54 protein-coding genes and 7 pseudogenes (1 of these 61 running past the window's edge) are annotated in these 55,947 nt (G+C 65.0%); 25 read left to right on the forward strand and 36 right to left on the reverse strand.

Annotated elements, in window-relative coordinates; genetic code table 11:
* Window positions 1–489 precede the first annotated feature (489 nt).
* From rimP to G4G28_RS06225, 7 genes and pseudogenes are all read left to right on the forward strand, one after another.
* Window positions 490–978 (forward strand): ribosome maturation factor RimP, encoded by a 489-nt coding sequence (gene rimP, locus G4G28_RS06195; RefSeq protein ID WP_182991280.1) that lies wholly within the window; start codon window positions 490–492, stop codon window positions 976–978.
* Window positions 975–2,540 carry a transcription termination factor NusA gene (gene nusA, locus G4G28_RS06200; protein ID WP_182991281.1) on the forward strand — a complete coding sequence of 522 codons (1,566 nt, stop codon included), beginning with the start codon at window positions 975–977 and terminating at the stop codon, window positions 2,538–2,540. The genes rimP and nusA overlap by 4 nt, the downstream gene beginning before the upstream one ends.
* Before the next feature lie 46 nt (window positions 2,541–2,586).
* Window positions 2,587–5,407: pseudogene (gene infB, locus G4G28_RS06205) on the forward strand (translation initiation factor IF-2).
* Window positions 5,408–5,708: 301 nt separating this feature from the next.
* Window positions 5,709–6,167 (forward strand): 30S ribosome-binding factor RbfA, encoded by a 459-nt coding sequence (gene rbfA, locus G4G28_RS06210; RefSeq protein WP_182991282.1) that lies wholly within the window; start codon window positions 5,709–5,711, stop codon window positions 6,165–6,167.
* The gene (truB, locus tag G4G28_RS06215) at window positions 6,164–7,081 is read left to right on the forward strand and encodes a tRNA pseudouridine(55) synthase TruB (protein WP_182991283.1); all 918 of its coding nucleotides are present in this window, start codon (window positions 6,164–6,166) and stop codon (window positions 7,079–7,081) included. The genes rbfA and truB overlap by 4 nt, the downstream gene beginning before the upstream one ends.
* A 232-nt stretch (window positions 7,082–7,313) precedes the next feature.
* On the forward strand, window positions 7,314–9,146 hold the full coding sequence (gene typA / locus G4G28_RS06220) for a translational GTPase TypA (RefSeq protein WP_182991284.1): 1,833 nt from the start codon (window positions 7,314–7,316) through the stop codon (window positions 9,144–9,146).
* 268 nt (window positions 9,147–9,414) lie between these two features.
* Complete coding sequence (locus G4G28_RS06225) at window positions 9,415–11,172, forward strand: ABC transporter ATP-binding protein (RefSeq protein WP_182991285.1); 1,758 nt, start codon at window positions 9,415–9,417, stop codon at window positions 11,170–11,172.
* 143 nt (window positions 11,173–11,315) lie between these two features.
* Here G4G28_RS06225 and G4G28_RS06230 read toward each other — a convergent pair whose 3' ends face one another.
* The 13 genes from G4G28_RS06230 to flgB all read right to left on the reverse strand — a co-directional run bounded on the left by G4G28_RS06230 (window position 11,316) and on the right by flgB (window position 21,128).
* Entirely contained in the window at window positions 11,316–12,353 is a 1,038-nt protein-coding gene (locus G4G28_RS06230; protein WP_183108141.1) for a hypothetical protein, read from the reverse strand.
* A gap of 3 nt (window positions 12,354–12,356) precedes the next feature.
* Complete coding sequence (flgL, locus tag G4G28_RS06235) at window positions 12,357–13,268, reverse strand: flagellar hook-associated protein FlgL (RefSeq protein ID WP_182991288.1); 912 nt, start codon at window positions 13,266–13,268, stop codon at window positions 12,357–12,359.
* Between the two features lie 9 nt (window positions 13,269–13,277).
* Entirely contained in the window at window positions 13,278–14,648 is a 1,371-nt protein-coding gene (flgK, locus tag G4G28_RS06240) for a flagellar hook-associated protein FlgK (RefSeq protein ID WP_183108142.1), read from the reverse strand.
* Between the two features lie 64 nt (window positions 14,649–14,712).
* Window positions 14,713–15,066: a rod-binding protein gene (locus G4G28_RS06245; protein WP_182991289.1), complete on the reverse strand. Its 354-nt coding sequence runs from the start codon at window positions 15,064–15,066 to the stop codon at window positions 14,713–14,715.
* Entirely contained in the window at window positions 15,066–16,151 is a 1,086-nt protein-coding gene (locus G4G28_RS06250; RefSeq protein WP_183108437.1) for a flagellar basal body P-ring protein FlgI, read from the reverse strand. Before G4G28_RS06250 ends, G4G28_RS06245 begins: the two co-directional genes overlap by 1 nt.
* Before the next feature lie 51 nt (window positions 16,152–16,202).
* Window positions 16,203–16,859 carry a flagellar basal body L-ring protein FlgH gene (gene flgH / locus G4G28_RS06255; RefSeq protein WP_182991290.1) on the reverse strand — a complete coding sequence of 219 codons (657 nt, stop codon included), beginning with the start codon at window positions 16,857–16,859 and terminating at the stop codon, window positions 16,203–16,205.
* Window positions 16,859–17,644, reverse strand: coding sequence for a flagellar basal-body rod protein FlgG (flgG, locus tag G4G28_RS06260; RefSeq protein ID WP_182991291.1), 786 nt, complete (start codon window positions 17,642–17,644; stop codon window positions 16,859–16,861). The genes flgH and flgG overlap by 1 nt, the downstream gene beginning before the upstream one ends.
* 51 nt (window positions 17,645–17,695) lie before the next feature.
* Window positions 17,696–18,421, reverse strand: a complete 726-nt coding sequence (locus tag G4G28_RS06265) for a flagellar basal body rod protein FlgF (protein WP_182991292.1) — start codon at window positions 18,419–18,421, stop codon at window positions 17,696–17,698.
* Between the two features lie 23 nt (window positions 18,422–18,444).
* Window positions 18,445–19,632 carry a flagellar hook protein FlgE gene (locus G4G28_RS06270; protein ID WP_182991293.1) on the reverse strand — a complete coding sequence of 396 codons (1,188 nt, stop codon included), beginning with the start codon at window positions 19,630–19,632 and terminating at the stop codon, window positions 18,445–18,447.
* A gap of 17 nt (window positions 19,633–19,649) precedes the next feature.
* Window positions 19,650–19,772 carry a hypothetical protein gene (locus G4G28_RS27415; RefSeq protein ID WP_267875273.1) on the reverse strand — a complete coding sequence of 41 codons (123 nt, stop codon included), beginning with the start codon at window positions 19,770–19,772 and terminating at the stop codon, window positions 19,650–19,652.
* The gene (locus G4G28_RS06275) at window positions 19,769–20,323 is read right to left on the reverse strand and encodes a flagellar hook assembly protein FlgD (protein WP_229507910.1); all 555 of its coding nucleotides are present in this window, start codon (window positions 20,321–20,323) and stop codon (window positions 19,769–19,771) included. Before G4G28_RS06275 ends, G4G28_RS27415 begins: the two co-directional genes overlap by 4 nt.
* 16 nt (window positions 20,324–20,339) lie before the next feature.
* Complete coding sequence (gene flgC, locus G4G28_RS06280) at window positions 20,340–20,744, reverse strand: flagellar basal body rod protein FlgC (RefSeq protein ID WP_182991295.1); 405 nt, start codon at window positions 20,742–20,744, stop codon at window positions 20,340–20,342.
* Between the two features lie 18 nt (window positions 20,745–20,762).
* On the reverse strand, window positions 20,763–21,128 hold the full coding sequence (gene flgB, locus G4G28_RS06285) for a flagellar basal body rod protein FlgB (RefSeq protein WP_182991296.1): 366 nt from the start codon (window positions 21,126–21,128) through the stop codon (window positions 20,763–20,765).
* A 131-nt stretch (window positions 21,129–21,259) separates the two neighbouring features.
* Here flgB and flgA point away from each other — a divergent pair, with 131 nt between their 5' ends.
* Entirely contained in the window at window positions 21,260–21,931 is a 672-nt protein-coding gene (gene flgA / locus G4G28_RS06290; RefSeq protein ID WP_374011291.1) for a flagellar basal body P-ring formation chaperone FlgA, read from the forward strand.
* Window positions 21,932–21,948: 17 nt separating this feature from the next.
* Here flgA and G4G28_RS28030 read toward each other — a convergent pair whose 3' ends face one another.
* From G4G28_RS28030 to G4G28_RS06375, 18 genes and pseudogenes are all read right to left on the reverse strand, one after another.
* Window positions 21,949–22,332, reverse strand: coding sequence for a glucosaminidase domain-containing protein (locus G4G28_RS28030; RefSeq protein ID WP_308601860.1), 384 nt, complete (start codon window positions 22,330–22,332; stop codon window positions 21,949–21,951).
* Between the two features lie 336 nt (window positions 22,333–22,668).
* Complete coding sequence (gene flgN, locus G4G28_RS06300; protein WP_183108143.1) at window positions 22,669–23,118, reverse strand: flagellar export chaperone FlgN; 450 nt, start codon at window positions 23,116–23,118, stop codon at window positions 22,669–22,671.
* Window positions 23,118–23,405 (reverse strand): flagellar biosynthesis anti-sigma factor FlgM, encoded by a 288-nt coding sequence (gene flgM, locus G4G28_RS06305; RefSeq protein WP_182991298.1) that lies wholly within the window; start codon window positions 23,403–23,405, stop codon window positions 23,118–23,120. The genes flgN and flgM overlap by 1 nt, the downstream gene beginning before the upstream one ends.
* Before the next feature lie 35 nt (window positions 23,406–23,440).
* Complete coding sequence (locus tag G4G28_RS06310; protein ID WP_182991299.1) at window positions 23,441–24,400, reverse strand: flagellar motor protein MotB; 960 nt, start codon at window positions 24,398–24,400, stop codon at window positions 23,441–23,443.
* 3 nt (window positions 24,401–24,403) lie between these two features.
* Entirely contained in the window at window positions 24,404–25,315 is a 912-nt protein-coding gene (gene motA, locus G4G28_RS06315; protein WP_182991300.1) for a flagellar motor stator protein MotA, read from the reverse strand.
* A gap of 39 nt (window positions 25,316–25,354) precedes the next feature.
* A complete protein-coding gene (locus G4G28_RS06320; RefSeq protein WP_202033875.1) occupies window positions 25,355–26,095 on the reverse strand; it encodes a FliA/WhiG family RNA polymerase sigma factor in 741 nt (246 codons plus the stop codon).
* Window positions 26,096–26,108: 13 nt separating this feature from the next.
* On the reverse strand, window positions 26,109–26,594 hold the full coding sequence (gene fliL / locus G4G28_RS06325; RefSeq protein ID WP_182991301.1) for a flagellar basal body-associated protein FliL: 486 nt from the start codon (window positions 26,592–26,594) through the stop codon (window positions 26,109–26,111).
* Window positions 26,595–26,612: 18 nt separating this feature from the next.
* Window positions 26,613–26,957 (reverse strand): flagellar hook-length control protein FliK, encoded by a 345-nt coding sequence (locus tag G4G28_RS06330; RefSeq protein ID WP_229507911.1) that lies wholly within the window; start codon window positions 26,955–26,957, stop codon window positions 26,613–26,615.
* Window positions 26,954–27,817 carry a hypothetical protein gene (locus G4G28_RS25330; protein WP_229507912.1) on the reverse strand — a complete coding sequence of 288 codons (864 nt, stop codon included), beginning with the start codon at window positions 27,815–27,817 and terminating at the stop codon, window positions 26,954–26,956. The genes G4G28_RS06330 and G4G28_RS25330 overlap by 4 nt, the downstream gene beginning before the upstream one ends.
* On the reverse strand, window positions 27,774–28,091 hold the full coding sequence (locus tag G4G28_RS06335) for a hypothetical protein (RefSeq protein WP_182991303.1): 318 nt from the start codon (window positions 28,089–28,091) through the stop codon (window positions 27,774–27,776). The genes G4G28_RS25330 and G4G28_RS06335 overlap by 44 nt, the downstream gene beginning before the upstream one ends.
* The gene (gene fliS, locus G4G28_RS06340; protein WP_182991304.1) at window positions 28,084–28,473 is read right to left on the reverse strand and encodes a flagellar export chaperone FliS; all 390 of its coding nucleotides are present in this window, start codon (window positions 28,471–28,473) and stop codon (window positions 28,084–28,086) included. The genes G4G28_RS06335 and fliS overlap by 8 nt, the downstream gene beginning before the upstream one ends.
* 10 nt (window positions 28,474–28,483) lie before the next feature.
* Complete coding sequence (gene fliD, locus G4G28_RS06345; protein WP_182991305.1) at window positions 28,484–29,848, reverse strand: flagellar filament capping protein FliD; 1,365 nt, start codon at window positions 29,846–29,848, stop codon at window positions 28,484–28,486.
* A 24-nt stretch (window positions 29,849–29,872) separates the two neighbouring features.
* Window positions 29,873–30,334 (reverse strand): flagellar export protein FliJ, encoded by a 462-nt coding sequence (gene fliJ, locus G4G28_RS06350; protein ID WP_182991306.1) that lies wholly within the window; start codon window positions 30,332–30,334, stop codon window positions 29,873–29,875.
* Between the two features lie 25 nt (window positions 30,335–30,359).
* Window positions 30,360–31,676 carry a flagellar protein export ATPase FliI gene (gene fliI, locus G4G28_RS06355; protein WP_183108145.1) on the reverse strand — a complete coding sequence of 439 codons (1,317 nt, stop codon included), beginning with the start codon at window positions 31,674–31,676 and terminating at the stop codon, window positions 30,360–30,362.
* Complete coding sequence (fliH, locus tag G4G28_RS06360; protein ID WP_183108146.1) at window positions 31,673–32,359, reverse strand: flagellar assembly protein FliH; 687 nt, start codon at window positions 32,357–32,359, stop codon at window positions 31,673–31,675. Before fliH ends, fliI begins: the two co-directional genes overlap by 4 nt.
* Complete coding sequence (locus tag G4G28_RS06365) at window positions 32,356–33,378, reverse strand: flagellar motor switch protein FliG (protein WP_182991307.1); 1,023 nt, start codon at window positions 33,376–33,378, stop codon at window positions 32,356–32,358. The genes fliH and G4G28_RS06365 overlap by 4 nt, the downstream gene beginning before the upstream one ends.
* A pseudogene (gene fliF, locus G4G28_RS06370) lies at window positions 33,359–35,085 on the reverse strand (flagellar basal-body MS-ring/collar protein FliF). The gene G4G28_RS06365 and the pseudogene fliF overlap by 20 nt, the downstream one beginning before the upstream one ends.
* Window positions 35,086–35,113: 28 nt before the next feature.
* On the reverse strand, window positions 35,114–35,461 hold the full coding sequence (locus tag G4G28_RS06375; protein WP_182991308.1) for a flagellar hook-basal body complex protein FliE: 348 nt from the start codon (window positions 35,459–35,461) through the stop codon (window positions 35,114–35,116).
* 347 nt (window positions 35,462–35,808) lie between these two features.
* Between G4G28_RS06375 and G4G28_RS06380 the strand changes: the two genes are divergently transcribed.
* From G4G28_RS06380 to G4G28_RS06410, 7 genes and pseudogenes are all read left to right on the forward strand, one after another.
* Entirely contained in the window at window positions 35,809–36,681 is an 873-nt protein-coding gene (locus tag G4G28_RS06380) for a FliM/FliN family flagellar motor switch protein (RefSeq protein ID WP_183108147.1), read from the forward strand.
* Entirely contained in the window at window positions 36,682–37,020 is a 339-nt protein-coding gene (locus tag G4G28_RS06385) for a FliM/FliN family flagellar motor switch protein (protein ID WP_182991309.1), read from the forward strand. It begins immediately after the preceding gene.
* Window positions 37,017–37,766: a flagellar type III secretion system pore protein FliP gene (gene fliP, locus G4G28_RS06390; protein WP_182991310.1), complete on the forward strand. Its 750-nt coding sequence runs from the start codon at window positions 37,017–37,019 to the stop codon at window positions 37,764–37,766. The genes G4G28_RS06385 and fliP overlap by 4 nt, the downstream gene beginning before the upstream one ends.
* Window positions 37,767–37,792: 26 nt before the next feature.
* Complete coding sequence (fliQ, locus tag G4G28_RS06395) at window positions 37,793–38,062, forward strand: flagellar biosynthesis protein FliQ (protein ID WP_182991311.1); 270 nt, start codon at window positions 37,793–37,795, stop codon at window positions 38,060–38,062.
* 3 nt (window positions 38,063–38,065) lie between these two features.
* Entirely contained in the window at window positions 38,066–38,842 is a 777-nt protein-coding gene (gene fliR / locus G4G28_RS06400) for a flagellar biosynthetic protein FliR (protein WP_182991312.1), read from the forward strand.
* Window positions 38,835–39,974: a flagellar type III secretion system protein FlhB gene (flhB, locus tag G4G28_RS06405; RefSeq protein ID WP_182991313.1), complete on the forward strand. Its 1,140-nt coding sequence runs from the start codon at window positions 38,835–38,837 to the stop codon at window positions 39,972–39,974. The genes fliR and flhB overlap by 8 nt, the downstream gene beginning before the upstream one ends.
* Window positions 39,971–42,063 (forward strand): annotated as a pseudogene (locus tag G4G28_RS06410) (flagellar biosynthesis protein FlhA). The gene flhB and the pseudogene G4G28_RS06410 overlap by 4 nt, the downstream one beginning before the upstream one ends.
* Window positions 42,064–42,151: 88 nt before the next feature.
* Here G4G28_RS06410 and G4G28_RS06415 read toward each other — a convergent pair.
* Both G4G28_RS06415 and G4G28_RS06420 read right to left on the reverse strand, forming a co-directional pair.
* On the reverse strand, window positions 42,152–42,985 hold the full coding sequence (locus tag G4G28_RS06415) for a hypothetical protein (protein WP_183108148.1): 834 nt from the start codon (window positions 42,983–42,985) through the stop codon (window positions 42,152–42,154).
* A gap of 86 nt (window positions 42,986–43,071) precedes the next feature.
* Window positions 43,072–43,971 carry a flagellin gene (locus G4G28_RS06420; RefSeq protein ID WP_182991316.1) on the reverse strand — a complete coding sequence of 300 codons (900 nt, stop codon included), beginning with the start codon at window positions 43,969–43,971 and terminating at the stop codon, window positions 43,072–43,074.
* Between the two features lie 407 nt (window positions 43,972–44,378).
* On the opposite strand from G4G28_RS06420, the pseudogene G4G28_RS06425 reads away from it, so the two are divergent.
* From G4G28_RS06425 to G4G28_RS06445, 6 genes and pseudogenes are all read left to right on the forward strand, one after another.
* Window positions 44,379–45,101: pseudogene (locus tag G4G28_RS06425) on the forward strand (tetratricopeptide repeat protein); the annotation flags it as partial.
* Between the two features lie 80 nt (window positions 45,102–45,181).
* Window positions 45,182–45,394, forward strand: a pseudogene (locus G4G28_RS28870) (tetratricopeptide repeat protein); the annotation flags it as partial.
* A 21-nt stretch (window positions 45,395–45,415) separates the two neighbouring features.
* Complete coding sequence (locus G4G28_RS06430; RefSeq protein WP_183108150.1) at window positions 45,416–46,033, forward strand: tetratricopeptide repeat protein; 618 nt, start codon at window positions 45,416–45,418, stop codon at window positions 46,031–46,033.
* Window positions 46,027–46,650 (forward strand): glycosyltransferase family 9 protein, encoded by a 624-nt coding sequence (locus G4G28_RS06435; protein WP_183108151.1) that lies wholly within the window; start codon window positions 46,027–46,029, stop codon window positions 46,648–46,650. Before G4G28_RS06430 ends, G4G28_RS06435 begins: the two co-directional genes overlap by 7 nt.
* A 62-nt stretch (window positions 46,651–46,712) precedes the next feature.
* Window positions 46,713–46,811: pseudogene (locus G4G28_RS27420) on the forward strand (NAD-dependent epimerase/dehydratase family protein); the annotation flags it as partial.
* 52 nt (window positions 46,812–46,863) lie between these two features.
* Window positions 46,864–47,601, forward strand: a complete 738-nt coding sequence (locus G4G28_RS06445; RefSeq protein WP_183108152.1) for an NAD(P)-dependent oxidoreductase — start codon at window positions 46,864–46,866, stop codon at window positions 47,599–47,601.
* Window positions 47,602–47,651: 50 nt separating this feature from the next.
* Here the strand turns inward: G4G28_RS06445 and G4G28_RS06450 are convergent, their stop codons facing one another.
* From G4G28_RS06450 to G4G28_RS06460, 3 genes are all read right to left on the reverse strand, one after another.
* Window positions 47,652–48,701: a methyltransferase domain-containing protein gene (locus G4G28_RS06450; RefSeq protein ID WP_182991320.1), complete on the reverse strand. Its 1,050-nt coding sequence runs from the start codon at window positions 48,699–48,701 to the stop codon at window positions 47,652–47,654.
* A gap of 146 nt (window positions 48,702–48,847) precedes the next feature.
* Entirely contained in the window at window positions 48,848–49,891 is a 1,044-nt protein-coding gene (locus G4G28_RS06455; protein ID WP_182991321.1) for a glycosyltransferase family 4 protein, read from the reverse strand.
* 94 nt (window positions 49,892–49,985) lie between these two features.
* Window positions 49,986–50,909, reverse strand: coding sequence for a hypothetical protein (locus G4G28_RS06460; RefSeq protein WP_182991322.1), 924 nt, complete (start codon window positions 50,907–50,909; stop codon window positions 49,986–49,988).
* A gap of 340 nt (window positions 50,910–51,249) precedes the next feature.
* Here G4G28_RS06460 and dusA point away from each other — a divergent pair, with 340 nt between their 5' ends.
* From dusA to G4G28_RS06480, 4 genes and pseudogenes are all read left to right on the forward strand, one after another.
* Entirely contained in the window at window positions 51,250–52,200 is a 951-nt protein-coding gene (gene dusA, locus G4G28_RS06465; RefSeq protein WP_229425490.1) for a tRNA dihydrouridine(20/20a) synthase DusA, read from the forward strand.
* A 547-nt stretch (window positions 52,201–52,747) separates the two neighbouring features.
* Window positions 52,748–54,501 (forward strand): annotated as a pseudogene (locus G4G28_RS06470) (methyl-accepting chemotaxis protein).
* 77 nt (window positions 54,502–54,578) lie between these two features.
* Window positions 54,579–54,923: an energy transducer TonB gene (locus G4G28_RS06475; protein WP_182991324.1), complete on the forward strand. Its 345-nt coding sequence runs from the start codon at window positions 54,579–54,581 to the stop codon at window positions 54,921–54,923.
* A gap of 137 nt (window positions 54,924–55,060) precedes the next feature.
* Window positions 55,061–55,947: the 5' portion of an MFS transporter gene (locus G4G28_RS06480; protein WP_183108153.1), read on the forward strand. 346 nt of this gene lie beyond the right edge of the window; the window shows 887 of its 1,233 coding nt (coding positions 1–887); the start codon lies at window positions 55,061–55,063; the stop codon falls past the right edge of the window.

Genomic DNA, 55,947 nt, shown 5'->3' on the forward strand with positions numbered 1-55,947 from the left:
GTCACCCGGCGTGCACCGTCGCTGGTGCTCGAATGGATGACAGCGTGGGCATGAATGCCCACCCTACGTTTGTCGCGTTTGCTGCTTGAAGTTCGGAGAAGCAGCCTCATTTGGGATTGCCTGGCCACAGTGCGTGTCCGTGCTGATGACGGTTCCGCAGATCGAAGGGTGATGCCGCGTGGAGTCGGGACTCCACCCTACGGTTTCCGGGCCAGTTCAGTGGGTGTTGCCGGCTCTACCATGCTCCCCGCATACCTGCCACACCGTTGCCGCCATGCCATCGTGCGCGCCTGTTGTTTGCGCGTTTATATAATGGTATGGCGATTGCAGCATGCCCCGGAACAGGATATAATTTGCAGCCTAATCAAAGTTCTTCCCAATGTGTGTCTTGGTGCAAGTGCTTTCATCTGGTTGGGTTGTGAATACAAAAAGATGGGCAGATGCCCATTTTTTTTTTGGTAAAACGTTTTAAAGCCCTGGAGAAGTATCGTGCAGCAGTTTGATTTGATCGCCAGAACAGTCGGTGGCCTTGGCTACGACCTCGTCGATGTCGAACGAGGCGAGCGCGGGATCCTGCGCGTGTTTATCGATTTTCCGGCTGATGTTGCGGACGAAAAGGGGCCGATCACGGTCGAGGACTGCGCAAAGGTGAGTCACCAGTTGTCGCACGTGCTGACGGTGGAAAACGTCGATTACGAACGTTTGGAAATTTCGTCGCCCGGGCTCGACCGCCCGGTGCGTACCCTGGCCGATTTCGAGCGCTTCGCCGGCCACGAATGCACGGTGAAGCTGCGTGTCGCCATGCCTGGCAGCGCGAACCGGAAGACCTATACGGGCATCCTGGTTGCGCCGGAAGGCGACAAGATCGGGCTGGAATTTGAAAGTAAAGATGGGCCGGCGTTGTTGGAATTTACGCTGGCCGAATTGGACAAGGCACGTTTGGTGCCGCAGGTGGATTTTAGGAGTCGCAAAGCATGAGTCGCGAAATTTTGTTACTGGTTGATGCGCTCGCGCGCGAAAAAAACGTCGATAAGGAAGTGGTGTTCGGGGCGCTCGAGTTCGCCCTGGCCCAGGCCACCAAAAAGCGCTATGAAGGCGAGGTCGACATCCGCGTGAGCATTGACCGCGACAACGGCGAATTCGAAACCTTCCGCCGCTGGCACGTGGTGCCGGACGAGGCGGGCCTGCAGCTGCCTGACCAGGAAATCCTGCACTTCGAAGCCAAGGAACAGATTTCCGACATCGAAGTCGATGAGTACATCGAAGAGCCGGTGGAATCGGTCGACTTCGGCCGCCGCTTCGCCCAGGACACGAAACAGGTCGTGCTGCAGCGCGTGCGCGATGCCGAGCGCGAGCAGATCCTGCAGGATTTCCTCGAGCGTGGCGATTCGCTCGTCACCGGCACCATCAAGCGCATGGAACGCGGCGATGCGATCGTCGAGTCGGGCAAGATCGAAGCACGCCTGCCGCGCGACCAGATGATCCCGAAGGAAAACCTGCGTATCGGCGACCGCGTCCGTGCCTTCATCCTGCGCGTCGACCGCAACATGCGCGGCCCGCAGGTGATCCTGTCGCGTACGGCGCCGGAATTCATCATGAAGCTGTTCGAACTGGAAGTGCCGGAAATCGAGCAGGGCCTGCTGGAAATCAAATCGGCTGCCCGTGATGCCGGCGTGCGCGCCAAGATCGCCGTGTACACGGGTGACAAGCGCATCGACCCGATCGGTACCTGCGTCGGCATGCGCGGTTCGCGCGTGCAGGCCGTGACCGGCGAGCTCGGCGGCGAGCGCGTCGACATCGTGCTGTGGTCGGACGATCCGGCCCAGTTCGTCATCGGCGCGCTGGCGCCTGCAAACGTCTCGTCGATCATGGTCGACGAAGAAAAGCATGCGATGGACGTCGTCGTCGACGAAGAGAACCTGGCCATTGCGATCGGCCGTTCGGGCCAGAACGTGCGCCTGGCCTCGGAACTGACGGGCTGGAAGATCAACATCATGACGGCCGAGGAATCGGCCAACAAGGTGGCCCAGGAAACGGCGGCAATCCGTACGCTGTTCATGGAAAAGCTCGATGTCGACCAGGAAGTGGCGGACATCCTCGTCGAGGAAGGTTTCTCGAGCCTTGAAGAAATCGCGTACGTCCCGATTTCCGAAATGCTGGAAATCGAATCGTTCGACGAAGAAACCGTCAACGAACTGCGCACCCGTGCCCGCGACGCCCTGGTAACGGAAGCCATCGCTTCCGAAGAAGGCCTCGAAGGCATGGAAGAGGAACTGGTCACCCTCGAAGGCATGGACCGTACGACGGCCGGCAAGCTTGGCCTGGCCGGCATCAAGACGGTGGAAGCATTCGCGGGTCTCGCTTACGACGAATTCGGCGCCATCCTGGCCCTGTCGTCGGACCGTGCCCGTGAACTGATCAAGAACGAATTTAATGATGTGACCGACGATGAGATGAAGCTGGTCGACAGTAAATATGATGACCGCGCCAAGGCGCTGCAGGCGAAAGCCTGGAGCCTGGTGGAAACGGCAAAGGCATAATTTGCAAATCTTTATCATCTCCGCGACACATAGAAAAGAGGACTGAATGGCGAGTAACAACGTAGCCCAATTTGCCACCGAACTGAAGATGCCTGCAGATTTGCTGCTGACGCAGCTGCGTTCTGCCGGCGTCGAGAAAAGCTCGACGTCAGATCCCTTGTCAAAGGATGATAAGGACAAGCTGCTGAATCACCTGCGCCGTACCCACGGTGCCGGCGAAGGGACCGAGAAAAAGAAAATCACGGTCACCCGCAAGGAAACGAGCGAGATCAAGCAGGCTGACGCAAGCGGCAAATCGCGCACGATCCAGGTCGAAGTGCGCAAGAAGCGTACCTTCGTACAACGTGACGACGTCGTCACCACCCCGGCCGCCCCTGCGGCGCCGGTCGTCGACGCCGCTGAAGTGGCACGCCGCGAGGAAGAGGCACGCCGTCACGCCGAACTCGTCGCGCGCCAGGAAGCGGACCTGCGTGAAAAGCAGGAACGCCTGGCCAAGCTCGAATCCGAGCGTGCCGAGCAGGCCAAGGCTGCGGAAGAGCAGGCCAGGCGCGACGCCGCGGAAGTGGCCAAGCGCGACGCCGCTGCCGCTGCCGCCGCCAGTTCGGCCGCAGGCGAGCAGGCCAAGCAGGCCGCTGCCGACGAAGCCAAGGCGAAAGCCCGGAAGAAGCTGCCAAGGAAGCCGCCGAACGCGCTGCCGCCACCGAGCGTGCACGCAAGGCCGTGGCCGACGAAGTGGCCCAGATCAAGCTGATGATGGCGCAACCACGCCGCGTGATCAAGGCACCGGAACCGGTGCCTGCGCCCGTGGTCGCAAAGCCGGCCGCACCTGCCGGCACGCTGCACAAGCCTGCCGACAAGAAGCCGGCCGACGGTACCGCCGCCAAGCCGGGCGACAAGAAGCCGGGCGACAAGAAGTCGATCAAGTCGGCGAATGTCTCCTCGACCTGGTCGGACGACGCCAAGAAACGTGGCGCCCCGGGCGGTGCCAGGGCCGTGGCGCCCCGAGCGCGCCAAGCGGACGCGACGGCTGGCGTGCCGGTGGCCGCAGCGGTGGCCGCCGTCATTCGAACGACGACCGCGAAACCAACTTCCAGGCGCCGACCGAGGCGATCGTCAAGGACGTCCACGTTCCCGAAACGATCACCGTGGCCGAACTCGCCCACAAGATGTCGGTGAAAGCGTCGGAAGTCATCAAGCAGCTGATGAAGCTGGGCCAGATGTGCACCATCAACCAGGTGCTGGACCAGGAAACGGCGATGATCGTGGTGGAAGAGATGGGCCATAAAGCCTTCGCTGCCGCCGAGGACGATCCGGAAGCGCTGCTGGCTGACCAGGGCGAGCACGCCGAGTTCGAGTCGACCTCGCGCGCACCGGTGGTCACCGTCATGGGTCACGTCGACCACGGCAAGACCTCGCTGCTGGACTACATCCGCCGTGCGAAAGTGGCAGCTGGCGAAGCCGGCGGCATTACCCAGCACATCGGTGCATACCACGTGGATACCCCGCGCGGCATGATCACCTTCCTCGACACCCCGGGTCACGAGGCGTTCACCGCCATGCGTGCACGTGGTGCCAAGGCAACCGACATCGTCATTCTGGTGGTGGCGGCGGACGACGGCGTGATGCCGCAAACGAAAGAGGCAATTGCTCACGCAAAAGCCGCTGGCGTGCCGCTGGTTGTCGCGATCAACAAGATCGACAAGCCGGGTGCGAACACCGACCGCGTGACCCAGGAACTGGTCGCCGAAGGCGTGGTGCCGGAAGAATACGGTGGCGATTCGCCATTCGTGCCGGTGTCGGCCAAGATCGGTACCGGTATCGACGACCTGCTCGAGCAAGTGCTGCTGCAGGCCGAAGTGCTGGAACTGAAAGCACCGGTCGGCGCCCCGGCCCGTGGCCTGGTCGTCGAGTCCCGCCTGGACAAGGGCCGTGGCCCGGTCGCGACGATCCTGGTGCAATCGGGTACCCTGCGCCGCGGCGACGTGGTGCTGGCTGGTTCCGCTTATGGCCGCGTTCGTGCAATGCTCGACGAAAACGGCAAGGCGATTGCCACCGCCGGTCCATCGATCCCGGTCGAGATCCAGGGCCTGACCGAAGTGCCGGCTGCCGGCGAAGAAGTCATGGTCATGGCCGACGAGCGCAAGGCGCGTGAAATCGGTCTGTTCCGTCAAGGTAAGTTCCGCGACGTGAAACTGGCCAAGCAGCAGGCGGCGAAGCTGGAAAACATGTTCGACCAGATGGGCGAGGGCGAGGTGAAGAACCTGCCTTTGATCATCAAGACGGACGTGCAGGGTTCGCAGGAAGCACTGGTCGGTTCGTTGCAGAAGCTGTCGACCTCGGAAGTGCGCGTGCAGGTCGTCCATGCAGCGGTCGGCGGCATCACCGAGTCGGACGTCAACCTGGCAACCGCCTCGAAGGCAGTCATCATCGGCTTCAACGCCCGTGCCGACGCCCAGGCGCGCAAGGTGGCCGAAGCCAATGGCGTGGATATTCGTTACTACAGCATCATTTACGATGCGATCGACGAAATCCGCACGGCACTGTCGGGCATGCTGGCACCGGAGAAGCGCGAGACCATCACCGGTCAGGTCGAGATTCGCCAGGTCATCCTGGTCTCGAAAGTCGGCGCGATTGCCGGCTGCCTGGTCACCGATGGCGTCGTTCGCCGTTCGTCCTCGGTTCGCCTGCTGCGCAACAACATCGTCATCTGGACCGGCGAGATCGACTCGCTCAAGCGCTTCAAGGACGATGCGAAGGAAGTGCGCGCCGGTCTCGAGTGCGGCCTGTCGCTGAAGAACATGAACGAAATCCAGGTCGGCGACGTGCTGGAAGTGTTCGAAGTGACCGAAGTGGCGCGTACGCTGTAATTCGCGTCGCGGCCTAGAAAGCGCCATCTGCCGGGCCCAGCCCAGCCGATGGCGTTTTTTTTGTAGGGTAGGCGGGTTCCCCGCCTATGCGTTCACACAAGGCCTGACATGTCTGCGCGGATGATCTTGGCACCGTTTAAACAACGGTTCACATACCTGTGCCTGTGATCTCGCCCGGATTGAACGCGTGGGCGGGAAACCCGCCCACCCTACGGTCCTCCGCTTTACCGAATGGCTGTTCGTGGCGCCGGCCACCACCCGATAGATGTACCATCGTTAGAAAAAAAGCTTACATATCACCATGGCAAAACACAGCAAAACCATTCCCCAGCGCGGCCTGCGCGTGGCCGACCAGATCCAGAAGGACTTGTCGGAACTGATCGCCTTCGAACTGAAGGATCCGCGCGTCGGCATGGTGACGCTCACCGAAGTGCAGCTCACGCCCGACTACGCGCACGCCAAGATCTACTTCACCCTGCTCAAAGACAGCAAGGAAGAGGTCAAGCAGACCCTCGAAGGTTTGTCGAAAGCGGCGGGCTACCTGCGCAACATGCTGGGCAAGCGCCTGCACATCCACACGCTGCCCCAGCTGCACTTCGTGCACGACACCTCCACTTCGCGCGGCCTGCAGATGTCGGCCCTGATCGACCAGGCGAACGCCGTGCGCGCGGCCGATTTCGAGGCGGATGAAGCGGGCGCAGGCGGAAGCGCGAAGGAGAACGTCGACACGGACGCAGCCGCCAAGGCGAAATCAGAGTGAACGCTCGCCCGCCCAGAAAGCCGCGCGACCTCGTCGACGGCGTGCTCCTGCTCGACAAGCCGGTGGGCCTGTCCTCGAACGATGCGCTCATCAAGGCCAAGCGCGTGATGAACGCGAAGAAGGCAGGGCATACCGGCACGCTGGACCCGTTTGCCACCGGCCTGTTGCCGCTGTGCTTTGGCGAGGCGACCAAGTTCTCGCAAGACCTGCTGGAAGCGGACAAGACCTACGAGGCCACGGTCCACCTCGGCATCATGACGAACACGGGCGACACCGAAGGCGAAGCCATCGAGACGCGCGAGGTCGAGGTGACGGTCGAGCAGATCGAGGCGGCGCTGGCACGCTTTCGCGGTCCCATCCTGCAGGTGCCGCCGATGTACTCGGCCCTGAAGCGCGACGGCAAGGCCTATTACGAATACGCCCGCGAAGGCATCACGCTCGAACGCGAAGCACGGCCGGTCACCATCCACGGCCTCGAGCTGATCGATTACGCGGCGCCGATGCTGAAGATCCGCGTTACCTGCAGCAAGGGGACCTATGTGCGCGTGCTGGGCGAAGACATCGGCGCGGCCCTCGGTTGCGGTGCGCACCTGAACGCGCTGCGCCGCATCCAGGTTGGCGCGCTGACCACGGAGCGCATGATCACGCTGGAAGAGCTGCAGGCGCATGCCGCTCCGCTATCGCTGCTGGCACCGGTGGACGCCTTGCTGTCCACCTTCCCGTCGGTGGAGCTGAGCCCGGAACTGGCGAAGCGCTTCCTGAACGGCCAGCGCCTGGCGCTGGGCAAGGAAGCAGTACAGGTGCCTGCCGAGCTCGGCCGCGTGCGCGTGTACGCCGACGGAAAACTGCTGGGCACGGCGAACTTGCAGGAATATGCCATCCTGGCGCCGGAACGGCTGATCGCCGCTTCGTAGGGTAGGGCCGCCCAGGCCCTACCCTGCGTCCTGCTGCAAACGTTCCGAAGACCCTGGTCAAAAACCGCCGAAACCGGCACAAAACCGTTAGAAGCTCAGCAAGCCATTGAAAATGCGGGCCTTTTCCATAAAAGCGCGCATTAACCTGCTATACTAGTCGGTTTCCGAAATTGGCAGCATCGGACACATCCGCGAGTTCATCCGCACATCACGCAAATCACGCTGAAAATACATGTCAAATACCAAACGCGCAATTCGTAATATTGCAATCATCGCCCACGTTGACCACGGCAAGACCACCCTGGTCGACCAGCTGCTCCGTCAGTCGGGAACCTTCCGTGAAAACCAGGCGGTGGATACCCGCGTGATGGACTCGAACGACCTCGAAAAAGAACGCGGCATTACGATTCTGTCGAAGAATTGCGCGGTCGAGTACGAAGGCACCCACATCAACATCGTCGATACCCCCGGCCACGCCGACTTCGGCGGTGAGGTCGAGCGCGTGCTGTCGATGGTCGACTCGGTGCTGCTGCTGGTCGATGCGCAGGAAGGCCCGATGCCGCAGACCCGTTTCGTGACCCGCAAGGCGCTGGCCCTGGGCCTGAAGCCCATCGTCGTCGTCAACAAGGTCGACCGTCCGGGCGCGCGCGCCGACTGGGCCATCAACCAGACCTTCGAACTGTTCGACAAGCTCGGCGCCAACGACGAGCAGCTGGACTTCCCGATCGTCTACGCCTCGGGCCTGAACGGCTACGCCGGCCTGACCGAAGACGTGCGCGACGGCGACATGAAGCCGCTGTTCGACGCCATCCTGCAACACGTGCCGGTCCGTGACGACAATCCGGAAGGCCCGCTGCAGATGCAGATCACCTCGCTGGACTACTCGTCCTACGTCGGCAAGATCGGCATTGGCCGCGTCAACCGCGGTACCGTCAAGACCGGCCAGGACGTCATCGTCATGAACGGCCCGGACGGCACCCCGATCAAGGGCCGCATCAACCAGGTGCTGAACTTCAAGGGCCTGGAGCGCGTGCTGGTCGACTCGGCCGTCGCCGGCGACATCTGCCTGATCAACGGTATCGAAGAAATCGGCATCGGTTCGACCATCTGCGCACCGGACACCCCGGAAGCGCTGCCGATGCTGACTGTCGACGAACCGACCCTGACCATGAACTTCATGGTCAACAACTCGCCGCTGGCCGGCCGCGAAGGCAAGTTCGTCACCAGCCGCCAGCTGCGCGAACGCCTCGAGCGCGAACTGAAAGCCAACGTCGCGCTGCGTGTCTCGCCGACCGACGACGACACCACCTTCGAAGTCTCGGGCCGCGGCGAGCTGCACCTGACGATTTTGCTGGAAAACATGCGTCGCGAAGGCTTCGAGCTGGCCGTGTCGCGTCCGCGCGTGGTCTACAAGATGGTCGATGGCGTGCGCCATGAGCCGTACGAAAACCTGACCGTCGACGTCGAGGAAGTCAACCAGGGCGGCGTGATGGAAGAACTGGGCCGCCGCCGTGGCGACCTGCAGAACATGGAATCGGACGGCAAGGGCCGCGTGCGCCTCGAATACCTGATCCCGGCCCGTGGCCTGATCGGCTTCCAGGGCGAGTTCATGACCCTGACCCGCGGCACCGGCCTGATGAGCCACGTGTTCCACGAGTACGCACCGGTGGACAACAGCCGTGGCGAAATGGCCGGCCGTCGCAACGGCGTGCTGATCTCGCAGGATGACGGCGCCGCCGTTGCCTACGCGATCTGGAAGCTGCAGGACCGCGGCCGCATGTTCGTGTCGCACAACGACCCGGTGTACGAAGGCATGATCATCGGCATCCACTCGCGCGACAACGACCTGGTCGTCAACCCGATCAAGGGCAAGCAGCTGACCAACGTGCGCTCGTCGGGTACCGACGAAGCCGTGCGCCTGGTGCCGCCGATCCAGATGTCGCTGGAATACGCCGTCGAGTTCATCGAGGACGACGAACTGGTCGAGATCACGCCGAAGTCGATCCGCCTGCGCAAGCGTTACCTGAAAGAGCACGAGCGCAAGAAGGCTTCGCGCGAAGCGTAATGCACTGCGGGATGTTACGTCCCGCGTGTTGAAAAGCCGCTGTCACCGCATGCGAATGCGGGGCAGCGGTTTTTTTATGTTAGCGGCGGTGCACTGTAGGGTGGGCTTCGCATTGAAGCCCTCGGCTTCAATGCCCCACGCGGTAGAGCGTTCATGCACCCCCAGCAGCATTTTGACGTAGCGGTATGCATGAGTACAACCGCGTGGGCACGGAGTGCCCGCCCTACGACGTGTGCGCCGTTCTGGCCGAGCTTGCTAAGATTGGCTCATGCGTATCCTCTGGACTTACCTGAAACCCCACTGGCGCCTTGGCCTGCTGGCCCTGCTGTTTGCCGGCCTGGCCCAGGTGCTGGCCCTGGTCGACCCGATCATCTTCGGCACCATCATCGATCATGTAACGAAGCCGCACGCGGCCCAGGCCGATCTGATGGCGCCGGTGATGCGCCTGCTCGGCCTGGCCGTGCTGGTGGCCGTGCTGTCGCGCCTGGCGAAGGCCTTGCAGGAATACGTGACGCGCCTGGTGGTGCAAAAGCTGGGCGTGGCCATCTTCAACGACGGCCTGCGGCATTTGCTGCGCCTGCGCTTCCAGGAGTTCGAGGACCTGCGCAGCGGCGAGATGTTGTCGCTGCTGCAGAAGGTGAGGGCGGATAGCGAGCGCCTCATCAACACGTTTATTAACACGGCGTTTGCCGCGCTGGTGGGGGTGAGTTTTCTCGCCTGGTATGCGGTGACGAAGCACTGGCTGCTGGTACCGGTATTCCTGGTCGGGGTATTGGTGCTGGGCGGGCTGACGGGGCTGCTCAGCCGCGAGATCAAGACCCAGCAGCGCTCGATCGTGCGCGAAACGAACCGCAATTCCGGCTTCATCAGCGAGTCCTTGCGCAATATCGAGCTCATTAAAAGCCTGGGCCTGACTTTTCCCGAAATCCGCCGCCTGCGCAGCCAGACCGACGCCATCTTCGCGCTCGAGATGGAAAAGGTGAAGCGGGTGCGGCTGCTGTCCTTCCTGCAGGGCTCGACGCTGTCGCTGTTGAAGCTCGCGATCCTGTTTGCGCTCCTGTGGCTGATTTTTCGCGACGTGCTGTCCACCGGAGAGCTGATCGCGATGCAGTTCATCTCCGTGTCGATCTTCGCGCCGCTGCAGGAGCTGGGCAACATCATCCTGGCGCACCGCGAAGCCGAGGCCTCGCTGCTGAACCTCAAGACGCTGATGGACAAGCCGGTCGAGCGGCGCCCGCCCGACCCGGTGGAGATCGGGCCGCTCACCGAACTGCGCTTCGCGGACGTGCGCTTTCGCCACAAGGGGGCGCCTGAGGACGCGCTGCAGGGCGTGTCTTTCGAGGCAAAGCTCGGCCAGACGATTGCCTTTGTCGGGCCCTCGGGCTCAGGCAAGTCGACGCTGGTCAAGCTGCTGGTCGGCCTGTACACGCCAAACGGCGGGCAGGTTTCGTACAACGGCGTACCGACGACTGACCTGCGTTTCAACCGCGTGCGTCGCCAGATCGGCTTTGTTACCCAGGAAACCTATCTGTTTGCGGGCACCATCCGCGACAACATCCGCTTTGTACAGCCCGAGGCCAGCGACGGGGAGATCGTGGCGGCGATGCGCCAGGCTGCCTGCGCTTACCTGCTGGAGCGTTCGCCCGAGGGGCTCGATACCGTGATAGGCGAGCGCGGCATGAAGCTGTCGGGCGGGGAAAAGCAGCGGCTGTCGATCGCACGGGCGCTGGTGCGGCAGCCGGCGCTGCTGATTTTCGACGAAGCGACCTCGGCGCTCGATTCGATTACCGAGGAGCAGATCACGAACACGGTGAGGGAGATATCGCGGCGGGCGGCGCAGGTGACGATCCTGATCGCGCACCGCCTGTCGACGGTGATGCATGCGGACACGATCTACGTTCTGGAGAAGGGGCAGATCGTCGAGAGCGGGTCGCACGCGGCGCTGCTGGAGGGGAGGGGCTTGTATTACGCGATGTGGCGCCAGCAGATCGGGGAGCGGCCGGGAGCTCCCACAGGAACCATGTAAATGTCGGGGGCGACGCCCACCCTACGGTGCGTGGTATTTCCATAGGCGGGACTTCGGTAGCAAAGCGTGCGCCGATGTTCCCGTAGGGTGGGCTCCGCCCACGCGGTCTCACCGCCAGAACAGCGGCGACGGGGTGGGGACCGCTAACGCATCCCCAGCAAGGCCAGCACCCGCTCGCGGCTCACGCCCACCAGGGCCGAGGTAATCGCCAGCAGCGACTCGTAATCGTGGCTGGCGGCCGTCGCGGCGAAATCCTGGGCCGTGATGGCCAGGGCCTCCGGACTGATCTCCGGCTCGACGGCGCGCAGGCTGGCTGCGCTGAGGGCGGCGCTGGCGGCGGCTTGCGAGCGGCGCACCCGTTCGAGCGCCTGCACCACGTCGCGCAGGTTCTGGCGCAGAGCCTCGGCATTGCCCTTGTTCAGATCCTGCAACTGCAGGTCAGGCGCGACGGCTTCCGTGCCGACACGGTCGCGTCCGGAAATGGCGATGCTGTCGCGCACGGCCGGCCAGTTTGCTTCGGCGGTGGAAAATTCGATACGGCCATCGCGGCCCAGGCCTGCGCGCACGTTCAGCGGTGCCAGCGTGCGGTCCAGGCGCGCAGCGATCTGTTCGGCGCTCATCTCGGGCTCGAAGCTGGCCGACAGTTGCGGGCCGCCGGCGCCGCCGATCGAGAACGACAGCGACAGGGGCGCGGCCGCCTGCAGGCTGGCCGCGTCCAGGCCGCCGATGCGGAAACGCTGCTGTGCCGGTGCGCCGATCGAAAAGTCGAGCGCCGCGTCGACCGAGCCGCCGGCCTGGCTGGCGCGGGCGGCGAGCGTCGCGCTGAGCTGGCGTGCGCGTGCTTCGAGGTCGCGCGCGCCGCTCTTCATGCCGGCGATCCTGGCGCTCAGGGCCGCCTTGACCGATTCGAGCTGGCTGGCGACGCGATCGAGGTAGTCGCGGGCTTGCTGGGCACTGGCGACGTCGCCCTGCAGGCGGGTATCGAAATGGGGCTGGCTGCGGCGTGCGGGGGCATGCGCGACCAGGCGTTCGGCCGCCTGGAGGGCCGCGGTTTCGGTGGCGTCAGGGACCGGCTGGGCAGGAACAGGCGCCGGCGCGGCTTGGGTTCCGATGCGGCTGCCGGTCGTCGTGGCGCTATTGAGCGCCGGGCTGGTGACGGTGGGACGAAGCGAAGTTTCCATCGATTACAGGGCAGAGAACAGGGACAGCGATCCGATCCGGCCATAGGCCTTGTAGGTCGACTGCAGGGCGGTCGAGTAGCCGTTGAGTTCGGTGGCAGCCACGCCCATGTCCAGTTGGCCGATGTCGGTAATCGCCATCTGGTTCGACAGGCTGACGTTGCTGTGGTTGGCCGCCAGGGTGTCGAGGATGTTCTGCTTGCCGCCGAGGACTGCGATTTTACCGGAAACCAGGTCGAGCGCGTCGTCGAAGCCGTCGAGGTTGGCCTGGAGTGTCGCGCGGGTGGCCGGGTCATTGACGTCCAGGTTGCCGCTGCCGAGCGAGGCGATCGTCGCATCCATGCGGTTGAGCAGCTGTTCGATGCCCTTCAGGTTATCGTTGGCCGCCTGGGTCAGGCCGTTGCCGACGACCACGCGCTGTTCGTTCGTATTGCCGCCAAAGGTGTAACGCGCGCCGGGCGCGGCGCTGGCATCGTAGACCATGGCCGGGGTCGAGGTCATCGTGCCCGAAAACACGTAGCGGCCTTCCTGGTCGACGGTATTCGCGCTGTAGTACAGGCTGTCGCGCAGCGCTTCGAGCGGATTGATCATCGCTTTCAGGTCGTCCGGCGTATTGCCGCCGTCGAGCGCCCAGACGATCTGGTCGCGGCCGGAAGTGATGTCGTTGACCATGTTGCCGAGGTAGCCTTCGGTCTTGGTCAGGCGAATCTTGATCGAGGCGATGTTGTCGCGGTACTGGCCGATGGCCGCTTCCTCGCGCTGCAGGCGCGACAGGCGGACGCTGTCGACCGGATCGTCCGAGGGCACGAGGATGCGCTTGCCCGTGGCCATCTGTTCGGTCAGCTTGCTGATGCGCTCCTGGTTCAGCTGGAGCGATTTGTTCATGTTCGACTGGTACTGGGCGGTGGCGATGCGCATGATGCTTCCTTAACCCATCATCGCCAGCGTGGCGTCGAACAGGGCGTTAGCGACCGACATGACTTTCATGTTGGCCTGGTACATGTTCTGGTATTCGACGAGGTTGACGGCCTCTTCGTCCTGGTTGACGCCGCTCGTGGTCTGCCAGTCGTCCACCGCGTGGGTACGCATGGTCTGGGCAGTCACGAGGTCGGCCTGGTTCTGCTGGCTGAGCACGCCCAGCTTGCCGACCAATTGGGTGTCCGCGTCGGAGAGCAGCACGGTGCCGAGGCCCGTCACGTTGATCGTCTGGCTGTTGATCTGCACCAGTTTCTGCAGGTTGCCGGTGTCGCCTTCGGTACCGTCGCTCGAAAACGCGAGGCCTGTGGGCTCGAGGCCGGCGGTCACTTGCAGCATGTTGGTGGTGCCAGGCGTGAACACGAACAGGGGTTTGCCCGGCGTGCCGTCCATGGCAAAGCCGGCCGCCATTTGGGTGTTGACCTTCTCGGCCAGCTGGCGCGCGACGTCGGCCACGCCTTGCTGCATCGGCCGCAGGGTGTCCTTTTCGTAGACGGTCAGGCCGCCCAGCTGGCCGCCCAAGCGGGTGGCGTCGAGCGCGAAGGTGGTCGAGGCGAACTCCAGCGTGAAGCCCTGGTCGACGATGCCGCCGGTGGCGTGCAGCTTGCCGGCGACGCTGCCGATCACCAGCGCCTGGCCGGTTTTCAGCGAGATGTCGCGCACGCCGCCCGGCTGCTCGGACACTTCCAGCGCCACCTGGCCAGCCAGTTCGTCGATTGCCAGGTCGCGCGCGTCGATCAGGCTCGAGGTCGGCGCGCCGACGGCGTTCGCTTGCGAGATGCGCGTGTTCAGCGCGGCGATCTTGTCGATGTTGGCATTGGCCGAGTCGACGATGGCGCTGCGCTGCTGGCTGACCGATTGCAGCTGGGCGTTGAAGACGTTGTTCAGGCTATTGAAGCGCTGGGCCAGCAGGCTCGAGGAGGTAAGCACCTGCTGGCGCAGCGGGGTCGAGGTGGCGTTGTCGCCGGCAACCGCGTTGAGCGAGGCGAAGAAACCGTCGACCGCCACCGACAGGCTGGCGCTATCGTCGCCCATCACGCGCTCGAGCTGGGTCAGGTAAGGCTGGGTCTGCGAAAACTGGCCGGTCTCGGCATTCGCGCGCCACATCTGCTGGCTTTTATAACCATCGGAAAAACGGATCAGCGAGCTGACCTGCACACCATTGCCCACGGCCTTGCCGCTGGCATCGGCACCCACGGCCGACAGCATCGCCGCCTGGCGGGTGTAGCCCTTGGTCTGCAGGTTGGCGATGTTCTGGCTCGTTGCCGACAGCGCCAGCTGCGAAGCCAGCGCGCCCGACAGCGCGTTGTTCATGATGGTCATGGCGGAGGTCTTTCTGGAGAATCAGGGGTCTACCTGTAAATAGGCGACCGACTGCTTCAGATTATTAAGTGTTGCCGGGGGTATTTGTTTTCGGCACGAGCTGGCGCAGGATGGCATCGGCCACGCCGAAGGCGCGCTGGCCGGCCATCTGCTTCGAGAGGATGCCATCGGCCATGTCCTGCATGTCCTGGTTGACGCGGTCCTTGAAGACGCTGTCCTCGTCGGCCATTTCGCGCGTGGTCGCGCGCATGTCCTTGAGCATCTGCGAAATGAAGAAGCTTTCGAATTCGACCGCGGCCTTGGTGGCTTTCGCCAGGTAGACCGGATCGGGCGCGCCCTCGGCGGCCGGGGCGACGGCCTCGGTGTTGAGCACGCCGGCGCGCGGCAGCTGCGGATTGAGCTTGTTTTCAAACTGCATCAGATCACCACCAGTTCGCCTTCGATGGCGCCGGCCTGGTCGAGTGCCTGCAGGATGGCCATGATGTCGTCCGGCGAAGCGCCGAGGCTGTTGACCACGTCGATGATGGTCTGCAGCTTCGCGCCCGGTGGCCACTTGAACATCTGGCCCGAACCCTGGTCCACCGACACCTGCGACTGCGGCGTGACCGCGGTCTGGCCGCGCGAGAACGGGCCCGGCTGGCTGACCTTCGCGCTTTCGGAAATCACGACTTTCAGCGAACCATGGGTGACGGCGGCCGACTTCACGCGCAGGCCGTCGGCGATGACGACGGTGCCGGTGCGCGAGTTGAACACGACCTTCGGCACTTCCACGCCCGATTCCACCGACAGGTTCGACAGCTTGGCCACGAATGCCACGCGCGCGGTCGGGTCGCTTGGTGCCACGACCTCGACGCTGGTACCGTCGGCGGTGGTGGCGACCTGGCCAAACTTTCGGTTGATCGCTTCGACGACGTTGGTGGCCGTTTCGAAATGCGGGTGGCGCAGGCGCAGCAGCACTTGCGGGCGGGTGGCGAAATCGGTGGCGATTTCGCGTTCGATCATGGCGCCGTTCGGGACGCGGCCGGTGGTCGGGGTGTTCACCGTCACCGAGGAGCCGCTCTTGCCGGAGGCCGACAGGCCGCCGACGACCAGGTTGCCCGGGGCCAGCGCATAGACTTCGTTGTCGGCCGCGCGCAGTTGCGTCAGCAGCAGGGTGCCGCCGCGCAGGCTTTTCGCGTCGCCCAGCGAGGACACCGTGATGTCGATCGCCTGGCCGCGGCGGTAGCCCGGCGGGAACACGGCCGAGACCATGACGGCCGCGACGTTCTTGTTCTTCGCGTCTTGCCCTTCCGGCAGCTTGACGCCGAATTGCTTGAGCATGTTCAGCACCGACTGGCTGGCGAACTTCACCTGGGTCGAGTCGCCCGAGCCATTCAGGCCGACGACGAGGCCATAGCCGACCAGGGGATTCTCGCGCACGCCCTCGATACTGACCAGATTGCGCAGCGCCTGGGCGGCCTGCGCGGGCACGGCCGCGCTCAGGGCGAGCGCGGCGGCGAACATGATACGGCTGAGGAGGGCAAGACGGCGAAACTGAATCATGTCATTCCTGGGTTAAAACGGCATCAAGGGACCCGTGAAGAAGCGGGTCAACCATCCGGCGGAGTTGGCATCGGCCAGCACGCCTTTCGCCGAATACGCGATGCGGGCATTGGCCACGCGCAGCGACGACACCTGGTTCTCGGCATCGACATCGGCGGCGCGCACATAGCCCTTCAGGCGGACGAATTCCTCGCCCTGGTTCAGGGTCATGTTCTTTTCGCCGGCCACGCGCAACAGGCCGTTGGGCAGCACTTCCTGCACGATCACGGTCAGGGCGCCGGACAGGGCGTTCTGCTGGGTGCTGGTCGAGTCGCCCGAGAAGCTGCGATCAGCCGAGATGTCGACCCCGGTCTTGCCGAAGGTCTTGCCCAGCACGCCCAGCGGCGTCACGCCGACCGAGGAGCCCTTGCTGAAGCTGGTCCCGGCGCGCTTGCTGGCCTGGGTGGTCTCCTGCAGGATCACGGTGACGACGTCGCCGACGCGGTAGGCACGCGCATCCGAGGTCAGCGACAGCGCGTCGCTGCTGAACACGCCGCCGGATACGCCACGCGAAGCGGTTGGTGCGACCGGCACCGGTGCTTCGTCGACTGCCGCCACTTTCGGCGCGGTCGACGCACAACCGGCAAGCAGAAGGGCAAGGACGGTTGCCGCGATGCTCGCACCCTTCATCAGCGCGCCGCCTGTGCCAGGTACTGCAGCATGTTGTCGGCGGCGGACAGCACCTTGGTATTCATCTCGTAGGTACGCTGGGCAGCGATCATGTCGACCATTTCTTCGACGACCTGCACGTTCGAGCCTTCGAGCGCACCCTGTTTCAGTTTGCCGAGGGCGCCATCGCCCGGACGGCCTTCGGTTGGCGCGCCGCTGGCGGCCGTTTCCGAGAACAGGTTTTCGCCGAGAGCCAGCAGGCCGGTCGGGTTGACGAAGCCGGTGAGCGTCAGCGCGCCGAGTTCAGTCGGTGCGGCCTGGCCGGGAATCGTGGCCGAGACGGTGCCGTTTTCGGCAATGGTGATCGCGGTGGCGTTGTTCGGGACGGTGATCTGCGGCACCAGCGGCAGGCCCCGGGCATTGACCAGGGTACCGTTGGCGTCGAGCTGCAGCTGGCCGGCGCGGGTGAAGGCGGCATCGCCGTTCGGGCGGCGCACCTGCAGGAAGCCGTTGCCGGAAATGGCGACGTCGAGCTGCTGGCTGGTCGTTTGCAGGCTGCCGTTGGTGAACACCTTCTGGGTGCCGACCAGGCGCGTGCCGTTACCGAGCTGGACGCCGTTCGAGACCGTGTTGTCGGCACTCTGCGCACCCGGTTGCGTATCGACCTGGTAGTGCAGGTCTTCGAAGACGACGCGGTCGCGCTTGAAGCCGACGGTGTTGACGTTGGCCAGGTTGTTGGCGATCGCCTGCAGCTTGGCGTCTTGCGCCTGCACGCCGGTCTTGCTGATCCACATTGCTGGATTCATGAACTTCTCCTTGTATTTCCAAACGCTATGATGCCGCGGAGGGCAGGGCTTTTAAGCGCCGATTAGACGGTTACCTACCTCGTTCATCTTGTCACTGGCCTGGAACAGCTTCATCTGCATTTCGAAACTGCGGTTCAGCGCCATCGTCGCCACCATCTCTTCGATGGCCGAGACGTTGCTGCCTTCCAGGGCGCGCGAGCGCACGGTGATGTTCGGGTCACCCTGCAATTGATCGCCACTCCGCGAGACGATCAGGCCGGCCTCGTTCTTGGTCAGTTCCGGGCCTTCGGCCGTTACCAGGCGCAGCTTGTCGATCACCTGCATCGTGGTTGCGCCTTCGCCCATCACGGAAATCGTACCGTCGGTACCGATCTCCACGGCGGAGTGGGGCGGCAGCACGATCGGGCCGCCGTCGCCGAGCAGCGGGCGGCCCGCCACCGACAGCGCGCCGTTGGCATCGATGTCGATGGTGCCGGCGCGCGTATAGGCTTCCTGGCCGCCGAATTCGACCGCGAAGTAGCCGTTGCCATTGATCGCCACGTCGAGCGGACGGCCGGTTTCACGGATCGTGCCCGGCTTGGCCGAGATGGCGTCGGCCTGCGTTTTCGCCATGTGCACGTCATCGTAGCCGTAGCCGCCGAGCGACTGGGTCGAGACCAGTTCCAGGTTCGCGCGAAAGCCGGCCGTGTCCATATTGGCCAGGTTGTTCGCGTGGACCTGCTGGGCACGCAGCGTGTGTTCGGCGCCGGAGACGGCGGTGAAGATCAGTTTATCCATGCGTGTTCAGTCCTGGTCCGGTCTTACAGTGCCTGCATCAGCGACTGCATCATCTGGTTTTCGGTGGTGATGACTTTCGAGTTCGCCTGGTAGTTGCGCTGCGAGGTCATCAGGCCGACGAGTTCGGAGGTGATGTCGACGTTCGAGCCTTCCAGTGCGCCGGTATTCAACTTGCCCGACAGGCCTGCGCCCGGGGTGCCGTACAGCGCCAGGCCCGAAGCGGCATTCGCCTGCCAGCTCGTTTCGCTGGTGGCGGTCAGGGCGCCTTCGTTGGCGAAGGTGGCCAGGGCGATGGTGCCGACGGTCTGCTTCTGTTCGTTGCTGTAGCGGGCGACGACCGAACCGTCACCAGCCAGCTCGACGCCGACATAGGTGCCCGAGGCATAGCCGTCGGTGCTGTTGGTCGTGGTGGTCGCTTCGCCGGCGAACTGGGTGGTGCCGGTGTAGTCGATCGTGAAGGCGATCGGGTCGGAGCCGTTGGCCGTGTTCAGGGTCAGGGTGCCGCTCTTGGCGGCGCTGGTCAGCTGGCCCTTGCCATCGAAGCTCAGGGTGCCGGCAGTCGCTGGTGCCGCGCCGTCGAAGCCGTAGTGCACGGCCACCTGGTTGCTGCCGGCCTGCTTGACGAAGTACTGCGACACGGTGTGCTGGGTGCCGAGCGAATCGTACAGGACCGATTGCTTGACCATGTTGTAGCTCGACGGGTCGGTGCTGTCGAAGGTGGTGGTGGTCGGTGCTTTCCAGTCGGCCGACAGGTTGCCGACGAAATTCACGCCGGTCGATGCCGAGGCGGCGATCTGGCCGGTCGGGATCTTGATGTCGCCCATGGTACCGAGGGTGCCGTTCACGGTCGGGCCATAACCCTGCACCTTGCGGCCGGCGGCGTCGACCAGGTTGCCGGCATTGTCGGCGGCGAAGATGCCGACGCGGCTGTACGAGACGGCGCCGGTGGTGTCGCGGCTGACGAAGAAGCCGCGGCCGTCGATGGCGGCGTCGAGCGAGCGGCCGGTCGATTCGACCGAGCCGTTCAGTTCGATGTTCTGGGTCAGCGAGCCGACCGAGACGCCCGTTGCCTGCTCGCCCGCATACATGGCGGCGAAGTTGGCGCGGCTGCTCTTGAAGCCGTAGGTGCTCGAGTTGGCGATGTTGTTCGAAACGGCTTCCAGCTGCTCGTTGATGGCCTGGATACCGGAGAGGGCGATATTGAAACTCATGACTGTCTATCCTTGAATTAGTTGGAGGCCAGCTCGGCGGCCTTGCCGTTGAAACCAGTGATGGCGGCCGGGTCGACTGCGCCGACACCTTCCACCTGCAATACGACGGAACCGCTGCCCGACAGGCGCACGCTGCTCACAGTGCCGGCGACTTCCACACCGACAGCCGCGCCCTCGGTGGTCCGGGCCGCGATCGCATAGCTGCCCGGCGCCAGTCCCAGCGCGCCCGGATCGATCGTGAAACCCGGGTGCCGGCCGCATGGAAGGGCAGCGACACCGAATGATTCTGGCCATCGGCGCCGGTCAGCACGACATTGGTCGCGCCGGCGGACGGCAAATTGATGCTGGCGCTGATCGCCTTGCCGTCGACGCGCACACGGTCGGTGGCGACGGTGACTTGCGATCCGACCTGGCCGCCCATGGCCAGCACCTGCATGCTTTGCAGGACGCTGGCGCTGGCGCTGGTGGTCTTCGACAGGCTTTGCAGGGCCTCGGTCTGGGACAGCTGCGAGAGCTGGTTGACGAACTGGCTCGGGTCGGACGGGGCCAGCGGATCCTGGTTGCGGATCTGGGCGACGAGCAGCTTGGTGAACATGTCCTTGTTGGCGGAGACGTCGGCGCTGGCCGAGACGGGATCAAAGCCGGTGGCGGCGGTGTTGTTCGCGCCTGCGATGGCGTTATTGGTCAGCATTGTCATCCTCTTGAGCTCAGCCTTCGCCCAGTTTCAGCAGCGACTGCTGCATCGATTTGATCCGGCCCAGCACCTCGACATTGGTCTCGAAGGCGCGCGAGGCGGACATCATGTCGGCCATTTCGGCGACCGAGTTCACGTTCGAATAGACGACCATGCCTTCGGTGTCGGCCAGCGGGTTGCCCGGCTCGTAGACCTTGCGCACCGGGTCGGCGCTCTGCACGACGTCGAGCACCTGCACGCGGCCGCCCGCATCGTTTTCCATGACGGCGGCGAAGACGGGTTTGCGGGCGCGGTAGGCTTCGGCCTCGGAAGGCGCGGCGGTGTCGGCGTTGGCCAGGTTCGAGGCGATCGTGTTCAGGCGCACCGACTGGGCGGCCATCGCGGAACCGGCAATGTTGGAGATATCCTTGAAGCTCATATGTCGATGTCCGCTTGTTTAGCCTTGGCCACTGATTGCTTTTTGCAGCCCGCGCAGCTTCATGTTGATGAAGGTAAGGCTGGTCTGGAAGTCGGATGCGTTCTGCGAAAACGCGGCCTGTTCGACGCCGATTTCGACGGTGTTGCCATCGGCGCTGGGGTGGAAGGGCACGCGGTACAGGGCCTCGGCGTCGGTCGACAGCGTCGCTTCGCCGGCTTCCTCGTCGATGCGCTGTTGCAGGGCGGCGCCGAAGTCAAGGTCGCGCGCCGTGTAGCCTGGCGTGTTCTCGTTGGCGATGTTCGCGGCCAGCACGCGGGTCCGTTCGGCGCGCACATGCAGCGCGTCCGCGTGGACTCCGAGGGCTTCCTTAAAATTAATCGTCATGTTCGATCCTCCGTCGCTGTGCTGCGGTGTGTTTCGTTAGAATGGGTAAATCGTCGATTGCCAAGGTTGCTGCAATGATTTTTCGTACTGTCCGCTCAGTCGCGTTGTTGTCGGCCTTGTTGCCGGTGTCCTTGCCTGCGTTCGCTGCGCCGTCCGCCGCGCCGAGCATCGCCAGCCAGGTCGAAGAGGCTGCCCGCGCCGAGCTCGAGAAGCAGACCGCTGCTTCCGGCCTTGCCGACGCCCGTTTCGAGCTGACCGTCGTGCCGCCGCGGGTGGCACCTGCCTGTTCCGGGCCGGTCGAGGTCGATACCATCGATACCCGCCAGGCCATCCGCATGCGCTTCGGTGTGCGCTGCCCCCAGGCCGGCGCCGCGCGCCAGGAATACATCGTCCGGGCCCGCGTTTTCGCGTCGGTCGTCCTGACCGCGGTGCCGGTTGCCGCCAACGAAGTGCTCACTGAAACGCATGTTACCGTAGGGCAACGTGAGATTACCAGCATTCCCGATCCTGTGGTGAACCCAAGTGACGCAGTAGGACAAACCAGCCGCAGAATGTTGCGCGCGGGCGACGTTCTACGTAACAATTCGCTCACGGCACCCGTCCTGGTCAAGCGTGGCGATGCCGTGGTGATGATTGCGCGCATCGAAGGCATCGAGGTCAGCACGGCCGGCGAAGCACTCGATGCGGGTGCGCGCGGGGCGGTCGTGCGGGTACGTAACAATTCGAGCGGGCAGACGCTGCGCATGCGGGTCAGCGCGCCGGGAACGGTGGAACCGGTCGACATGCCGCGCACCAGCCAGTAACGATGCGCTTGTAACGATCAGCCGCCGATCCCCTGCAACTTGTCCGCCAGGCGCGCCAGCTTCGTGGCGTAGGCGGGATCGGTGGCATAGCCGCCCTTGGCCAGGCCCTGGGCAAAGGCGTGGGCATCGTTGCCGGTGCCGATCGCGCCACGATAACGCGGGTTATCGAGCAGCATCTTCGTGTAGTCGCGGAAGGCGCTGGCCGCGTCCGGATAGGCCTTGAAGCGTGCACTTGTCTTGATCGCCGCGCCGCCGACATACTCGGTGGTCGCGGTCTCGCTGACCGCGCCCTCCCACTTGCTGCCGGCCTTGATGCCGAACAGGTTGTGGCTGGTGGCGCCGTCGGCGTTGCGGATCGGGCGCTGGCCCCAGCCCGATTCGAGCGCGGCATGGGCCTGCACCAGTTCCGGTGCAACGCCGAGCTTGCCGGCGGCTTCCCGGGCCAGGGCGCGATGCTGTCGAGGAAAGCCTGCTGGTCGCCGCTGGCGGCGCCGTCGCCCTCGGTTTCCGGCGCGGCCAGCACGGAAGCCTCGCTGCGGGCACGCCAGAGGCTGCCTTCGGCGGTCAAACCCGGCGCAGGGGCGGGTGCCGAGGCGCCGCCGCCGTTCTGGATGAATTCCGCCACCTCGCCCTGCAGGGCACTGAAAGTGCTGGCGAATCCGCTGCCGCCGCCGATGGCCGCCGTCGGGCGGGTGGACGTGGTGGGCAACGTGGCCGACAGCGGCGTTGTCGAAAACTCAGCGTGGCGCATAGGTACCGTCTCCGCCGTGCAGCACGCGCTGCATGGTGGTGAATTGCTCGGCCAGCAGGTTGCCGTTGCGCGTGGTCGCGCCCTTGCAGGCGACCACCAGCCGTTCCAGCTCGCCCCAATTCGCCGCCAGCGTGGCACGGCCGGGTTCGGGCTGGGTGGCGATGAAGGTCGCCATCGTGGCGTCAGGACCGTGCAGGGCGCGCACCAGCGCCACGCGCTGGCGGCGGCGCGCATCCATCGCGTCCAGCGCCGGCGTGAGTTCCTCGGCCAGCTGGGCCAGCTCGGCACCGCGATGGCGCAGGGCGGCCTGGAACTGGCGCTCGAGCAGGGCGTGGATCTCCGCCGCGGCGTGCAGATCCTGTGCGACGCCGGCGACGAGAGCGGCGACCGCTCCCTGGCGCGTCAGGCGCGGCGCTGCCGGGGTTGCAGCCGTCATCAACGGCCTCCGTGGAAGCGCTGGATCATGCCGGCCAGGCGCTTCGCGTCGAAGGGCAGCTCGCCCTTGGCCAGCGCGTCGCGCAGTTCGGCCACGCGGGCGGCGTCGAATTCGGGCATGCTGCGCAGGGCCTCGGTGGCCGGCTGCAGCACGCTCGACTGCAGCGGGGAAGCGCTGCCCGTTGCCGCGCTCGGGGTGCTCGGTGCCGCTTCGGCAGGTGCCGCCACGGGGGCGGTGGCGCCGACTGCGGGCGTCATGATGGATGCGCCGTTTCCAGTGATTTTCATGCGGGTACCTCGGTTTTTCGATTGAATCGTCATGGTTACTTCGCCAATTGGCCGCGCAGCGTGGCCGCGTCGCGTTCGTTCGCGTCCTTGCCAGGCGCGCTGACCGACACGCCGTCGACCAGCTCTTCGGTCGCGCCGGGCGCGCCAAACATGCCTGCCACGGTGCGCGATTGCTTGCGCGTCAGGATCATCAGTTCGATGCGGCGGTTCACGTCCGCGTCGGTGTGTTCGCTGTCGAGCGGCGCCCGGTCGGCCATGCCGACCACCTGCAGCACGCTGTCGGGGCGCATGCCGCCGGTGAGCAGCTGGGCGCGCGCGGCCATCGCGCGGTTGGTGGACAGGGTCCAGTTCGACATGCCCGTCTTCTGGGCGAACATGTACTGCACCGAGTCGGTATGGCCGACGACCAGCATCTGGTTTTCCATCTGTGCGAACAGCGGCCCCATTTGCTGCAGCAGGCGCGCGAAGCGCCCGGTCGGCAGGGCGCTGCCGCGCATGAACATGCCTTGCTTGTCGGTGTCGTGCAGCATCACGCGCAGGCCGAAGGGCGTCACGGTCGTTTCCAGGTTCGAGGCCAGGCCAGCTTCCTCGCTCATCTTTTCCAGCTTCTTCGACAGCGCCTTCAGGTCGCTTGGCGAATCGTAGGATACGCGCGCGGCGCCGTCTGCGCCAGCCTCGCCCGCTTCCTTGCCCGGACCGGAACCGTCATGCATGGTCGGGAAACGCTCGATCAGGCTGCCGCTCGGATTGCTGGAGATTTCCGGGCGCTTGCCCGGGCCTTCGAGCTGGCCGGCAGCGGCGTCGCGCATCATGGCCTGGACCGCTTCCTTCTCGCGCGCGGCCATCAGCCACAGCACCAGGAACAGCGACAGCAGGGCCAGGCAAAAGTCGGCGAAGGCGACTTTCCAGGCGCCGCCGTGCTCGTCGTGGTCGTGCTTGCCGCCGCCGCGCTTGACGATGGTTTCGCCGTGGTGCTTGTCGTTCAGCTTGGACACGCTTTACCCCGTCATCCGGTCGCTGTTGCGGCGGCGCTTGTTCTGCGACTCGTCCTCGCCTCCCATGGCGTTGATCCACTGTTCCAGCTGGGCGAAGCTCGGCTTGGTGTTCAACTGGATCAGGCGGCGGCCGGCGTCGATCGCCAGCAGCGCGGGTTTCCCGGCCACGTGGGTGCACAGCACGACCTTCACGGTCTCCATCGTCGACGCCTCGCCATTGACCAGCTGTTTCATCATGTTCGAGATCGGGTCGAGCAGGCCGTAGCAGAAGAAGATACCGATGAAGGTACCGACCATCGCCGCGCCAACCTTCTCGGCGATCAGGCCCGAATCCGCGCCGCCCGAGACCGAATACATCGCCATCACGATGCCCAGCACGGCCGCCAGGATGCCGAAACCCGGCATGCCTTCGGCGATCTTGTGCAGCGACTTCGACGGCTGGGTGAGTTCCTCGTGGATGGCTTCCAGTTCCTGCTCGAGCACGCCTTCCAGTTCGTGCGCGTTGATCTTGCCCATCGCCATCAGGCGGAAATTGTCGACGATGAAAGCCAGCAGCTTCGGCTCGTCCAGGATGCGCGGGTAGCGCTGGAAGATGGCGCTGTCCCTCGGTGCCTCGACGTGGGCGTCGAGCGCCTTCAGGCCGCCGGCGGCCAGTTGCAGCAGTTCGTACATCAAGAGCAGCAGCTGGCGCTGGAATTCCGAGTCGTGCTTGGTGCGCGAGGCGATCTTCTTGAGCTGGTGCAGCATCTCGGTCAGCACGTGCTTTTCGTTGCCGATCACCAGCGCACCGAAGGCGGCGCCGACGATGATCAGGATCTCGACCGGATGCCAGATCGCAGTGACCGTGCCGCCCATCAGCGCGAAGCCGCCGAACACGCAGCCGAGCACGATGAAAATACCTAGGAGTTGCTGCATGACAGGCCTTTCTGGAGGAGGTACATTTGTTCTCTTTTGTTAGCGCGTCCCGAGGGCCGCCTTCATCTTGGTCAGCGCGCTCTTGTTGAGCTGGCAGACGCGGGCGTCCGACAAGTCGAGCACGGCGGCGATTTCCTTGTAGCTGAGCTCGAACTCATAGATCATCTGGATGACGCGCTGCTCGCGCTCGTTCAGGGCGCCGAGCGCCTGCTCGAGGCTGCGGCGCACCATCAGCGATTCTTCCGGGCCGGGCGCGCTGTGCGCCTGCTCGGTCGCTTCCTGCAGCACTTCGTCGAAGCTCAGCATCTCTTCGGCGCTGTCGTCGAGCAGGTGCTGGTAATAGTCTTCCTGGCTGATCCCGAGTGCATCGGCCGCTTCCTGCGGCGTCGGCTCGCGGCCCAGCGAACGGGTCAGGGCGCGGATGCTGTCGCGCAGGCGGTGCGCATCCTGGCGCACGCCGCGCGGACGCCAGTCCTGGCGGCGCAGCTCGTCGAGGATGGCGCCGCGGATGCGCAGCGAGGCGAAGCTGCCGAAGCCGGTGTCGGGCTCGCCGTAGCGGCGCAGCGCCTCGAGCAAGCCCATCAGCCCGATCTGTTCCATGTCTTCGCGCGACATCGCGCCCGACTGCTGCGAGTTCAGCTGGCGCACGATGCGCTTCACCAGCGGCGCATAGGCCACCAGGTGACGCTGCTCCTCGCGCGGGCTCATGCTGGCGGCGGCCGCAGCCTGCGTGTACTCGCTGGCGCTGGCGCTGTCGGCGTAATCGGCAAAATAGGCCACGTGGTCCCCGGATTTATTCAACGATCAGCTTGCCGATCATGACTTCGTCGAAGGGCTTCTCGCGGTCCTCGGCAGCATAATTGGCATCGAAAGTCTTGTTCAGCTGGGCGGCGTACTGCTCGACCGACATCGACGAGGCTTCCGCCATCGTGTGGTTCGAAAGCGCGCGCACCACAATCGAGCGCAGCAGCGGCAGATGGTCTTTCGCTTCCTTCTCGCGCTCCTCGTCGGTGGACAGCACCAGGTCGGTCGACAGGTAGTGGGTCGTCGCTTCGTTCTGGCCGCGCTTGAGCATCACGATCACCTTGTCGAGGGTGATGTACTTGACCGGCTTGTCCGACTTTTCCTTCTTCTTCGGTTCGGCGTGGGCGGATTTGCCCTCGGCCGGCGCCGCATGGGCTTCCTGGGCATTCATCCACCACATCGCGCCACCGGCGGCACCGGCGCTGACCAGCGCGACGGCAACGACGCCGATGATCATCTTGAGCTTGCTGTTCATTGTTCTGTCAGTTGGTAATTACGCGCGGCCGTTCAGGGAGAACGATGACGCGCCGGTGTTGGCTTCGGCCAGGGCATTGCCCGGCATGTGTTCCTGCTCGCGGCCATCCTGCTGGCGGCCGCGGTCGCTGCCGTCGCCCGCGAACTGCGGCGTCGCGTTGGCGCCGCGCGGGGCAGGGGCGACGTTGACGGCAACGTCCGTGAACTGGCGCTGGGCCAGGTCGCTGCGCAGATTTTCGCTGACCGTCTGCAGCTGGCGCAGCACTTCGCCGTGGGTGGCCGAGATGTTCACCTCGAGCGAACCGGCGCTGTGGCGGATCGCGATCTCGACGCGGCCCAGCATCGGTGGTTCGAGACGAATCACGGCTTGCTCCGCGCCCTTGCCGACCTGCAGCTGGAGGCGCTCGCCGAGGGCTTCCTGCAGCGTCTGGCGCCATGCGGTCGGCGGACCGGACAGGGTGACCGTATCGGCGCTGCGCTGGCCGCCAGGCGCCGGCGCAGGTGCCGCCACGCCGAAGCTGCCCGCGGGCGAACGCTCGGCGATCGGTGCCGCCTGCTCCTGCGCGGCATCGCTTGCGGCCAGGTGTCGCCGCCGGTACCCGTACCGGCAGCTGCCACCGGGGCCGGTGCTGCCGCAGCCGTGGCTGGTACCGCAGCCTGGACCGGTGGCAGCACTGCCAGCGCCGGCGCGGCCGGCAGTGCCGGCTTGCCGGCAACCCCGGCGAAGGCCTTGCGTGCGCCTTCGCCGGTGTCCGCCAGCGACATGCCGGCGTCGGGCGACGGCTTCGATTCTTTCGCTGCCGGTGCGCCCGGCAGGGCGGCCACGACCGCGGCCAGCGTGGCCTGGGCCACGGGCATCAAGGGCATTGCCATCGACATCGCGCCCAGCAGGGCGGCGTCGGCGGCCGGTTGCTGCTCGTCAGCCGGCGTTTCGGTAGCGGGCAGCGCGGTGTCCGCGAGCGGAATTTCCGCATCGGCGGCCGGCGCAGCCTGGTCCAGGCCCAGCCATTGCGCAAAGGCGCGCGCCGGCTGGAGCGGGGCTTGCTGCGCCGCGTCGCCGGCCTGCGCGGGGACGGCAGCCGCGCGCTCCTGCGCCGGGCAGGGGCCGCAGCCTCGTTCGCGGGAGCGTTTGCAGCCGGCTTGGCGGCGGTGGCGGCGTTCAGGGAAGTCAAAGTCAGGTTCATTCGTGTTGTCCGGCCGGTTCGTTCTCGCTGGCGAGCGCATACGCGATCCAGCCATCCTTGTTGTTACGCATCTCGGCAAGGCGGGCGCCGAGGCTTGCCAGCGCGTCGCCGCAGCCCGCCGCGGCGCTGTCGTGGGCGATGCGCAGTTGCGCCAGCGCCTTCAGCTCGGCAGCCGTCCACGGACCGCGCGCTTTCCATGCGGCCAGTTGGGGACCGAGCGCCCGGGCCAGCGCGTCCAGGCGCTCCCAGTCGCGCGCGGCGCCGGCCTGGTCGAAGGCCAGGGCCAGCTTGCCGATTGCCGCGCTCCTAGGCATTGCGCGCCTGTACGCCCTGCCAGCCCTGGCGGATCGTGCTCAGGACGCCGACCACTTCGTCGACCATGGCCGGATCCATCTTGATGCCGGCGCCTTGCAGGCGTGCCGAGCAGAAGTCGTAGAGGCTGGCGAGGTTGGCCACGACCTCGCCGCCGCCCTCGAAGTCGAGCGAGCTGGACAGGCCGTTGATGATTTCGCAGCACTTGTCGATGCTGGCGGCTTTTTGCTCGTAGCGCTTGCCGACGATGTGGCCGCGTGCGCGTGCCAGTTCGTCGAGCAGGCCGTCGGTAAGCAGCAGCACCAGCTCGACCGGGGTCGCGCGCGAGGTCTGCGAATCGAGATTGACAGCGTGATAATTGCCGTAGGCTTCTTGATAGGACATGGCTATGAGTTTAGTCTTTGCTGCTGCTGAACAAAGCGTCGAACAGCGAGGTGTTATAGGACATACTGCTTTGAACGGACTGCAGTTGGGTGAACTGCGTCAGGTAGCGCTTGTAGGCGCTGTCATACTGTCTGTCGAGGGCGGTTTGGCGTTCCGTCAAGTCGCCCTGCAGTTTGCCGACCACTTCCTTGCGGCGGCCGATCTGGCCATCCGCGCTGTTGGTCCACAGCTTCAGGTAGGAGTCGAGCTGGCCGGCGATGCCGCTGGTACTGCCGGCGGCGGTGCTGCCGATCAGCGTATCGAGGCCGGTCGGATTGGTTGCCAGGGCCTTCGTCATGCGCGCGCTGTCCAGGCTCAAGCTACCGTCGCGCGCCGCGAGGATGCCGAAACTGGCAAGACTCGTGCTGCCGCTGCCGCGCAACATGCCCACCAGGCGATCGCGCAGGGCCCGCACGCCACTGTCGCCGGAGAATGCACCGGCAGCGTCGCCCGCGGTCGGATCGCCAGGGCTGACCAGGCCGTCGATCGCGGATTTGAGCTTGTTGTAGGCGTCCACAAAAGCTTGCGCGTTCGACGTCGTCTTCGACGGATCGGTGGCCACGGTGAGCGTCACCGGCGCGCTGCCGGTGGTTTGCGCTTTCGACAGCGTCATGGTGACGCCGTCGATCACGTTCAGGGTGTTGCTGGCCTGGCGAATCTCGGTGCCCGCTTCGGAGCCGACGTTCACGATGGCGTCCAGGGGTTTCGCCAGCTCGGCCGGCGCGCCCAGGCGCGTTGCCAGGTTGGCGTCGACACCGCTGGTCGAGAGCGAAATCGCGTTGTCCGCGCCCGTCTGCTTCGAGGTCAGCACCAGTTCCGACGTGGGCACGCCGTTGACGATGCCGGTGCTGACCACCGAGGCCGATACGCTGGTGTTGCCTGGCGCGGCATTGATCGCGGCGGCCAGGTCGCGCACGCTCCAGTTGGGCTTCGTGTTCAGCTGCAGCGTGAACGAATTGCTACCGGCACCCAGGGTCAGCGAGCCCTGGCCGGCGAAGTCGCTCATGCTGGAGTACGACAGCTTCTGCGCGCTCGCGACCTGCTTCACAAAAAACGCGTAGCTGCCCGCGGTCGCGGTCGCGCCCGCCGTGGCGCTGGCCACGCTCGTGTCGCTGAAGGCCGCGCTGTAGGCCGAGATCGTCTTGTTCACACCGGTCATGGCCAGCAGGCTGCTCTGGAAGGTATTCAGGGCCGAACCGAGCGTGCCCAGGGCTTTTTCGGTGGCGCTGGCCGTCTGCGTCTGGCGCGTGAGGATCGTCTGGCGTCCGGACGTGAAGCTTTCCGCCATGGCTTGCGCGGTACTCGTTGGATCGTAGGTATTGCTGATGCCTGCCATTTGGTTCTCCTTGATGAGCGGGTGTTACGCCCGGCCCGCCAGCCACGATTGGGTGGCGATCTCGTCTTCACGCTTCCTGCTCGCGCGGTCCTGCTCGCGCGCCAGGGCGTCCTGCTGTTGCTCGAGCACCTTGCCGAGCAGTTCGCGGCGCGTCCACGCCTGTGCCAGGTTGCGCTGCGATACCGCCATGTTCGCCTCGTGCAGCTGGAGGTCGGTACGGTGGGTATCGGCCAGCGCGAACACGGCCTGTTTGTACTGTCCGCAGTTCAGTGCCAGCGCCGGCGCCAGGCGGCCGGCCGCGCCTTTGCCCGCGCTGCTGCCCGAAGCGCCGCTGCCTTCGGCCAGCGCGGTCAGGCGCTCGAGGTTGGCCTGGTAGCGCGCGCGCGTGGCTTCCTGGCGCGCCAGTTCGGTCTGCAATTTGTCCACTTCCGTGCCGCGCAGGCGGACCAGGGTGTCGATGCTGCGGATGCTGTCGCGGCGGGTCACTGCTTCACCTTCATGTTCGTCATCGTCATGCCATCATTGCTTGCAGTTGCGTCACGCAGGTGTCCATTGGCGCGCCTTCGCGCGTGCCCTGGCACAGGAAATGTTCGATATGCGGATGCAGGCGCACCGCGCGGTCGGTCTCCGGGTCGGCGCCAGGCGTGTACGCGCCCAGCGGAATCAGGTCGCGCACGCGCGCATGGCGTGCCAGCGAAGCCTTGAGCTTCCTCGCCGCGTTCTGGTGTTCGGGCGTGACCACCTGGGCCATGCAGCGGCTGATCGACTGGGCGACGTCGATGGCCGGGTAGTGGCCGCGCTCGGCCAGTTCGCGCGTGAGCACGATGTGGCCGTCCAGGATCGCGCGGGCCGTGTCGACCACCGGATCCTGCTGGTCGTCGCCTTCGGCCAGCACCGTGTAGATGGCGCTCATGCTGCCGTTCGGGTTCTCGCCATTGCCGGCCGATTCCACCAGCTGCGGCAGGTTCGAGAACACCGAGGGCGGATAACCGCGCGTGGCCGGCGGCTCGCCCAGCGACAGCGCCACTTCGCGCAGCGCCATCGCATAGCGGGTCAGCGAATCGCACAGCAGCAGCACGTTCTGGCCGCGGTCGCGGAAGTGCGCGGCGATCGAGTGGCACAGTTCCGTCGCCATCACGCGCATCATCGGCGACTCGTCGGCCGGTGCCACGACCACGACCGCGCGTTTCAGGCCTTCGGGGCCGAGCGACTTCTCGACGAATTCACGCACCTCGCGGTTACGCTCGCCGATCAGCCCGACGACGACCACATCGGCCACGGTCTGGCGCGTGATCAGGCCGAGCAGCACCGATTTACCGACACCGGAACCGGCCATCAAGCCGACGCGCTGGCCCTTGCCGAGCGTGAGCATCGAATTGATCGCCCGCACGCCGACATCGAGCGGCTCGTCCACCGGCGTCTTGCGCAGCGGGTTGACCTTCGGCGGGGTGAAATTCAGCGGCTGGTCGCCGCCGAGTTTGCCGAGCCCATCGATCTCTTCGCCCAGGCCATTGACCATGCGGCCCAGCCAGGACGGGCCGATCATGAGGTTCGCGGCGGTTTTCTCGGGCAGCACGCGCGCACCGGTCGCCAGGCCCTGCGCTTTCTTGAACGGCATCAGGTAGGACACCTTGTCGCGAAAGCCCACGACCTGGGCATCGAGCCAGCCACCATCGACTGTCTCGACGCGGCAGCGCTGGCCGGTGTGCAGCTTGCAGCCGACCGATTCGAGCAGCAGGCCCCGGGCGCCGATCAGGCGGCCCGTGGGCGTGGCGACCGGCACCGCGCCGATGTCGAGCGAGCGCAGAGTGTCCAACAGGGCGGTCATGCGTCTTCTCCTTCGGCGGCGGCGAGGGCGTCGCGCACCTGGTCCATGCAGGCGCTCAGGCGGCCCTGGCAGCCGGCGTCGACTTCATGGTCGCCCGCCTTGACACGGATTTCGCCCGGCTCCGGGGATGGATCGGCCAGCAGATTCCACTTCCTGGCACGCTTCGGATCGAGTTCTGCCACGCGCTTGAGTTCTTCCGGATTCATCAATACCTCGACTTCGTCGCGGGCAGGCGGCATCGCGGCCAGCGCCTCGTCGACCAGGGCGAGCAGCTGGGTCGGCTGCAGCGCCAGTTCGGCACGGATCACCTGGCGCGCGATCTTGCCGACCAGGTCCACGACTTCCTTGCGCTGGGCGGCCTTGAAATCGCTCTTGAGCTTTTTCAGGCCGCGCAGGGCGGCGTCGACCGGCTTGGCAAGCGCCTCGAACTGGGCCAGCGCCAGCGCGCGGCCTTCTTCCAGGCCGCGCTCCACACCTTCGGCATGGCCGGCGTCACAGGCTTCGGCACGGCCCTGTTCGAGGCCGGCTTCATAGCCATCCTGCTGGCCCTGGCGAAAGCCGGCCGCCAGCGCACCATCCCAGTCGTCCTGGGTGGTGTCGGCAGAGGCAGCGCCTGGCGCAGTACCCGCTGACGCGCGCACTTGCGCCAGCGGTGGGAAGTGATAAGGCCGGAACTGCTTCATTCAGCGGTGGCCTCGGCGAACAGCTGCACGTCGATCTCGCCGGCGTCGGCCAGCGCCTTGACGGCAACCATGATGTCCTTGCGGGTCTGCTCGATGCGCGACATCGGCACCGGGCCCGAACGGCGCATCAGGTCCTCGAAACTCTGGGCCTGGCGCTTCGGCATGGCCGACAGGATCGCGTCGCGCAGGGCAGGCTCGGCCCCCTTGAGCGCGATCGCCCACTGCTCGAGCGGAATGTCGTCGAGCAGGCGCGTGATGACCTGTTCGGTCTGGCGCGACAGGATGAAGAAGTCGTACATCGACATCTCGATCTGCGACACCACGTCCGGGTCGTGCGCACGCAGCAGTTCGACCATGCCGGCGCGGTTGTTCGGCAGGCGGTTCAGGATTTCGGCAACCTGGCGCACGCCTTCGACGCTCGCGCTTTGCGTGTCGAGGGCGGCCAGGCAGCGCGCCACCAGCTCTTCCAGTTCCTGCAGCAGGTCGCGGTCGATCTCGTCCAGGCGCGCCAGGTTCAGCAGCACCAGGTCGCGGCTGCCTTCCGGCAGCGACTCGATGATCTGGCCGGCCAGCGCGGGAGGCAGGAAAGCCAGGAACACGGCCTGCATCTGCACGTGCTCGTGGGCGACGAATTCGGCCAGCCACTTCGGCGAGGCGTACTGCAGGCGCGCCATCATTGGACGGATCGCGTCGCCATAAATCGTGTTCAGGACGCTGTTGGCGATGTCGCTGCCCAGCGCCAGGTCGAGCGAGCGCTTCAGGTAGGTACGCGAGGCGCCGTGCAGGCCGCTTTGCTGGCGGTAGTCGTCGAAGAAATTCCCGACGGCGTACTTCACCGAGTCGACCTTGATGCCGCTCATGCGCGACATGACCTGGGTCAGCTCGATCAGCTCGTCGCGCTCGAGGCAGCGCAGCACGGCCGCGGCCGGTTCTTCGCCAATCGACAGCAGGACGATCGCGGCCTGCTCGACAGGAGTCAGGACAGCGCCTTCTTCAGCGTTATTGTTCATTTCGGCCATGTTTCTTCTGCACCCATTGTTTGACGACTTCGGCGACGCGTTCCGGCTCCTTGCCGGCCAGCACCTTCAGATGATCGACCATCACGTCCACGGCCGATCCGGCTGGCGGCAGGTCGTAGTTTTCCAGCAGCGGCACCACCGGCGAGGCGGCAACGCCACCGGCACCAGGCAAGGCGACAGCCGCACCGGCCAGGGCCGGGGCCGCGCTGCTCAAGGCGGTGGCGCCGTTCGGCAGGGCCGCCGCGGCGGCGCCAGGTGCCGGCAGGGCGGGGACCATGCGCCCGGTAATCGTGCGCAGCAGCGGACGGGCCAGCAGCAGGTAGCCGAGCAGGGCGCCGACGATCCAGATGCCGTAGCCGGTGGCGTCGACGATGGTGTCGCGCTCCTGCCACCACGGTTCAATCGGCGCCGCCTTCGGGAAGCTCATCGCCGACACTGCCAGCACGTCGCCGCGCGCCGCGTCGATGCCGAGGCCGCCGCGCAGGATCTTGTCGATGGTGCTCAGCTCAGCCGGGGTGAAGCCCGTCCGGCATTGGCCGCGCTGGCGTTGTTCAGAACGACGGCGACGGACAGCTTGCGCAGGCGGCCACGCGAGCGCTTGATCTGGGTGATCGCACGGTCGTAGGCGTACTGGCGGGTCGTTGCGTTCTTGCGCGAATTGGCGTTGTCCTTCTCGGCGGCGGCGGCCGCTGCCGGGTCGGCGGCACCCGGCGTGCCCGGTGCTGCCGCGGGATCGGCTGCTACCGGCGGACGGTTCGACAGCGTGCCCGGCACGCCCATGGCGAGACGGTTCTTTTCCAGTTCCTCGCGCATCGCTTCGCTGGTGACCTTCGGCGCTTCGCCGTACTTCTCCTGGGTTTCCTCGATCTTGTCGTTGTCGATGTCGGCGGTGACGCTGACCTTGAAGTTGTTACCGCCCAACACCGGGCCGAGCAATTCGTTGACGTTGTTGCGCACTTCGTTCGACACGCGCTGGGCCGCGGCGTCGCCCTGGGCCGCGCCATCGAAGCCTTCGCTCAGGTCGACGCGCGAGGACAGGTAGTTGCCGGCCTGGTCGACCAGCGACACGCGGCTTGGGCTCAGGCTGGCGACGCTGCCCGAGACCATGTTGACGATCGCGGCGATCTGCTCGTTGCCGAGCGTACGGCCCGGTTTGGTCGCGATCACGACCGATGCCGAACTCTGGTCGGAAGCACCGGCGACAAAGGAATTACTCTTGGCAATGGCCAGGTGCACGCGCGCCGACGCGATGGCGTCCAGCGTCAGGATGCTCTGCGCCAGCTCGCCTTCGAGGCCGCGGCGAAAGCGCACGTCCTGCACGAACTGCGACACGCCCAGCGGATCGTTCTTGTCCATCAGCTCCAGGCCGGCGGGCAGCTGGGCGGTCACGCCCTTGGCGGCCAGCAGCATGCGTACCTTGCCCAGCTCGTTGGAGGGCACCATTACCTGGCCGCTGTCCGGATGGATGCGGTAGGGGATCTGCTCGGCCTCGAGCACGCCCATCATGTCGCTGGCGGCGACTTTTTCGCGCGCGCCGAACACCGGCTTGTAGTTGGCCTGGTCTTGCCACATGAACATCATGACCGCGGCGGTGATGACGATGGCCAGCACCAGCAAGGGGGTCAGGTTGTTGCGCAGCGCTGGCGGCAGGCCGGGCAGGGCACCGAGCTTGGCGCCTTGAAGTGCATTCTTGAGTTTCGAGATCACGTTGGTGGGTTCCGCTTGGGTGTTCGCGTCAGACAGGGAGCTTGATCAGTTCGTCGACGGCGCCCATCACTTTGTTACGTACCTGCATCAGCATCGAGAAGGACAGGCTGGCCTGCTGGCTGGCCAGCATGGCGCCCACCAGGTCGTCGCTCTTGCCGCTGTCGACGTCGGCCATCTTGACCGCCGCTGCCTGGTCCTCGGCGTCGACGCTGTGCAGGGCGTTCTTCATGGTGTCGCTGAAGGAGAACTCGGCATGTCCGCTTTGCGCGGTCGATTCGATCGACGGCGCGATCGATGGTGCATTGGCAATTCGCTGCGCTTCGTTTGTCAGTGCTGCAAGATCGGCCTTGATCTGGCCAGCCAATTCAATTCCCATTTGTTAAATCCTGTGGTTGCATTGTTGCGTGTGAGCGACTCAGCCAGTGGCATTTTTGAGACATTTGACGACTGGTGCGGCTGATTGAACGGGTCGAATGTTAAATGCCGGGCAGTGCAAGTCAGAGCAAAAGCACGACCGTAAAACCCCTCTTATTTCACCTTTCTCCTCGTACAGCGCTTGAGGGATACTATGGACTCGCTCGATTCAAGATACGATCTTACCGTACGGCAATGCTGATTTCAAAGAGGAATATCGAGTGATCCGAAACATCCAAGCAGGTATAATTGTTGCCCTAGGGAATGAAATAAAGACACTCCCCTCCAGATATAATCAATTCGCCATAAATGCCGATTAACAATTCAACACCTCAGCCGCGGCCGCACCAGGTGCTCGATCCGACCCTCCTGGGCCGGCCCGTGCATTTGCTGCCGGCCTTCGCGGCCACGTTCGCCGACGACCTGGTGGCGATGCTGGCCGCGCCAAGCTGGCGCCGTTACTGGGGCGGCTTCGTGCTCGACGGCGTCGAGTTCGCCCGTGCGCCGGAAAGCGCGTCGCTGCGCTGGCTCGGCATGGGCGGTCCGCAGGGAACGGCTGCCGTCGCTTTCGAGCGTTCGCTGCTGGTGGGACTGCTCGAAGCACGCTACGGCGGCAAGGGGCCGACCGGGCCGCTGCGCGACCCCGCGGCTGAACCCGTAACCGCCACCGAGGCACGCCTGGCGCAGACCCTGACGCAGCAGCTTGCCGAAGTACTGGCGATGCGCGTGCGGGTGGCGGCGGAAGCGGCAGGCGTGGCAGTGGAGCGCCGTGCGGCGCCCGCTGGCAGCGCGGCCCAGATCGTGCCCGTGACGCCTGCCAGGAATGCCTGGGCGATGGCCATCACGCTGCGCGAGCCGCAGAGCGGCAGCACGGCGCGCTGTTTCGTGGCGCCGGACGCCCGCATGATGGGCCTGATCCTGCAGGCGCTGCAGCCGGAACGTCCGCAGCGCACGACGCGCACGGCCGAGCCGCTTGCCGCCGGCCTGAAGGTCAAGCTCGACGGCCGCCTGGTGAGCCACCAGATCACGCTCGAGGCGCTGTTCGGGCTGAAGGTGGGCGACGTGATTCCGGTGACTGTCGGCCGCGCCGACGTCCTGCTCGACGAAGCCTGCCTGTTCACGGCAGCCGTTGCCGAGCACAAGGGAAAACTGTGTTTAACCTCTTTTGAAGACGCTGAATAAATGGACATGAATCTGAACGAGCAACTGGCTGCCGACGTCCTCCTCGATGACAACGTCGAAGCTGCCGCGCCTGTACGCAACCCGCGCCTGCCGCAAATGATGCGCCGCATCCCCGTGACGCTGACGCTGGAAGTGGGCTCGGCCCGCATCTCGCTGCAGGACCTGATGGACCTGGGCCCGGCCAGCGTGCTGCCGCTCGACTCGGTCGCTGGCGAGCCGCTGGTCCTGAAAGTGAACGGCGCCGCCATCGGCCGCGCCGAAGTGGTGGTGGCGGGCGAGCAGTACGGCCTGAAAGTGATCGACCTCGACGGCCTGAACCTGGACCTGATCGCCCCATGACCCTGAGCCGTCGCATGACCGCAGCGGCCGGCGTCGCGGCTGCACTCCTTCTGATCTCCGTTCCCGCCAGCGCCGCCGACGTACTGGCCGGCGTCATTCCGGGCGCGAAGTCCGGTCTCTCCGTCAAATCGCAGATCCTGGTCCTCATGACCCTGCTCGGGCTCCTGCCCGTGCTCGTCATGATGATGACCAGTTTTACGCGCTTCGTGATCGTGCTGTCCCTGCTGCGCCAGGCCCTCGGCCTGCAACAGGGCCTGCCCAGCCGCGTCATTACCGGCATCGCCCTGATCCTCACCCTGCTGGTGATGCGTCCGATCGGCGTGCAGGTGTGGAACGAAGCCTTCGTGCCCTACGACCGCGACCAGATCGGCCTCGAGCAGGCCCTGGCAACGGCCGAGAAGCCGCTGTCGCGCTTCATGCTGGCCCAGACCAGCAAGAGCGCGCTGGCACAGGTGGCGCACCTGGCCGGCGAAGCCCCGTCGATGAAGCCGGAAGACCGCTCCTTTGTCGTCAAGCTGGCCGCCTTCGTGCTGTCCGAACTGAAGACCGCGTTCCAGATCGGCGCGATGCTGTTCATCCCCTTCCTCATCATCGACCTGGTGGTCTCGTCGGTGCTGATGGCAATGGGCATGATGATGCTCTCGCCCCTGGTGATCTCGCTGCCGTTCAAGCTGCTGCTGTTCGTGCTCGTCGATGGCTGGACGCTGACCGTCAACACGCTCGTGGGCTCGATCCACGGTTACTAGATAAACCTCTTCATGAGTCCTGCTTAATGAGTCCCGATATCGCAGTCGACCTGGTCGCCGAAGCCTTGCGCGTGGTGATGCTGCTGGTGCTGGTGCTGGTGGTGCCGGGCCTGCTCGTCGGCCTGCTGGTCGCACTGGTGCAGGCCGCTACCCAGATCAACGAGCAAACCCTGAGCTTCCTTCCACGCCTGCTCGTGACGCTGGTCGCGCTGATCCTGGCCGGCCACTGGATGACCGGCTACCTGATGGACTACTGCGTGTCGGTGTTCCAGCGCGCCGCCACCATCGCAAGCTAAAGCGTGGAATTAGTCAACTACCTGCTGCCCCTGATCGGCGCGCTGTGGTGGCCGTTCTGCCGCATCATGGCGCTGCTGTCCTCGGCCCCTGCCATCGGTGAGGGCGCGGTACCGATTCCCGTGCGCGCGCTGCTGTCGATGGTGCTGGCCTTCCTGATGCTGCCCCTCACCAAAGGCATGCCGATGCCCGACCCGTTCTCGCTGCACGGCGTGGTCGCCATGTTCGAACAGGCGGTCATCGGCGGCGTGCTGGGCTTCGCCCTGCAGTTCGCCACTTCCGCCGTATCGATGCTGGGCTTCCTGGCCTCGAGCCAGATCGGCTTTTCGATGGCGCAGATGAACGACCCCGTCAACGGCCAGCAGTCCGACGTGATCTCCAGCGTGCTGTCGCTGGTGGCCATCTTTGTCTTCTTCGCCATCGACGGCCACCTGGTGCTGGCCAGCGTGCTGGGGCAGAGCTTCAAGGCCTGGCCGGTGGGGCAGGGCCTGGGGCCGCTGGTGCTGCAGACGGTGGCGCTGAACCTCGGCTGGGTGTTCGCCGCGGCGATGCTCCTCGCCTTGCCGATCGTGTTCTCGACGATGGTCGTGCAGATCGGCATGGGCTTTCTCAACCGCGTGGCACCCTCGCTGAATCTGTTCTCGCTGGGCTTTTCGCTGGTGACCGTATTCGGCCTGATGATGCTGGTGCAGCTGGTGCGCTTCATCCCCGAACACTACATCCAGCTGACCAACGCCGTACTCGAGATGCTGCAACAACAGATGAAGGCACCCCATGGCTGAAGGCGCGGGTGGCGACAAGACAGAAAAAGCCTCGGCCCAGAAGCTCCGGAAGGCACGCGAGGAAGGCCAGGTCGTCCGTTCGAAAGACCTGTCCACCGCGATCGGGGTCCTGGTCAGTCTGAAGCTGTTCGTGCTGATGGTGCCGACCTACCTGGAATCGTTCAGAGCCCTGTTTCGCCTTGTGTTCGTCCCTTTGGGCGAGACCGGCGCGATGGAAAATGCGATGTCGGTGGTCTTCATGGCCGCGACGCTGCTGCTGGTGAAGATGGTGCTGCCGCTGGCGGCGGTCCCGGTGGCGATCGTGATCGGCGGCCTGGTGCCGGGCGGTTGGGTCATGAGCGGCAAGAACCTGATGCCGAAAATGTCGCGCCTGAACCCGATGACGAACCTGGGCAACCTGGTCTCGCAAAAGCATGCGATCGGCTTGGCGACCTCGATCGCGAAAGCCGTGGTGCTCGGCATCGTGCTGGTGCACGTGATGCGGTCAAGCGTGTCGGGCTATGTCGAGCTGCAGCGCCTGCCCCTGGGCGACGCCATCCTGCGCGGCAGTTCCATGATGTTCGATGCGCTCATGGCGCTCGTTGCCGTGTTCGTGATCTTCGCCGTGCTCGACGTGCCGATCCAGGCCTTCCAGTTCGCGAAAAACCAGCGCATGAGCAAGCAGGAACAGAAGGAAGAACACAAGACCAGCGAAGGCCGCCCGGAAGTGAAGCAGCGCATCCGCCAGCTGCAGCACCAGCTGGCGCGGCGCAGCGTGAACAAGACGGTGCCGACGGCCGACGTCGTGATCGTCAACCCGGAACACTATGCGGTGGCGCTGAAGTACGACACCGACCGCGCCGAAGCCCCTTATGTCGTGGCCAAGGGCGTCGACGAGATGGCGCTGTACATCAAGCGCGTCGCGGCCCAGCACAAGGTCGAGACATTGACGCTGCCGCCGCTGGCGCGCGCGATCTATAACACCAGCCAGGTGCAGCAGCAGATTCCCGCCCAGTTGTACCAGGCGGTGTCGCAGGTGCTGAACTATGTGCTGCAATTGAATGCTTTCCGTGATGGCCGGCGCCAGGCGCCCCCGCGGATCCCGACCGATGTGGCCGTGCCACACCATTTGAGCGAGGTAACACCTTCATGAATTCGATGAACGCTTTCATCGCCGAGCTGCGCCGCCAGAAATACGCGGCGCCCGTCTTCATCCTGCTGCTGCTCGGGATGATCATGCTGCCGCTGCCGCCGGTGCTGCTCGACGTCCTGTTCACCTTCAACATCGTGCTCGCGCTGATCGTGATCACCGTCGCCGTGTCGGCCAAGCGGCCGCTCGACTTCTCGGTGTTCCCGACCGTGATCCTCGGTACCACGCTGATGCGCCTGGCGCTGAACGTGGCGTCCACGCGCGTCGTGCTGCTGCACGGGCACGAAGGCACGCACGCTGCCGGTAACGTCATCGAGTCCTTCGGTAACGTCGTCATTGGCGGTAACTTCGTCGTCGGCCTGGTGGTGTTCGTCATCCTGATGATCATCAACTTCGTCGTCGTGACCAAGGGTTCGGAACGTATCTCGGAAGTGTCGGCGCGCTTTACGCTCGACGCGCTGCCGGGCAAGCAGATGGCGATCGACGCCGACCTGAACGCGGGCCTGATCAACCAGGAAAAAGCCACCCAGCGCAGGAAGGACGTCGCTGCAGAAGCAGACTTCTACGGCGCCATGGACGGTGCCTCGAAGTTCGTGCGCGGCGACGCCATCGCTTCGATCCTCATCCTCATCATCAACCTGATCGGCGGTATTGCCATCGGCGCGCTGATGTACGACCTGCCGCTCGGCGATGCCTTCCGCGTCTATGCGCTGCTGACCATCGGCGACGGCCTGGTCGCCCAGATCCCTGCGCTGCTGCTGTCGGCCGCGGCCGCGATTCTCGTCACCCGCATCGGCGAGGCCGGTGACCTCGACAAGCAGGTTGGTAGCCAGCTGCTGGCGCAGCCTGCGGTGCTGTTCTCGGCTGCCGGCGTGATGGTCATCCTGGCCCTGGTGCCAGGCATGCCGAAGCTGGTCTTTTTGTCTTCGCCGCAGCCCTTGGCTATGCCGGCTGGCGCCTCTCGCAGCGCGTGGCCCCGTCCGACAATGCCGGCGTGGCCGCCATCGAAGCGGCCCTGCGCGACGAGCGCGCGCCCGACCTCGACTGGCAGCAGCTGCCGGTGGTGCAGCCGATCTCGGTGGCCGTCGGCTACAAGCTGGTCGGCATGGTCGACAAGGCGCAGGGCGAGCAGCTCACCAAGCGCATCAAGGGCATCCGCCAGAGCCTGTCCGAATCGATGGGCGTGCTGTTACCAGGCATCGGCGTGCGCGACGACCTGGCCCTGCGACCGGCGCAGTATTCGGTCAGCCTGTCCGGCGTGGTCGTGGCCGAAGGGGAGGTGCATCCCGAGCACCTGATGGCGATTCCGTCGCCGAACGTCTACGGCGAGATCGACGGCATTCCGGGCCTGGAACCTGCCTACGGCATGGCCGTGACCTGGATCGAACCGCAGCAGAAGGGCGAGGCGCTCGGCCTGGGCTACCAGGTGGTGGAAGTGCCGAGCGTGATCGCGACCCACTGCTCGAAAGTGATCCGCGACCACCTGCACGAACTGTTCCGCCACGAAGACGTGCCGGCGCTGATGGAGCGCCTGACCGCCCTGTCGCCGAAGCTGGCCGGTTCGCTGGAAAAGGCATTGAACCATACGCAGCTGCTGCGCGTGTTCCGCGTGCTGCTGGCCGAAGGCGTGTCGCTGAAGGACATCGTCGTCATCGGCACCACGCTGCTCGACGCGTCGGAGACGACCAAGGATCCGATCCTGCTGGCGGCCGAAGTGCGCTGCGCGCTGCGGCGCCAGATCGTCTCGAACATGTTCGGCAAGAAGAAGGACATGCCGGCCTTTAACCTGTCGGCCGAACTCGAGAACATGCTGCTAGGGTCGCTCAACCAGGCACGCCAGAGCGGCGGCGGCAAGGTGGCGCTCGATAACTACCCGATCGACCCGCAGCTGCTGTCGCAACTGCAGATCAACATGCCGGTCGCGCGCGAGCAGATGAAGCAGCAGCATACGCCGCCGCTCCTGCTGGTGCTGCCGCAGGTGCGCCCGCTGCTGGCGCGCTACGCCAAGCTGTTCGCGCCGGGCCTGTCGGTGCTGTCGTATAACGAGATTCCCGAGAACCGGGAAGTGTCGATCGTGGGGACGGTGGGCTAACAGCACCGCGTGGGCACAGGCGCCCACCCTGCGAAGCCGGTCACAAGCAGGGTGGGGGCCCCGAGCCCACGCCGTCACGCAACCCGCGCTACCCCTGCGCCGGCAACACCAGCGCCATCTCCGCCACCGCCCTGAACACGGGCAGCGTCAGCACATCCGCCGCCGCATCGGCTGCCACCACGGCATGCGCCGACCCCGGCGGCAATACGGCGTCGACGAAACTCCAGCGCACCACCACCAGCCCGGCACGCTCGACGGCCGCCTCGAGCGCCGGCTGGATCGCGCGCAGCCGTGCCAGGGCGACCGCGCCCGGCGCCGCCATCTCGATCGCCACGCCGCCAGGCACCGGCTCGACCTGCAGCGCCACCTGCGTGCCATCGGCCAGTTCCAGCTCCAGGCGCAATGCCGCGCGCGGACGCTTCCTGCGGCCGGACGAGCCGTCAGCCGGCTGGCGCAGCACCTGCAAATGCTGGTCGCGCGCGCTGCCAGCGTGCACCGTGAAGCGCCACGGATCGGCAGGCAATACATGGCCCTCCAGCGCACGGCCCGGTACGCGTCCGTCCTGTGCCAGCACCAGTGCGGCCGGCGGCAGCGCCGCGCGTGCGCGCAGTTCGCGGTCGACCAAACTGGCGCCGTAGTTGCCGACCATCGAACGCCAGGCCCCGGCCAGCGTACGCCCGTCCTGCGTAAAACTCAGCTGGCGCGACATGAAAACCTGGTCGGGACGCATTGCCGCGCCATCCGCCTGGAGCGGCACCCCGGCGGCGGAGGGGACGGGCACCGACTGCGGCAAGGGCAGCTCGGCCTCGGCAGTCGCGGCGAAGACGGCGGAGCCGACCGGCGACAACGCCGGCACCGCGCCCACCTGCAGCGATGGGGAAGACGGCGGAAGCAGCGGGACAATCGAGGGAATACTGTTCATGAGCGATCCCAAAATGAAAAAGGCCAGCCGAACAAGCGGCTGGCCCTCGAGATTCCCAACTAGAGGCTAGTTGAGGGAAGCCGTGATTACTGCAGGAGCGACATGACCATCGACGACATCTGGTTGGTCTGCTTCAGCATCGCGGTACCGGCTTGCATCAGCATCTGGTTCGAGGTCATCTTCGCGCTTTCCGTTGCGAAGTCGACGTCCATGATACGGCCAGCGGCGTTCTGCGTGTTGGTGCTGATGTTCGACAGGTTGTTGTAGACGTGGTCCAGACGGTTCGAGACAGCACCGATCTTCGAGCGCAGGGCGCTGACGGAGTCGATCGAGTCCGACAGATCCTGGATCGTCAGGTTGGCGGCGGTGGCGCCGGCAGCTGCGTCGGTGCCGCTGATTTCGGTGCCGGTAGCGGATGCGCCGGCGGCGGTGCCACCTGCGAAGCGGCTCGAACCCAGCAGCAGCTTGGCGTGCACGTCGGTCAGTTCGGTGGTGAAGTTACCGCTCATCGTCTCAGCCTTGTCGGCGCCGATCTGGAAGGTGACCGATGCTTTCAGCTTGCCGGTGTCCTTGTTCAGCAGGGTGGTGCCGCCGAACTTGGTGTTCTTCATGATGTTCGACAGTTCGTCAGCCAGCGAGTCGAATTCCGATTGCATGGCGGTCTGGTCGTCCTTCGACGACGAGCCGTCGGCTGCCTGGGTGGCCAGGTCTTTCATGCGCAGCAGGATGTTGCCGGTTTCGTCGAGCGCGCCTTCGGCGGTCTGCAGCATCGAGATCGAATTCTGGGTGTTACGCATTGCGACGGCCATGCCGCTGGTCTGCGACTTCAGGCGGGTGGCGATCTGCAGGCCGGCTGCGTCGTCCATTGCCGAGTTGATGCGGTAGCCGGTCGAGAGGCGGGTCATCGAGGTCGACAGCTTCGACTGGGTGGTCGACAGCGAGTTTTGTGCGGACAGCGAGGCGGCGTTGGTGTGAAGGCTCAGCATGTTGGGCTCCAGTGTTTGGTTGGTGTCAGAAGGAGCAGTTCATCTGCTCTCACAAGTACAAGACGACCGTGCTCAGCAATTCATTAAGTGCCGTACGGAAATTTCTTTAAATTTTTTTTTGTGAACAAAATGAGAAGAGCGCCGGGGATGACGGGATTGACGGGCTGTCAAGGATATCGCTACGGGGCAAGCAGGCGGCAATGCCGGCCATGGCGTTTGTGACATCAAATGCGCGACGAGTGTCGCGTCCCGCCCAAGAATTGTGTCTTCCGCTGCGCTATATATTGCCGCACGTAAATAGCGCCACCTATAATAAAGGGCGCGTAACGACAGCCCCGGTGCTTTCCGCCTCTTGTCCGCCTCCCGCGGTGCGGCGCGCGGCCCGCCCACCCATCTCCCTATAGACCATGTCCAGACACAGCAGAGGCGCAGCAGCGTTCGCGCAACCGAAGGCCGCCCAGTCCAGCGTCCACCAGCTCTTCGCCGAAGGCCTGGCATGCCACCAGCAGGGCAAGCTCGACCGCGCACTGGCCGCCTACGAACAGGTGCTGCGCATCGCTCCCAAGCATTTCGAGGCCCTGCACCACGTCGGCATCCTCTGCTTCCAGGGTGGCAAGCACAATATCGCCGCCAGCTTCATCCGCTCGGCCATCGCCATCAACCCCGGCGTGGCCTCGACCCACAGCAACCTCGGCAACGCGCTGAAGGAGCTGGGCCGCCATGACGAAGCGCTGGCCAGCTATGACCGCGCGCTGGCGCTCGCATCGAACGACGCCGACACCCTGTACAACCGCGGCACTGCGCTGCAGGCGCTCGGCCGCCATGCCGAGGCGCTGGCCAGCTTCGACGCGGCGCTCGCGCTCAATCCAACGGACGTCGACGCCCACAACAACCGCGCGCTGGTGCTGCGCGAACTGGGCCGCCTTGAAGCCGCCCTGGCCGGCTTCGACCGCGCGCTGGCATTGAAGAGCGCCATTCCGGCCGTACACAACAACCGCGGTAATGTATTGAAGGACATGCGCAACTTCGCCGAGGCCCTGCAAAGCTATGAAGCCGCGCTGGCGCTGGCCGGCAACTACGGCGACGCCTGGTACAACCGCGGCATCGCCCTGCATGCGCTGGAGCGCCCGCTCGAGGCGATCGAGAGCTACGACAACGCGCTGCAGCTGTTCGCGGATTCGGCCGACACCGGCATAACCGCGCGCGCGCGCTGTTCCAGCTCAAGCGCTTCCCGGAAGCCCTGCGCGACTGCGAACGTGCGCTGGCGCTGCAGCCCGACCATGACGAGGCACTGCGCCAGCGCAGCCGCCTGCTGCTCCAGCTCGACCATTTCGAGGCCGCCCTGGTCAGCATCGACAAGCTGCTCGAAACGAACCCCGAAGACGCCAAGGCGCTGCAGCTGCGCGCGCTGTCGCTGCGCGAAAGCGGCCAGTTCGAAGCGTCCTTGACCACGATCGACCGCGCGCTGGCGCTGGCACCGGACACCTATGACTTCCTGCTGACCCGCGGCCTGCTGTTGAAAGCCATGCTGCGCCTGGACGAAGCGCTTGTCTGTTTCGACAGGACCGTGGAAAAGCGCCCGGAAGAACCGGCCGGCCACTCGAACCGCGGCATGGTGCTGGCCGACCTCGGCCAGTTCGAGGCCGCCCGCGCCGCCTACGACCAGGCATTGACCCTGGCGCCGGATTTTGTGCAGGCGCGCTGGAACCGCGCGTTGATGCATCTTCTGCTGGGGAACTTTACGCAAGGCTGGCAGGACTACGAGTCGCGCTGGGACTTCGAAGCCCTCAACACCTTCCGCGAGAAGCGCGATTTCGACGTCCCTCTGTGGCGAGGGTGCGAATCGCTGGAGGGCAAGACCATCCTGCTGCACGCGGAGCAGGGCCTGGGCGACACGCTGCAGTTTTGCCGCTACGCGCCGCTGGTGGCGGCGCGCGGCGCGCGTGTGATCCTCGAGGTACAGCCGGCGCTGGCCGCTCTGGTGGCCAGCCTCCCCGGCGTGGCGCAGGTCGTGGCCAGGGCGATCCGCTGCCGCCATTCGACTTCCACTGTCCGTTGCTGAGCCTGCCGCTGGCCTGCGGCACCGATGAGGCCAGCATTCCCGCGCCCGGCGCCTATCTGCGGGCGGACGGCGCCAGGTGCGCCGAATGGGCGGTCCGCCTCGGCGAAAAGGGGCGCCCGCGCGTCGGCCTGGTCTGGAGCGGCAATCCCGGTCACCGCATGGACCGCTACCGCAGCATCGCCTGCAACATGCTCAAGCCGCTGCTGCTGGACGGCTTCGAGTTCGTCTCGCTGCAAAAGGAAGTGCGTCCGCTCGACAGGCTTGCGCTGCAAATGGACGGCGTGCGCCAGTTCGGCGAGTACCTGCGCGACTTCAGCGACACCGCCGCCCTGGTCGAGCAGATGGACGTGGTGGTGACGGTCGATACGAGCGTCGCCCACCTCGCCGGTGCGCTCGGCAAGCCGGTCTGGATCCTGCTGGCCGGCGGCACCCTGGTCGACTGGCGCTGGCAGATGGGGCGCGAGGACAGCCCCGGTACCCGGGCGCGCGTTTGTACCGCCAGGAGGTACCGGGCGAGTGGGCGCCGGTGCTGGCCCGGGTGGCGGCGGACCTCGCCGCACAGTTCGGGTAGGCGAGGAGAGCGCCCGGCGCCGCCTGGGCGTACAGCGATCGGGTAGAATCGGCGCCAATGACATGCCGTGGCGTTCCCGGCCTGTCCGCCCATCCTGAAAGCTGACGCATGACCCCTCTCCAGCCACGCCGCGCGCTTGTCACCGGCGCCAGCGGTTACCTCGGCGCGCACCTGGCGCGGCGCCTGCTGGCCGAAGGCTGGAACGTGCACGTGCTGGTGCGGGCGGAATCGTGCCTGGATGCGCTGAAGGGGGCAAGCGATGCCGTCACCGTGCACCGGCACGACGGGTCGACGGCGCAGCTGGTCGACATCCTGGCCCGCACGACCCGACACGGTGTTCCACCTCGCCGCCGCTTTCGTGGCCGAGCACGTCCCCGGCGACATCGACCGCCTGGTGCACGCCAACCTGCTGTTCGCCACCCAGCTGCTCGAAGCGATGCGCGTCAATGGCGTGCGCCTGCTGGTCAACACCGGCACCGCCTGGCAACACTACGGCAACCGCGACTACGATCCGGTCAACCTGTACGCCGCCACCAAGCAGGCCTTCGAAGCCATCCTTGCCTACTACGTCAACGCCCACGGCTTCATCGCCGCGACGCTGGCGCTGTTCGATACCTACGGCCCCGGCGACGAGCGGCCCAAGCTGATGCGGGCCCTGTGGCGCGCCGCACGCGAGGGCAGGCCGCTGGCGATGTCGAGCGGCAGGCAGCTGCTCGACCTGGTGTACGTGGATGATGTCGTCGATGCCTACCTGGCGGCCGAATCCGCCTTGCGCGAGGGCGGGGCGGGGCACCGGCACTACGGCGTGTCGTCGGGTGCGCCGCTCCCCTTGCGCGACGTCGTCGCGGCCTTCGAACAAGCCGCCGGCGTGTCGCTCGACGCGCTGGGGCGCACGCGCCGACCGCGAGCGCGAGGTGCTGGTTCCGTGGACGGGATTCGAGGCGCCGCCGGGATGGCGCGCGCAAGTCGGATTAGTGGAGGGAATAAGGCGCAGTAGCCCAGGCGCCATCGGCCACGGCGCTTGAGCGCCGGAGCCGGGCATTCGGGTCATCGCTGGCCCGAGCGGGCCCGCGTCACCTGATCGATGTAGAAGTCGACGATATCCTTGGTCAATTCGACATCGCGCACCGCCGCCTGGTAGAACAGTTCCCTGGCATCGCCGTCCAGCTGGCGGAAGGCGGCCAGGCGGCCGAGCTGGAAGAGGATCGCAGGAATCGGGGTGGCGGCGGTTTTCTTCTCCAGTGCGCCGGTGAGCACCTGGAACGCCTCGTCGTACTCGCCTTTATCGATATGGCGCGTGCCCAGTTCCAGCGGGCTGGCGGCCGGGGCGGCGGCCGCATCCCCATGCGTCAGACCGCTCAGATGCCTGGGGTGTGCCGCTTCACGTTGCTCGGGCGATGCGCCCAGCCATTGTTCGCAAAAGACGCCCAGGTCACGCGCTTCGGACGGCGTCAGCGACTGCCCGGGGATGACGGCCAGCGAGGTCTTGTACATGCGGTCCCTGTCGTTGTTCAGGGTGAGTCCGGCATAGGCGGGACGCAAACCCGCGTTGCTGAGCAGTGCGATCAGTTCAGCGAGATTCCATTCGCGGATATGGGTGGGATTGGCGGGCGGGCCCATGTCCTGGTAGCCCCGTTCCAGGTCGCGTTCCGGTGTCGAGATCAAGGCCACCTTCGCATGGACGAGGTAAGAGCTGATCAGTTGCATCAGCCCGGTCGGATTGACCAGGTGTTCGATGACGTCGGAATTGATGACCACCGCCTGGCGCAGGATTTCGGGCGGAATATCCACGCCCCCGCCATTTTCCAGGTCGACCTCGAACCAATGCCCGAACGGATAGTGATCGCGGCAATATTCAAAATTGCTGCCGAAATCCAGTCCGACGATCTCGAATTCGGGATGGAGCGCGACCAGCTTGCGTCCCCGGCCGCAACCGATATCGATGATGTAGCGGCACTCGTACTGGTAAGCCAGGACGGCTGCCAGCGGATAGACGTCCGGTTGCCAGATGGTGCCGTCGTCATGGATATCCGCGTAGTAGGCAGGCTCGGTACGGGCCTGGTAGCCGGGTTTGACGAAGAAATTCGCTGCAGTCATGATAATTCCTAACGAAATACTTGAAACGACAAGGGATTCAGGCCCTGGTACCTTGCACTACGCGATCCGATATTGCCGGGACACGCTTGCCGGCCGCTTGCACGCTTCCCGGCCTGGACAGGGGAAGAGGCCGCCGCGCGGGTGATTCAATACCCCAGCTTACGGATCTCGTCACGCGTGGCCACTTCCTGGATAATGCTGTCGAAACCGCTGCGCCAGTCTTTCGCCAGCATCCTGAGAAGCAGGCTTTTTCCTGCCCGGGTCAGGCTGGTGCGTATCGAACGATTTGTCAGGACGATCCGGATATTCTCGGCGAGCATATCCACATTGCCCACTGGATGTGTCAGCGCATTGACGCCATGTTTCAGGCCGATACTGCGATACGTGTCCAGGTCGGAAATACAGACCGGAATCTCCAGTTCGAACGACTCCCAGATCGTCAACGGCTGCGATTCGCTCGAACTCGGCAAGACGAAACAGTCGGCCGAAGCGAGGTAGCTCAAGGTGGCTTCGTTGGGTTGCTCGCCCAGGAAGCGGTAACGCTCGGGGTTGGCATTGACGATCTGCGCTTCCCGGTCGGCCAGCTGGAGATATTTACCGATGAAGACGAATTCGACATCGCGCTTCAAATCGTCGCCCAGCAGTTCGATGGCATTGATCGTGTCCTGCACGCGCTTGCGCGGTTCGATGGTACCGATCGAGACGATGCGCAGCTTTTCCTTGGATGCCGGTTCGATGTCTTGCGAATAGACCCCATTGTTCCAGAAAGGCAGGACATGGAACTGGGCAGGTGAATCGGATGTAAAACTGGTGTACACCGTCTTCTGGTAATTCGTCTGGAATACCACCGCGGCAGCGTGCCGGAAACCTTCCGCCAGTTGCGGCATCCTCAGGATCAGGCGGGGGCCAATGTCGGACTCGTGCATCCACCAGATGCAGGGGCAGCTTGCGCCGAATTTCGCGATGAAATCGCCGCCCATGATGGTGTTGGCGATGATGAGGTCGACGCCAGCCACGGTGGAGACGATCGGGATATCGAGCGCCTGGAGCTTGGTCTTGATATCGCCTTCGCCGTTAACACGCGGCATCACAACGACTTCATGTTCTTGACGGAGATGTTCGGCCAGACGCAATAGCGCAATGCTGGCACCGGTGGTGTAGAACTCGTCGTTAAATAAAAGTATTTTCATTAATCAAAGGTGTGATGGTGTTCGGCGTTGGCACAGCACAGGTGTCGACCGTCGACACCTGTGCTGCATTCTCATACTGCTATCCGGTACGGCTTCAGGTGCCGCCGAAACGATGCCGGTGGTCCAGGCTCAGGCCAAACTCGCTGTCCGATTGCAGCTCTACCAGCGGTATGTCTTCGAGCGCCATCAGGTCGCCGACGAATTTGTCCTCATAATATTCGCCTTCCAGCAGCCCGGGGAAGCGCATGGTGGCCAGGACGAACTTTTCCAATGGACCGCTGCCCAGGTAGTAGGCGCCGCCACGCGCCCATGGACGGTAGAAAGGCTTGCCGTAGGCGCGCCGGTTCAGCGCCGGGTCTTCACACTTGTTCCAGTGCCAGCAGCGGTCATGCGTCAAGCTGGTAATGGGGATCCCGGCATAGGCGTCGCGCTCCTTGAGCAGGAAGGTCGACGCCTTGAGCTGCTGCGGATCGACCAGGCTCTGGTCGTCGTCCACCTTCAGGATGCCGACCTGGGAACCGACGTTTTCATATACCCAGTGCAAAGCGGCCGTTACCTTGCGCGGCAAGCCTTCGTAATTGTCGGGGGCATTTACCTGGACTGCGCGCGGATGATCGATCGGAGACGTATCCGCGCCGGTCACGATCAGGTAAGGGAATTGGGCGTCTTCGAATTGTTCGGCCAGGCGCAGCGCCGTTTCCTGGTAGCGGCTGCAACTGATGATCAGCGCAAGCGAGGCTTTCGCCGGGGTTTTCACAATGGCTTCCCGGTAAACCCGCAGCAGGTCGTCCCGGTAGGGAGCAAGTGCGATCGCCGCCTTCAGGTAGACGAGTGCCGCGGCATCCTCACCCCGTATTCGCTCGATCTGGAAACGCTTGAAGTCCAGTATCCATTTGAAATCGGAGGGGATGTACGGATTTTCCTGTTCGATGCGCGCACAGATGTCCATCATGGCGGTCGCATTGTCAGGGGTGACCGCAATCTCGTGCAGCTCCACGATTTGATTGCTAAAGTTCATATGGATGTCGATGAGGTGAGAAAGATGGGGACCGCTGGCAGCGGGGCTGCCTGGCGCTTTTCGCCGCTGGAAAGCGGCTTGGCGAGCGCGGCCGGGAAGCCTGCGTATTTGTGCCAGACAATATCACGAACGCGCAAATGCAAACAAGCTGCCGCAATCGTGTCGGCAGGGGCATCCCGGCGGCCGTCAGGGCAGGATTCGGATTGCACAATCGAGCGCGTGCTTTGCAAGCACCGACCTGGTCCCGGCGGCTTTGCGCTAGAATCGACCCTTTGCCCGCATAGATCTACGTATGGAAGTCCCAAACAAGCTACCCGCTCGCCGCCTTTCGGTCGCCCCGATGATGGACTGGACCGACCGCCATTGCCGCGTCTTCCACCGCCAGATCACCCGCCATACCTGGCTCTACACCGAGATGGTGACGACCGGCGCCCTGGTCTACGGCGACGTCGCGCGCCACCTGCGCTATGACGACATCGAGCACCCGATCGCCCTGCAGCTGGGCGGCAGCGAGCCGGCGGACCTGGCGAAGAGCGCGAAGCTGGGGCAGGAGTGGGGCTATGACGAGATCAACCTGAACTGCGGCTGCCCGTCCGAGCGCGTGCAGCGCGGGGCTTTTGGCGCCTGCCTGATGAACGAGCCGCAACTGGTGGCCGACTGCGTCAAGGCCATGCGCGACGCGGTGACGATCGACGTCACCGTCAAGCACCGCATCGGCATCGATCACAACGAGAGCTACGATTTCGTGCGCGATTTCGTCGGCACCGTGCGCGATGCCGGCTGCAATACCTTCATCGTCCACGCCCGCAACGCCGTCCTGAAAGGACTGTCGCCAAAGGAGAACCGCGAGATCCCGCCGCTGCGCTACGAAGTGGCCTACCAGCTCAAGCGCGACTTCCCGGAGCTGGAAATCATCATCAACGGCGGCGTCAGGAACGACGACGAGATCGCGCAGCACCTGCAGCATCTCGACGGCGTCATGCTCGGGCGCGAGGCCTACCATAACCCCTGGGTAATGGCAGGCTGGGACGCGCGTTTCTATGGCGACGATGCGCCGCACAAGACCCGCGCCGAGGTGCTGGCGGCAATGGTGCCCTACATCGCGGCCCAGTTGCAGGAATACGGTGGGCATGGCTTGAAGCTCAACAGCATCACGCGCCACATGCTCGGGCTTACCGCCGGCCTGGCCGGCGCGCGCGCCTTCCGCCAAATGCTCTCCGATCCGAAAAAACTGGCGAGCGGCGACCCGCGTCTGCTGCTCGAAGCGGCAGCCCACATCCGCGACCTGTAGTGGCGCATGGCGGCGCCGGCCTCTCCGCCGGTGCATCGCTTCACGCCCGCACAGGCAGGCCGTGCCAGTCAGGTACCGGAAGCCATTCCGCGGCGGCCGGCGCTACGCGCATTTTACAAATTCACAACCCGTAATTACAGGCATCGGAACGCCGGCGCACCCGGCGTTTGGATGGCGCCTGCCTGCGCACCATATCGGTGCAACTTGTAGTCACACCGGTATGTTGTCAGGGGAAAGCTTCGTTTCATGTAGGAAATTTACTACACGAGCTCGCCTATTTGTCCAGACAACTCACGACTGAGCTTGCCCTGAGGCAAGTCCCCCTCCATAATTTCGCTCACAGTATTGAGATTTGCCAACCAAGCGTGCTCCCGCACGCGGCATTTCTTGCGGATGCACAATTTTCTGCTTTCGCAGTGGCGTTTTGATTTATCCTAACTAAAATTTCCCAACGGGAAGTTCTGCTGCTGTGGTGCAGGCTGTATGCACCAGTAACACCCGGGCAAATCTGATCAACGGACAGGAAGGCGAAATGAATTTATCGAAGATGAAAGTCGGCATGCGCTTGGGTCTGGGCTTTGCCCTGGTCCTCGTGTTGCTCGTGGTGGTGACGGTGGTCGGCATCGTGCGCATGGCGCAAATCCAGGACCGTCTCGACCACGTCGTGAGCGTGAACAATGTCTCGAGCCGCATGGTCATCGAGATGCGCAACAACGTGCAGGATCGCCTGGCTGCGCTGCGCGTGCTGACTTTGATGTCCGATGCCGGCGACATGGAGCCTGAGCTCAAGCGCTTCAAGGACCTGACCGCCAAGTACGACGAAGCCCAGCGCAAGGTCAGCCAGATCTTCTCTGCCGACGGTTCCGAGGCCGAAAAGGCGCTGCTGAACGACGTCAAGGGCTTCGAAGCCGCCGCGATGCCGGCCATTGCCAAGGCATCCGATCTCTACCTGGCCAACAACGCCATGGACGCCACCCGCGTCATGGTCAAGGAAGTGCGCCCGGTGCAGAAGAAGTGGACCGAAGCGCTGGACAAGCTGGTCGCGCTGGAAGACAAACAGAGCGCCGAGAGCCAGGCCGACGCCCAGAGCGCTTTCGTGAGCGCCCGTAACTTCATGCTGGTGATGCTGGTCATCGCCGTCGGCATGGGTATCGCCGCCGCCTGGATCATCACGCGCGGCCTGATCAAGCAGCTCGGCGGCGAGCCGGACTACACCACGAAGATCGCCGGCAGCATCGCCCACGGCGACCTGGCCATCGCGATCGACACCAGCACCGCCGACAAGGGCAGCCTGCTGGCCGAGATGAACGAAATGCGCAATAGCCTGGTCGGCATCGTCGGCCAGGTGCGCCGCGGCACCGAAACCATCGGCACCGCCTCGCGTGAAATCGCCGCCGGCAACATCGACCTGTCCTCGCGTACCGAACTGCAGGCCAGCTCGCTGGAAAAGACGGCCTCGGCCATGGAAACCCTGACCACCACCGTCAAGCAGAACGCGGAACATGCCCGTGAAGCGAACCACCTCGCGGCCAGCGCTTCGGATGTGGCCCGCAAGGGCGGCGACGTGGTGTCGCAAGTGGTCGGCACGATGGGCGAGATCAACAGCTCGGCCAGCAAGATCGCCGACATCATCGGCGTCATCGACGGCATCGCCTTCCAGACCAATATCCTGGCACTGAACGCGGCGGTCGAGGCAGCCCGTGCCGGCGAGCAGGGCCGCGGTTTCGCGGTCGTCGCTTCCGAAGTGCGCAACCTGGCCCAGCGTTCGGCAGCGGCCGCCAAGGAAATCAAGACCCTGATCGGCGATTCCGTCGAGAAGGTCGAGCGCGGCAGCAAGCTGGTCGGCCAGGCCGGCGTGACGATGGACGAAGTGGTGGCGAGCGTCAAGCGCGTGACCGACATCATGGGCGAGATCGCCAACGCCAGCGCCGAGCAGAGCGCCGGCATCGAGCAGGTCAACATGTCGATCATCGAGATGGACAGCATGACCCAGCAGAATGCCGCACTGGTCGAAGAAGCCGCCGCCGCCGCCCAGAGCCTGCAGGACCAGGCCGGCGAACTGGCGCGCGTCGTCAGCATCTTCAAGCTGGTCGAAGGCGAGCAGCAGCAGGCCGCCGTCGAGCCGGTCCTGGCCGCGCCAGCTGCCACCGTACCCGCTGTGCGCGCACCGCAGCCACGTGCCCAGGCTGCCCGCCCGGCGCTGAAGAAGCCGGCCGCGCAGGCGGCAAGGCGGCGCCGCGTCCCGGCAAGCCGAAGAAGCCGACCGTTGCCGCCGGCAACGACGAATGGGAAGAATTTTAATTACGGCATTGCCGGACTCACTGAAAGCCCGCAAGCAGTCAGCGGCAGATTGAATCACCTTTTTGGGGAATAACATCATGAAAAAGCCTTACCTGAGCGCCATCGCTACCCTCGCTTTCACCGCCATCGCCGGTTCCGCATTCGCCGGCGAAGTGCCTGCCTCCTTCGACCCGGCCAAGTGCAAGGTCGAGTACCCGAAAGCCTCGCTGATGAACGAAGAGCAGGGCACGACCTCGATGTCTTTCCTGGTCAATCCGGACGGCAGCGTTGCCGATTCGAAGCTGGAAAAATCGAGCGGTTTCAAAGGCCTCGACAAGGCAGCCCAGAAAGGCCTGACCGCATGCAAGTTCAAGCCGGGCACGAAAGACGGTTCGCCAGCCCAGACCTGGGCCAAGGTCGACTACGCCTGGAAGCTCGACTGATCTTCCTGCCGCGTTCGTTGTTCTGAACGTGAAACAGCACAGCCGGCCTCGCGCCGGCTGTGCTGTTTTCGGCGCCGGCCTTCGCACGTGGCTGGCGATCTTGTAGGACAATTCATGTTTTACAAGAAAACATTTGCATGAGCGCCCCCGGAAACACACGCTCCCGTCGCATCGTCGGCATCCTGGCCGTGACCCAGATCCTCGCCTGGGGCAGCCTGTACTACGCTTTCTCGGTGCTCTCGCCCCACATGGGACGCGCGCTCGGCATCGATGCCCAGGGCGCCATGGCCCCGTTCTCGTGGGCCTTGCTGCTCGGTGGCCTGGTGGCGGCCCCGGCCGGGCGCCTGTTCGACCGTATCGGCGGGCGGCGCCTGATGGCCTGCGGCTCGCTGCTGGCTGCCTGCGGGCTGCTGATGCTGGCACGGGTCGACTCGATCGGAATGTACTGGCTGGCCTGGAGCGTGCTCGGCATTGCCATGGCGCTGACGATGTACGAAGCCGCCTTTGCCACCATCAACCGCGCACTGGCCGAGTCCCCGCGCCGCGCGATCACGACGCTGACCCTGTTCGGCGGCTTCGCCAGTACCATCTTCTGGCCGCTCACTTTGGCGCTCGATGCCCGTCTCGGCTGGCGTAGCACCTGGCTGGTGTATGCGGCCCTGCAATTATTCGTGTGCGCACCCCTGCATGCGCTGCTACCCTCGCACACGGCGGCATCCGCGGGACCCGTGGCCGCGTCCACGGGCATGGCGCTGTCCGAAGTGCTGCGCGGGAGCGTGTTCTGGAAGCTGGCCGCAGCCTTCGCCGCGCAAAGCCTGGTGTCCTCGGCCCTGACCGTCGGGCTGATCCGCCTGATGCACGATGCCGGCCACCCCTTGTCGACGGTCGTGATGCTGGCCGCGCTGTTCGGGCCGATGCAGGTTGCAGGGCGCATCGCCGAGATGGCGATCGGGCGCCGGGTGCGTTCGCAGACGATCGGCAGCGTCACTTTCGCCGCACTGCCGCTGGCGCTCGGCCTGCTGTT

It is taken from the genome of Massilia sp. Dwa41.01b, from assembly GCF_014171775.1.
Lineage (GTDB): Bacteria > Pseudomonadota > Gammaproteobacteria > Burkholderiales > Burkholderiaceae_D > Telluria.

Bases quoted from the DNA above. Each gene is read 5' to 3' on its own strand.
- fliI (WP_183108145.1), bottom strand. From the start codon at position 31,676: ATGACCGCCCTGTTGGACACTCTGCGCTCGCTCGACATCGGCGCGGTG.
- G4G28_RS06460 (WP_182991322.1), bottom strand. From the start codon at position 50,909: ATGAACTTTAGCAATCAAATCGTGGAGCTGCACGAGATTGCGGTCACC.
- G4G28_RS06475 (WP_182991324.1), top strand. From the start codon at position 54,579: ATGAAAAAGCCTTACCTGAGCGCCATCGCTACCCTCGCTTTCACCGCC.
- fliH (WP_183108146.1), bottom strand. From the start codon at position 32,359: ATGAAGCAGTTCCGGCCTTATCACTTCCCACCGCTGGCGCAAGTGCGC.
- flgB (WP_182991296.1), bottom strand. From the start codon at position 21,128: ATGACGATTAATTTTAAGGAAGCCCTCGGAGTCCACGCGGACGCGCTG.
- G4G28_RS25330 (WP_229507912.1), bottom strand. From the start codon at position 27,817: ATGCGCTCGCCAGCGAGAACGAACCGGCCGGACAACACGAATGAACCT.
- flgM (WP_182991298.1), bottom strand. From the start codon at position 23,405: ATGAAAATCACTGGAAACGGCGCATCCATCATGACGCCCGCAGTCGGC.
- typA (WP_182991284.1), top strand. From the start codon at position 7,314: ATGTCAAATACCAAACGCGCAATTCGTAATATTGCAATCATCGCCCAC.
- G4G28_RS06365 (WP_182991307.1), bottom strand. From the start codon at position 33,378: ATGGCCGAAATGAACAATAACGCTGAAGAAGGCGCTGTCCTGACTCCT.
- G4G28_RS06445 (WP_183108152.1), top strand. From the start codon at position 46,864: ATGCCGTCACCGTGCACCGGCACGACGGGTCGACGGCGCAGCTGGTCG.
- G4G28_RS06455 (WP_182991321.1), bottom strand. From the start codon at position 49,891: ATGAAAATACTTTTATTTAACGACGAGTTCTACACCACCGGTGCCAGC.
- flgK (WP_183108142.1), bottom strand. From the start codon at position 14,648: ATGACCATCATGAACAACGCGCTGTCGGGCGCGCTGGCTTCGCAGCTG.
- flgC (WP_182991295.1), bottom strand. From the start codon at position 20,744: ATGAGCTTCAAGGATATCTCCAACATTGCCGGTTCCGCGATGGCCGCC.
- G4G28_RS06375 (WP_182991308.1), bottom strand. From the start codon at position 35,461: ATGGGAATTGAATTGGCTGGCCAGATCAAGGCCGATCTTGCAGCACTG.
- fliP (WP_182991310.1), top strand. From the start codon at position 37,017: ATGACCCTGAGCCGTCGCATGACCGCAGCGGCCGGCGTCGCGGCTGCA.
- flgN (WP_183108143.1), bottom strand. From the start codon at position 23,118: ATGACGGCTGCAACCCCGGCAGCGCCGCGCCTGACGCGCCAGGGAGCG.
- G4G28_RS06380 (WP_183108147.1), top strand. From the start codon at position 35,809: ATGCCGATTAACAATTCAACACCTCAGCCGCGGCCGCACCAGGTGCTC.
- G4G28_RS06385 (WP_182991309.1), top strand. From the start codon at position 36,682: ATGGACATGAATCTGAACGAGCAACTGGCTGCCGACGTCCTCCTCGAT.
- fliL (WP_182991301.1), bottom strand. From the start codon at position 26,594: ATGAACAGCAAGCTCAAGATGATCATCGGCGTCGTTGCCGTCGCGCTG.
- G4G28_RS06415 (WP_183108148.1), bottom strand. From the start codon at position 42,985: ATGAACAGTATTCCCTCGATTGTCCCGCTGCTTCCGCCGTCTTCCCCA.
- flgG (WP_182991291.1), bottom strand. From the start codon at position 17,644: ATGAATCCAGCAATGTGGATCAGCAAGACCGGCGTGCAGGCGCAAGAC.
- fliD (WP_182991305.1), bottom strand. From the start codon at position 29,848: ATGGCAGGCATCAGCAATACCTACGATCCAACGAGTACCGCGCAAGCC.
- G4G28_RS06270 (WP_182991293.1), bottom strand. From the start codon at position 19,632: ATGAGTTTCAATATCGCCCTCTCCGGTATCCAGGCCATCAACGAGCAG.
- flgL (WP_182991288.1), bottom strand. From the start codon at position 13,268: ATGCGCATCGCCACCGCCCAGTACCAGTCGAACATGAACAAATCGCTC.
- motA (WP_182991300.1), bottom strand. From the start codon at position 25,315: ATGCAGCAACTCCTAGGTATTTTCATCGTGCTCGGCTGCGTGTTCGGC.
- G4G28_RS06245 (WP_182991289.1), bottom strand. From the start codon at position 15,066: ATGCAGTTTGAAAACAAGCTCAATCCGCAGCTGCCGCGCGCCGGCGTG.
- G4G28_RS06225 (WP_182991285.1), top strand. From the start codon at position 9,415: ATGCGTATCCTCTGGACTTACCTGAAACCCCACTGGCGCCTTGGCCTG.
- nusA (WP_182991281.1), top strand. From the start codon at position 975: ATGAGTCGCGAAATTTTGTTACTGGTTGATGCGCTCGCGCGCGAAAAA.
- G4G28_RS06250 (WP_183108437.1), bottom strand. From the start codon at position 16,151: ATGTTCGCCGCCGCGCTCGCCCTGAGCGCGGCCGTGCCCGCGCAGGCC.
- dusA (WP_229425490.1), top strand. From the start codon at position 51,250: ATGATGGACTGGACCGACCGCCATTGCCGCGTCTTCCACCGCCAGATC.
- flhB (WP_182991313.1), top strand. From the start codon at position 38,835: ATGGCTGAAGGCGCGGGTGGCGACAAGACAGAAAAAGCCTCGGCCCAG.
- G4G28_RS06450 (WP_182991320.1), bottom strand. From the start codon at position 48,701: ATGACTGCAGCGAATTTCTTCGTCAAACCCGGCTACCAGGCCCGTACC.
- G4G28_RS06230 (WP_183108141.1), bottom strand. From the start codon at position 12,353: ATGGAAACTTCGCTTCGTCCCACCGTCACCAGCCCGGCGCTCAATAGC.
- fliQ (WP_182991311.1), top strand. From the start codon at position 37,793: ATGAGTCCCGATATCGCAGTCGACCTGGTCGCCGAAGCCTTGCGCGTG.
- rbfA (WP_182991282.1), top strand. From the start codon at position 5,709: ATGGCAAAACACAGCAAAACCATTCCCCAGCGCGGCCTGCGCGTGGCC.
- G4G28_RS06420 (WP_182991316.1), bottom strand. From the start codon at position 43,971: ATGCTGAGCCTTCACACCAACGCCGCCTCGCTGTCCGCACAAAACTCG.
- flgH (WP_182991290.1), bottom strand. From the start codon at position 16,859: ATGAAGGGTGCGAGCATCGCGGCAACCGTCCTTGCCCTTCTGCTTGCC.
- fliS (WP_182991304.1), bottom strand. From the start codon at position 28,473: ATGTCCTATCAAGAAGCCTACGGCAATTATCACGCTGTCAATCTCGAT.
- G4G28_RS06275 (WP_229507910.1), bottom strand. From the start codon at position 20,323: ATGCTGACCAATAACGCCATCGCAGGCGCGAACAACACCGCCGCCACC.
- G4G28_RS06335 (WP_182991303.1), bottom strand. From the start codon at position 28,091: ATGCCTAGGAGCGCGGCAATCGGCAAGCTGGCCCTGGCCTTCGACCAG.
- G4G28_RS06265 (WP_182991292.1), bottom strand. From the start codon at position 18,421: ATGGATAAACTGATCTTCACCGCCGTCTCCGGCGCCGAACACACGCTG.